Source organism: Pseudomonas sp. UBA6699 (assembly GCF_002454615.1).
Taxonomy (GTDB): Bacteria; Pseudomonadota; Gammaproteobacteria; order Pseudomonadales; family Pseudomonadaceae; genus Aquipseudomonas; species Aquipseudomonas juntendi.
In genome coordinates this window covers 1-57671 of the sequence record NZ_DKJF01000080.1, presented here as the reverse complement: position 1 = coordinate 57671, position 57671 = coordinate 1, and the positions used below count along the sequence as shown (strand labels likewise).

The 57671-nt window shown below is 59.8% G+C and carries 50 protein-coding genes and 2 pseudogenes (1 of these 52 running past the window's edge); 17 read left to right on the top strand and 35 right to left on the bottom strand.

Annotated features, from left to right (window positions below; translation table 11 throughout):
* The 3 genes and pseudogenes from B3361_RS15565 to B3361_RS15555 all read right to left on the bottom strand — a co-directional run.
* Positions 1-1155, bottom strand: a pseudogene (locus B3361_RS15565) (type II toxin-antitoxin system HipA family toxin) (it extends 171 nt beyond the left edge of the window).
* Between the two features lie 215 nt (positions 1156-1370).
* Positions 1371-3179, bottom strand: a complete 1809-nt coding sequence (gene oadA / locus B3361_RS15560) for a sodium-extruding oxaloacetate decarboxylase subunit alpha (protein ID WP_047149780.1) — start codon at positions 3177-3179, stop codon at positions 1371-1373.
* Between the two features lie 98 nt (positions 3180-3277).
* Entirely contained in the window at positions 3278-4693 is a 1416-nt protein-coding gene (locus tag B3361_RS15555; protein WP_009684483.1) for an acetyl-CoA carboxylase biotin carboxylase subunit, read from the bottom strand.
* Positions 4694-4897: 204 nt separating this feature from the next.
* Here B3361_RS15555 and B3361_RS15550 point away from each other — a divergent pair, with 204 nt between their 5' ends.
* Positions 4898-5845 (top strand): LysR family transcriptional regulator, encoded by a 948-nt coding sequence (locus tag B3361_RS15550; RefSeq protein WP_161891643.1) that lies wholly within the window; start codon positions 4898-4900, stop codon positions 5843-5845.
* On the opposite strand, the gene B3361_RS15545 is transcribed toward B3361_RS15550, so the two are convergent.
* Positions 5787-6005: a PA3496 family putative envelope integrity protein gene (locus B3361_RS15545; protein WP_080709225.1), complete on the bottom strand. Its 219-nt coding sequence runs from the start codon at positions 6003-6005 to the stop codon at positions 5787-5789. The two genes, B3361_RS15550 and B3361_RS15545, sit on opposite strands and share 59 nt — an antisense overlap.
* A 151-nt stretch (positions 6006-6156) precedes the next feature.
* On the bottom strand, positions 6157-7023 hold the full coding sequence (gene hexR / locus B3361_RS15540; RefSeq protein ID WP_009683527.1) for a transcriptional regulator HexR: 867 nt from the start codon (positions 7021-7023) through the stop codon (positions 6157-6159).
* A 103-nt stretch (positions 7024-7126) separates the two neighbouring features.
* On the opposite strand from hexR, the gene zwf reads away from it, so the two are divergent.
* From zwf to B3361_RS15515, 5 genes are all read left to right on the top strand, one after another.
* The gene (gene zwf, locus B3361_RS15535; RefSeq protein ID WP_054904317.1) at positions 7127-8569 is read left to right on the top strand and encodes a glucose-6-phosphate dehydrogenase; all 1443 of its coding nucleotides are present in this window, start codon (positions 7127-7129) and stop codon (positions 8567-8569) included.
* An 88-nt stretch (positions 8570-8657) separates the two neighbouring features.
* Positions 8658-8966 (top strand): hypothetical protein, encoded by a 309-nt coding sequence (locus B3361_RS15530; RefSeq protein WP_054904316.1) that lies wholly within the window; start codon positions 8658-8660, stop codon positions 8964-8966.
* 133 nt (positions 8967-9099) lie between these two features.
* Positions 9100-11286: a DNA helicase II gene (uvrD, locus tag B3361_RS15525; RefSeq protein WP_054904315.1), complete on the top strand. Its 2187-nt coding sequence runs from the start codon at positions 9100-9102 to the stop codon at positions 11284-11286.
* A 176-nt stretch (positions 11287-11462) separates the two neighbouring features.
* Positions 11463-12311: a Tim44 domain-containing protein gene (locus B3361_RS15520; protein WP_054904314.1), complete on the top strand. Its 849-nt coding sequence runs from the start codon at positions 11463-11465 to the stop codon at positions 12309-12311.
* 114 nt (positions 12312-12425) lie between these two features.
* Complete coding sequence (locus tag B3361_RS15515) at positions 12426-12833, top strand: SMI1/KNR4 family protein (RefSeq protein ID WP_009683533.1); 408 nt, start codon at positions 12426-12428, stop codon at positions 12831-12833.
* 101 nt (positions 12834-12934) lie between these two features.
* Here the strand turns inward: B3361_RS15515 and B3361_RS15510 are convergent, their stop codons facing one another.
* The gene (locus B3361_RS15510) at positions 12935-14695 is read right to left on the bottom strand and encodes a cation:proton antiporter (RefSeq protein ID WP_154211358.1); all 1761 of its coding nucleotides are present in this window, start codon (positions 14693-14695) and stop codon (positions 12935-12937) included.
* On the opposite strand from B3361_RS15510, the gene B3361_RS15505 reads away from it, so the two are divergent.
* Positions 14690-14899: a hypothetical protein gene (locus tag B3361_RS15505; RefSeq protein ID WP_125854445.1), complete on the top strand. Its 210-nt coding sequence runs from the start codon at positions 14690-14692 to the stop codon at positions 14897-14899. The two genes, B3361_RS15510 and B3361_RS15505, sit on opposite strands and share 6 nt — an antisense overlap.
* Positions 14900-15035: 136 nt before the next feature.
* A complete protein-coding gene (locus B3361_RS15500) occupies positions 15036-15521 on the top strand; it encodes an acyl-CoA thioesterase (RefSeq protein ID WP_009683536.1) in 486 nt (161 codons plus the stop codon).
* Here B3361_RS15500 and pdxY read toward each other — a convergent pair.
* Positions 15518-16390, bottom strand: a complete 873-nt coding sequence (gene pdxY / locus B3361_RS15495) for a pyridoxal kinase PdxY (RefSeq protein ID WP_054904312.1) — start codon at positions 16388-16390, stop codon at positions 15518-15520. The genes B3361_RS15500 and pdxY overlap by 4 nt on opposite strands.
* Positions 16391-16511: 121 nt before the next feature.
* Between pdxY and B3361_RS15490 the strand changes: the two genes are divergently transcribed.
* Positions 16512-16904: a DUF3301 domain-containing protein gene (locus B3361_RS15490; RefSeq protein WP_054904311.1), complete on the top strand. Its 393-nt coding sequence runs from the start codon at positions 16512-16514 to the stop codon at positions 16902-16904.
* On the opposite strand, the gene B3361_RS15485 is transcribed toward B3361_RS15490, so the two are convergent.
* The 3 genes from B3361_RS15485 to zigA are packed head-to-tail and all read right to left on the bottom strand — an operon-like array spanning position 16905 to position 19747.
* Positions 16905-17876, bottom strand: a complete 972-nt coding sequence (locus B3361_RS15485) for a CobW family GTP-binding protein (protein WP_054904310.1) — start codon at positions 17874-17876, stop codon at positions 16905-16907.
* 39 nt (positions 17877-17915) lie between these two features.
* Complete coding sequence (locus tag B3361_RS15480; RefSeq protein WP_054904309.1) at positions 17916-18542, bottom strand: DUF1826 domain-containing protein; 627 nt, start codon at positions 18540-18542, stop codon at positions 17916-17918.
* The gene (gene zigA, locus B3361_RS15475) at positions 18539-19747 is read right to left on the bottom strand and encodes a zinc metallochaperone GTPase ZigA (RefSeq protein ID WP_054904308.1); all 1209 of its coding nucleotides are present in this window, start codon (positions 19745-19747) and stop codon (positions 18539-18541) included. The genes B3361_RS15480 and zigA overlap by 4 nt, the downstream gene beginning before the upstream one ends.
* Positions 19748-19862: 115 nt before the next feature.
* Here zigA and B3361_RS15470 point away from each other — a divergent pair, with 115 nt between their 5' ends.
* Both B3361_RS15470 and folE2 read left to right on the top strand, forming a co-directional pair.
* Positions 19863-20243 (top strand): hypothetical protein, encoded by a 381-nt coding sequence (locus tag B3361_RS15470; RefSeq protein WP_009683542.1) that lies wholly within the window; start codon positions 19863-19865, stop codon positions 20241-20243.
* Between the two features lie 23 nt (positions 20244-20266).
* Positions 20267-21172 carry a GTP cyclohydrolase FolE2 gene (gene folE2 / locus B3361_RS15465; protein ID WP_054904307.1) on the top strand — a complete coding sequence of 302 codons (906 nt, stop codon included), beginning with the start codon at positions 20267-20269 and terminating at the stop codon, positions 21170-21172.
* Here the strand turns inward: folE2 and B3361_RS15460 are convergent.
* The gene (locus B3361_RS15460; RefSeq protein WP_009683544.1) at positions 21156-21683 is read right to left on the bottom strand and encodes a DUF3617 domain-containing protein; all 528 of its coding nucleotides are present in this window, start codon (positions 21681-21683) and stop codon (positions 21156-21158) included. The genes folE2 and B3361_RS15460 overlap by 17 nt on opposite strands.
* Before the next feature lie 131 nt (positions 21684-21814).
* On the opposite strand from B3361_RS15460, the gene cls reads away from it, so the two are divergent.
* Positions 21815-23254 carry a cardiolipin synthase gene (gene cls / locus B3361_RS15455; RefSeq protein WP_054904306.1) on the top strand — a complete coding sequence of 480 codons (1440 nt, stop codon included), beginning with the start codon at positions 21815-21817 and terminating at the stop codon, positions 23252-23254.
* Between the two features lie 26 nt (positions 23255-23280).
* Here the strand turns inward: cls and cfaB are convergent, their stop codons facing one another.
* Positions 23281-24465: a C17 cyclopropane fatty acid synthase CfaB gene (gene cfaB / locus B3361_RS15450; protein WP_029886462.1), complete on the bottom strand. Its 1185-nt coding sequence runs from the start codon at positions 24463-24465 to the stop codon at positions 23281-23283.
* A gap of 207 nt (positions 24466-24672) precedes the next feature.
* Between cfaB and lpdA the strand changes: the two genes are divergently transcribed.
* Positions 24673-26073 carry a dihydrolipoyl dehydrogenase gene (gene lpdA / locus B3361_RS15445; RefSeq protein WP_054904305.1) on the top strand — a complete coding sequence of 467 codons (1401 nt, stop codon included), beginning with the start codon at positions 24673-24675 and terminating at the stop codon, positions 26071-26073.
* Positions 26074-26230: 157 nt separating this feature from the next.
* On the opposite strand, the pseudogene B3361_RS15440 reads toward lpdA, so the two are convergent.
* The 23 genes and pseudogenes from B3361_RS15440 to rpmH all read right to left on the bottom strand — a co-directional run.
* A pseudogene (locus B3361_RS15440) lies at positions 26231-28203 on the bottom strand (GMC oxidoreductase); the annotation flags it as partial.
* A gap of 93 nt (positions 28204-28296) precedes the next feature.
* Positions 28297-29136: a DUF3800 domain-containing protein gene (locus tag B3361_RS15435; RefSeq protein WP_054904304.1), complete on the bottom strand. Its 840-nt coding sequence runs from the start codon at positions 29134-29136 to the stop codon at positions 28297-28299.
* A 345-nt stretch (positions 29137-29481) separates the two neighbouring features.
* Complete coding sequence (gene glmS / locus B3361_RS15430) at positions 29482-31317, bottom strand: glutamine--fructose-6-phosphate transaminase (isomerizing) (RefSeq protein ID WP_054904303.1); 1836 nt, start codon at positions 31315-31317, stop codon at positions 29482-29484.
* 3 nt (positions 31318-31320) lie between these two features.
* Positions 31321-32100, bottom strand: a complete 780-nt coding sequence (locus B3361_RS15425; protein ID WP_177331325.1) for a DeoR/GlpR family DNA-binding transcription regulator — start codon at positions 32098-32100, stop codon at positions 31321-31323.
* A gap of 263 nt (positions 32101-32363) precedes the next feature.
* Positions 32364-33731 carry a bifunctional UDP-N-acetylglucosamine diphosphorylase/glucosamine-1-phosphate N-acetyltransferase GlmU gene (gene glmU, locus B3361_RS15420; protein ID WP_054904301.1) on the bottom strand — a complete coding sequence of 456 codons (1368 nt, stop codon included), beginning with the start codon at positions 33729-33731 and terminating at the stop codon, positions 32364-32366.
* Positions 33732-33852: 121 nt separating this feature from the next.
* Positions 33853-34272, bottom strand: coding sequence for a F0F1 ATP synthase subunit epsilon (locus B3361_RS15415; protein WP_029886844.1), 420 nt, complete (start codon positions 34270-34272; stop codon positions 33853-33855).
* 44 nt (positions 34273-34316) lie between these two features.
* Entirely contained in the window at positions 34317-35693 is a 1377-nt protein-coding gene (atpD, locus tag B3361_RS15410; protein WP_009684662.1) for a F0F1 ATP synthase subunit beta, read from the bottom strand.
* Positions 35694-35720: 27 nt separating this feature from the next.
* On the bottom strand, positions 35721-36581 hold the full coding sequence (gene atpG, locus B3361_RS15405) for a F0F1 ATP synthase subunit gamma (RefSeq protein ID WP_009684663.1): 861 nt from the start codon (positions 36579-36581) through the stop codon (positions 35721-35723).
* Positions 36582-36629: 48 nt separating this feature from the next.
* Positions 36630-38174 (bottom strand): F0F1 ATP synthase subunit alpha, encoded by a 1545-nt coding sequence (gene atpA, locus B3361_RS15400; protein ID WP_009684664.1) that lies wholly within the window; start codon positions 38172-38174, stop codon positions 36630-36632.
* A 21-nt stretch (positions 38175-38195) separates the two neighbouring features.
* Complete coding sequence (locus B3361_RS15395) at positions 38196-38732, bottom strand: F0F1 ATP synthase subunit delta (protein ID WP_003253191.1); 537 nt, start codon at positions 38730-38732, stop codon at positions 38196-38198.
* Between the two features lie 12 nt (positions 38733-38744).
* Positions 38745-39215: a F0F1 ATP synthase subunit B gene (locus tag B3361_RS15390; protein ID WP_003253189.1), complete on the bottom strand. Its 471-nt coding sequence runs from the start codon at positions 39213-39215 to the stop codon at positions 38745-38747.
* A gap of 58 nt (positions 39216-39273) precedes the next feature.
* Positions 39274-39531, bottom strand: coding sequence for a F0F1 ATP synthase subunit C (gene atpE / locus B3361_RS15385; protein ID WP_003097235.1), 258 nt, complete (start codon positions 39529-39531; stop codon positions 39274-39276).
* A 144-nt stretch (positions 39532-39675) separates the two neighbouring features.
* Complete coding sequence (gene atpB, locus B3361_RS15380; protein ID WP_003260030.1) at positions 39676-40545, bottom strand: F0F1 ATP synthase subunit A; 870 nt, start codon at positions 40543-40545, stop codon at positions 39676-39678.
* A 16-nt stretch (positions 40546-40561) separates the two neighbouring features.
* Positions 40562-40969 (bottom strand): F0F1 ATP synthase subunit I, encoded by a 408-nt coding sequence (locus tag B3361_RS15375; protein WP_009684665.1) that lies wholly within the window; start codon positions 40967-40969, stop codon positions 40562-40564.
* 149 nt (positions 40970-41118) lie between these two features.
* Complete coding sequence (locus tag B3361_RS15370) at positions 41119-41991, bottom strand: ParB/RepB/Spo0J family partition protein (protein ID WP_054904300.1); 873 nt, start codon at positions 41989-41991, stop codon at positions 41119-41121.
* 9 nt (positions 41992-42000) lie between these two features.
* On the bottom strand, positions 42001-42792 hold the full coding sequence (locus B3361_RS15365) for a ParA family protein (RefSeq protein ID WP_009684667.1): 792 nt from the start codon (positions 42790-42792) through the stop codon (positions 42001-42003).
* Positions 42793-42810: 18 nt separating this feature from the next.
* Positions 42811-43461 carry a 16S rRNA (guanine(527)-N(7))-methyltransferase RsmG gene (gene rsmG, locus B3361_RS15360; protein WP_054904299.1) on the bottom strand — a complete coding sequence of 217 codons (651 nt, stop codon included), beginning with the start codon at positions 43459-43461 and terminating at the stop codon, positions 42811-42813.
* Complete coding sequence (gene mnmG, locus B3361_RS15355; RefSeq protein ID WP_009684669.1) at positions 43458-45350, bottom strand: tRNA uridine-5-carboxymethylaminomethyl(34) synthesis enzyme MnmG; 1893 nt, start codon at positions 45348-45350, stop codon at positions 43458-43460. The genes rsmG and mnmG overlap by 4 nt, the downstream gene beginning before the upstream one ends.
* Before the next feature lie 601 nt (positions 45351-45951).
* Entirely contained in the window at positions 45952-47322 is a 1371-nt protein-coding gene (gene mnmE / locus B3361_RS15350) for a tRNA uridine-5-carboxymethylaminomethyl(34) synthesis GTPase MnmE (RefSeq protein ID WP_154211357.1), read from the bottom strand.
* Positions 47323-47409: 87 nt separating this feature from the next.
* The gene (yidC, locus tag B3361_RS15345; protein ID WP_009684671.1) at positions 47410-49092 is read right to left on the bottom strand and encodes a membrane protein insertase YidC; all 1683 of its coding nucleotides are present in this window, start codon (positions 49090-49092) and stop codon (positions 47410-47412) included.
* A gap of 2 nt (positions 49093-49094) precedes the next feature.
* Positions 49095-49340: a membrane protein insertion efficiency factor YidD gene (yidD, locus tag B3361_RS15340; RefSeq protein ID WP_009684672.1), complete on the bottom strand. Its 246-nt coding sequence runs from the start codon at positions 49338-49340 to the stop codon at positions 49095-49097.
* Positions 49333-49737: a ribonuclease P protein component gene (gene rnpA, locus B3361_RS15335; RefSeq protein WP_029886846.1), complete on the bottom strand. Its 405-nt coding sequence runs from the start codon at positions 49735-49737 to the stop codon at positions 49333-49335. Before rnpA ends, yidD begins: the two co-directional genes overlap by 8 nt.
* Before the next feature lie 13 nt (positions 49738-49750).
* Positions 49751-49885 carry a 50S ribosomal protein L34 gene (rpmH, locus tag B3361_RS15330; protein WP_003253163.1) on the bottom strand — a complete coding sequence of 45 codons (135 nt, stop codon included), beginning with the start codon at positions 49883-49885 and terminating at the stop codon, positions 49751-49753.
* Between the two features lie 595 nt (positions 49886-50480).
* Here rpmH and dnaA point away from each other — a divergent pair.
* The 4 genes from dnaA to gyrB are packed head-to-tail and all read left to right on the top strand — an operon-like array spanning position 50481 to position 56713.
* On the top strand, positions 50481-52025 hold the full coding sequence (gene dnaA, locus B3361_RS15325; RefSeq protein WP_029886847.1) for a chromosomal replication initiator protein DnaA: 1545 nt from the start codon (positions 50481-50483) through the stop codon (positions 52023-52025).
* A gap of 40 nt (positions 52026-52065) precedes the next feature.
* A complete protein-coding gene (gene dnaN / locus B3361_RS15320) occupies positions 52066-53169 on the top strand; it encodes a DNA polymerase III subunit beta (RefSeq protein ID WP_029886848.1) in 1104 nt (367 codons plus the stop codon).
* A 15-nt stretch (positions 53170-53184) separates the two neighbouring features.
* Positions 53185-54288, top strand: a complete 1104-nt coding sequence (recF, locus tag B3361_RS15315; RefSeq protein ID WP_054904297.1) for a DNA replication/repair protein RecF — start codon at positions 53185-53187, stop codon at positions 54286-54288.
* Between the two features lie 4 nt (positions 54289-54292).
* Positions 54293-56713: a DNA topoisomerase (ATP-hydrolyzing) subunit B gene (gene gyrB / locus B3361_RS15310; protein ID WP_154211356.1), complete on the top strand. Its 2421-nt coding sequence runs from the start codon at positions 54293-54295 to the stop codon at positions 56711-56713.
* Positions 56714-57671 lie beyond the last annotated feature (958 nt).

Below are 57671 nucleotides of genomic sequence, written 5' to 3'. Positions count from 1 at the left end.
GGCCAGTGCAGCACAGGCAGCCTGCCAGTCGATATCGCCAGCCCGCTCTATCGAGGCTGGCCACTTCGTCGTTCGCGTTATCCCTTCCTGATCCATCACCATCGGTGCAAGGTCGTAGATCGGTGCGAGGCGCACGGTGTCACGGGTACGGATGATCGCAGTGTTATGCCCGTGGTTATCGGCATTACCCAGGATCTTGTTGATCAGGTCGCGCCGCAGATAATCGGCAACCAGGTCAGGCAGCTGCCTCCCCTGCCCGGCCAGTTTCCACACCGCGGCAAGCGCCTCGATCGCCTCCAGGTGCCCCAATCGGCTGCCAGGCTCGGTCACGCCACACAGGGAGTACATCGACTCCACGGCAAAGCGTTGCACACCCTGCGCGCAAACCTGCCGGTCGAAGCGTTCCAGCCACAGGCTGGGCTTGGAGCCTTCTTCCAGCGCCATGTATTCAGTGGCCACCGTTTCGATGCCAAGCTGCTGCAACGCCTTGTAGTAGAGCTACTCGGCCCGCAGTATCTGCTGATCATCAGCCAGTGCCTGGTTCCTGGCGAACTTGATGAACCAGTGACGCCGGGCACGTTCATCCGCCAGCACCGCGTCCGGATACAACAGGCCGTTTTCTGCCTCGGTCATCAACAGCTTTGGCGCCTCCCCACCGGCGCCTATCGCGCCACCGATGGCCGCACCTCGCTCATAGGCGTATTCGAGAAACCGTTGATCGCGGGTGATCACATCCTGATGGGCAAACCCGATGGGGTCGGCATAATCCAGTAGCTCAGCCGACTCCTTGATGCGCAGGGTGCCGATTGGCGCCGGAGTGGACCGCCCCAGGAGAAACAGGTCATCCCCCATGCCTTCTGGTTTCTCACAGCCGATATGCCGGAGCAGGAAGCGGTTGGCGGCACCAGCGGGTGCGATGTCGTAAAGGAACGCGGGAGCATGCTGCAGACGATGAGAACCAAAATCCACCGGCAGCCTCGCGCTTGCCGCCTGGCAGAACAGGCTGTCGTATGCCTCCAGATGGGTTTTGACGTACTCGGAGGTATAGCCGAACTCGCAGGGGCTGGAGAGGCCCTTTTCAGGCTCGACAAAGGCGATGGCAACAGCATCATGCCACTGCGCCTGATCATGGAGTTGAAGCGTGAGTCTGTACATTGTTCACCTGCAATTTACCGCATGCGGACAACCGACTCGGTTGATGAATCTGCATCATAGTGCAGATTCCCTGATGTTTCAGTGTAAATTCTGCAATTTAATGCAGATATGGACCAAGATTCACGCTATTCCTGCATTAAGATGCATATTCAAGCTCAAAAAAAAGGGGAGCATCCGCTCCCCAGAGGTAAACCGCTTGTAGATGAGGGCCTGTATCAGCCCTCGATCTCGATCAGGATCTCGCCCGGTGTAACGCGATCGCCCTTGGCCACGTGGATGGCCACGACCTTGCCGGCGATGGCCGCCTGCACTTCGGTCTCCATCTTCATGGCTTCGGTGATCAGCACCGCCTGGCCTGCCTTGACCATGTCACCTTCCTTGACCAGCACATCGACGATGTTGCCGGGCATGGTGGTGCTGACGTGGCCTGGGGCGCTGGCCTGCTTGCGCTTGCTGCTGCCGCCGCCGACAAACTCGTTGAGCGGCTCGAACACCACCTCTTCCGGCATGCCATCGATCGACAGGTAGAAGTGGCGTTTGCCTTCGGCCTTCACACCCACACCGGTGATGTCGACGCGGTAGGTTTCACCGTGCACATCGATGACGAACTCGGTCGGTACGCCTTCACCGCCTGGGGCGGCAGCCACACCGGCTTCCGGAATCGGCAGCAGGGCTTCCGGGGTCAGGGTGCCGGCTTCGCGCTCTTCGAGGAATTTGCGCCCGATATCCGGGAACATGGCGAAGGTCAGCACGTCTTCTTCGCACCGGGCCAAGGCACCGATATCGCCACGCAGCTTGGTCATCTCCGGCTTGAGCAGATCGGCCGGGCGCACGTCGATCACCTCTTCGCTGCCGATGGCCTGGCGGCGCAACTGCTCGTTGACTACGCCCGGGGCCTTGCCGTAGCCGCCCTGCAGGTAAAGCTTCACCTCGTTGGTGATGGTCTTGTAACGCTCGCCGGCCAGCACGTTGAAGAACGCCTGGGTACCGACAATCTGCGAGGTCGGGGTGACCAGCGGCGGGAAGCCAAGGTCTTCGCGGACCCGCGGAATCTCGGCCAGCACCTCGTTCATGCGGTTGAGGGCGCCCTGCTCCTTGAGCTGGTTGGCCAGGTTGGAAATCATCCCGCCGGGAACCTGGTTGACCTGCACGCGAGTATCCACCGCGGTGAATTCGCTTTCGAACTGGTGGTATTTCTTGCGCACCGCGTAGAAGTACAGGCCGATTTCCTGCAACAGCTCCAAGTCCAGGCCGGTGTCGAACTCACTGCCCTTGAGCGCAGCGACCATCGATTCGGTACCTGGGTGGCTGGTGCCCCAGGCGAAGCTGGAAATGGCGGTGTCGATGTGATCGGCGCCGTTTTCCACTGCCTTGAGCTGGCACATGGCAGCCAGGCCAGCCGTGTCGTGGGAGTGGATGAACACCGGCAGCGACTGCTCGGCCTTCAGGGCCTTGACCAGTTCACCGGTGGCGAACGGCGTCAGCAAGCCGGCCATGTCCTTGATCGCGATCGAGTCGCAACCCATGGCCTCCATCTGCTTGGCCTGGTTCACGAAGGCTTCGATGGTGTGCACCGGGCTGACGGTGTAGGCAATGGTGCCCTGGGCGTGCTTGCCAGCGGCCTTGACCGCCTCGATGGCCACGCGCAGGTTACGCACATCGTTCATGGCGTCGAAAATACGGAATACATCGATGCCGTTGACTGCCGCCTTGGCCACGAAGGCCCTGACCACGTCGTCGCTGTAGTGGCGGTAGCCCAGCAGGTTCTGGCCGCGCAGGAGCATTTGCAGGCGGGTGTTGGGCAGCGCGGCGCGCAGCTTGCGCAGGCGCTCCCACGGGTCTTCCTTGAGGAAGCGCACGCAGGCGTCGAACGTGGCACCGCCCCACACTTCCAGCGACCAGTAGCCGACCTTGTCGAGCTTTTCGCAGATCGGCAGCATGTCTTCGGTACGCATGCGGGTGGCCAGCAAGGACTGGTGGGCGTCGCGCAGGATCGTGTCGGTTACGTGAATTTTCTTGGACATTGTTATCTCCTCGTAGCGGCAAGCTTGAAGCTACAAGCTGCTAGAAAAAGCTGATCTGCTTCTACTTGCAGCTTGCCGCTTACAGCTTGCTGCTGCATTCATAGGCCTGCGTGGGCGGCGATGGCAGCGGCGATGGCCAGGGCCAGCTCTTCGGGTTTGCGCTTGATCGAGTAGTTGGTCAGTTCAGGGTGGCTTTCGACGAAGCTGGTGTTGAACTGGCCGCTACGGAATTCCGGGTTACGCAAAATTTCCTGGTAGTACGCAGCGGTGGTCTTCACCCCTTGTACACGCATGTCATCCAGGGCCCGCAGGCCGCGGTCCATGGCTTCTTCCCAGGTCAGCGCCCAGACCACCAGTTTCAGGCACATGGAGTCGTAGAACGGTGGAATGGTGTAGCCGGTATAAATCGCCGTGTCGGTGCGCACGCCCGGGCCGCCAGGGGCGTAGTACCGGGTGATCTTGCCGAAGCTGGGCAGGAAGTTGTTCTTCGGGTCTTCGGCGTTGATACGGAACTGCAACGCGTAGCCGCGGTGGTGGATGTCTTCCTGCTTCACCGACAACGGCAAGCCTGAAGCAATACGGATCTGTTCACGGACGATGTCGATGCCGGTGATTTCCTCGGTGATGGTGTGCTCCACCTGCACCCGGGTGTTCATTTCCATGAAGTACACCTCGCCATCGGCGAGCAGGAACTCCACGGTGCCGGCGTTTTCGTAGTCCACTGCCTTGGCAGCGCGCACCGCCAGGTCGCCGATATAGGCGCGCTGCTCAGGGGTGAGCTGTGGGCTTGGGGCGATTTCGATGAGCTTCTGGTTGCGGCGCTGGATCGAGCAGTCGCGCTCGAACAGGTGCACTACATTGCCGAAGCTGTCACCGAGAATCTGCGCCTCGATGTGCTTGGGGTTGACGATGCACTTTTCCAGGAAGACTTCGGCCGAGCCAAATGCCTTGGTTGCTTCGGAAATGACCCGCGGGAAGTTCTGCTCCAGTTCTTCACGGCTGTTGCAACGGCGGATACCACGGCCACCGCCACCCGAAGTGGCCTTGAGCATGACCGGGTAACCGATGCGGTCACCTTCGCTCAGGGCTTCGTGGATATCGGCAACGTTACCTTCGGTGCCCGGGGTTACCGGCACACCGGCGGCGATCATGGTACGGCGTGCTTCGGTCTTGTCGCCCATGCGGCGAATCACGTCGGCGGCCGGGCCAATGAACTTGATCCCGCGTTCGGCGCAAATCTCTGCCAGCTCGGCATTTTCCGACAGGAAGCCATAGCCCGGGTGCAGGGCATCGCAACCGGTTTCCACCGCCAGGTTCACCAGTTTGCGCGGGTTCAGGTACCCGGCCAGCGGCTCGGCACCAATGCTGTGCGCCTCGTCAGCACGCTTGACGTGCAGGGCGTGGCGGTCGGCGTCGGAATAGATCGCAACCGAGCGAATGCCCATCTCGGCGCATGCACGCACGATCCGAACTGCGATTTCACCTCGGTTGGCGATCAGGATTTTTTTTATCACTGGAGTCTTCCCAAAGCCGTAGGAACAGTCGAGCCGGTTCTACCGGTCGGCGCGTGACCAGACGTTGCTGGCCAGTCGCGTATTCACCCTAGCGCCATGGGTTGATAAACAAAAATCAATATTTGTTAGGGGCTGTATTAGCAAAAGCTTATAGTTGGGTAACAAGGTATTGCCGATGAGCCGACAACTATGCGTAAGTCCTTGATGCGTATGACTTTACGACAATTGCAGATCTTCAACGAAGTGTGTGATTTGCGTTCGTACAGCCGCGCTGCGGAAGAAATGGCGCTCACACAACCCGCCGTTAGTCTACAGATCCGGCAGCTCGAAGAGCTGATAGGCCAGCCACTGTTCGAGTACGTTGGCAAGAAACTCTACCTGACCGAAGCAGCCGAGGCCCTGCAGCGTGCCAGCCGAGATATCTTCGGCCGGCTGGAGAGCCTGGACATGCAGCTGTCGGACATGCAGGGCTCATTGCAAGGTCAGTTGAAGCTGGCGGTCGAGTCCAGTGCCAAGTACTTCGTTCCGCACTTGTTCGCGGCCTTCAAGCAACGTCACCCGGAGGTCAACCTGACCTTGACGGTGGTCAACCGTGCCCAGGCCATTCGGCGGCTTTCCGACAACCGCGATGACCTGATCATCATGTCCATGGTGCCCCAGGACATGGGCCTGGAGTTTCTGCCTTTCCTCAACAACCCGATCGTGGCCGTGGCGCCGCCACAGCATCCGCTGTGCAAGCTGGAGCAGCTGCGCCTGCAGGATCTGGAACCGCATACCCTGCTGGTCCGCGAGCAAGGCTCAGGGACGCGCAAGGCGTGCGAGGAGTACTTCAAGGACAAGCGTGTGCATTTCACCCAGACCCTGGAAGTGGCGTCGGCCGATGCCCAACGCGAATGCGTGATCGCAGGTCTCGGGGTGGCGTTGCTGACCCGCCACGCGGTGAACCTGGAACTGGCCACCGGCGTGCTGACCGAACTGCCGGTGGAAGAGCTGCCCCTGTACCGCAGCTGGTGCGTGGTGCAGGCCAAGGCCAAGCGCCAGTCGCCGGTGGCCTTGGCGTTTCTGGCGTTCATCCGCGGCGAACGTGCGCTGATCAGCGGGCTTGTTGAACGTTTTTCGGGGAGGCTGCCGCAGACGCCTGCCACACCGTGAGCGCTTGCAGGTCTGGGTAGTCCGCCAGCTCGCGGAGCAATTGACGCTGGTCGCAATAGCTTTCGATCGCCCGCCGGTATTCCATGCGGCGCTGATCCTTTTCCTGCTGCTTGCGAGCCTTGGCGCTGGGTTGATACGTACCGTCGAAGTCACGAGCCATTGCCTGTCTCCCAGATAGGATGCGGGAGCTTCAGACTGGCCTGGCAGGTTTACGGTTTAGCGGTGAAATGGTGACAAAACAGTGAAATCTGCTTTGCCGGTGCCGGCCCCTTTCGCGGGCAAGCCCGCGAAGGGGCCGGCACAGACTGAATTCAGTCGTCTGTAGCCTTGATCGACTTGGGCGACAAACGCAGGCTGCGCAAACTGCGTTTCACGCTTTTCAGGTGGTTGACCAGGCTCGGCCCACGCGCCATGGCCACACCCATGGCCAGTACGTCGATCACCACCAGGTGGGCAATGCGCGAGGTCAACGGGGTATAGATTTCGGTGTCTTCATGCACGTCGATCGCCAGGTTGACCGTCGACAACTCGGCCAGCGGTGTCTGGCTAGGGCACAGGGTAATCAGGTTGGCCCCGCTCTCGCGTACCAGGTTGGCGGTGATCAACAGGTCCTTGGAGCGGCCGGACTGGGAGATACACACGGCCACATCGCCCGGCTTCAAGGTCACCGCCGACATGGCCTGCATGTGCGGGTCGGAATACGCCGCCGCGCTCAGCAGCAGGCGAAAGAACTTGTGCTGGGCATCTGCCGCTACAGCCCCCGAGGCACCAAAGCCGTAGAACTCCACACGCTGGGCCTGCGCCATGGCGCTCACCGCCTGCTGCAGCGCCAGCGGGTCGAGGTGCTCGCGCACCTCCATCAGGGTGTGCAGGGTGGTGTCGAAGATTTTCAGGCTGTAGTCGGCGACCGAGTCGTCTTCGTGGATGGCGAACTGGCCGAAGCTGGCCCCGGCGGCCAGGCTCTGCGCCAGCTTCAGCTTGAGGTCCTGAAAGCCCGTGCAACCGATGGCCCTGCAGAAACGCACGATGGTGGGTTCGCTGATACCTACGCTGTGCGCCAGGTCGGCCATGGAGCTGTGCATGACGGCAGCCGGGTCGAGCAGCACGTGGTCGGCCACTTTCAGTTCCGATTTGCGCAGCAGGTGGCGCGATTGGGCGATATGTTGCAACAGATTCACGGGCTGGACTCGGTTATGATCGGCTGGCCGGGTTGTAGCTTTCTTGTAGTTATACTACATGGACGCCAACCCGCCCAGTTAAACGAACGTGGAGAGTGGTGGTTTGACTATTCCTTGCGACATTCTGGTATTCGGCGGCACCGGCGATCTGGCCCTGCACAAACTGCTTCCGGCGCTCTACCACCTGTTCCGCGAGGCCCGCCTCAACCCTGCAGTACGCGTCATCGCACTGGCCCGCCGCAACCTGCCACGCAATGACTACCTGAAGCTCGCCGAGCGCCACTGCCGGGCACAGGTTGCCCTTACCGACTTTGACGAAGAAGTGTGGCAGCGTTTTTCCGCACGCCTCGACTACTTCCCCATGGACGCGTCACAGAGCGCCGACTTCGGCCGCCTGGCGCGCTACCTGGGTGAACCCGGCGGGCTCACGCGCATCTTCTACCTGGCCACCGCACCCAAGCTGTTCGTCCCCATTGCCAACCACCTGCACACCGCCGGCCTGGCCGACGGCGAAGCACGCATCGTGCTGGAGAAGCCGATCGGCCACTCGCTGGAGTCGGCCACCGCCATCAACGAAGCGATTGGCGCGGTGTTCGAAGAAACCCAGGTATTCCGTATCGACCACTACCTGGGCAAGGAAACCGTGCAAAACCTGATGGCGCTGCGCTTTGCCAACGCCCTGCTGGAGCCGGTGTGGCGCAACAACCAGGTCGATCACGTGCAGATCAGCGTGTGCGAAACCCTGGGTGTAGAGAACCGGGGCGGCTATTACGACAAGGCTGGCGCGATCCGCGACATGCTGCAAAATCACTTACTGCAGTTGCTGTGCCTGGTGGCGATGGAGCCGCCCGCGCAGTTCGAGGCCGAAGCGGTACGCGATGAAAAAGTGAAAATACTGCGCGCGCTCAAGCCGATCACTGGCCAGGACGTGCAGGACAAGACGGTCCGTGGCCAATACGGCCCGGGCCGCATCGGCGGCCAGGAAGTGCCGGCCTATTACTTCGAAAAAGACGTCGACAATGACAGCGACACCGAAACGTTCATCGCCATCGAGGCACACATCGACAACTGGCGCTGGGCTGGCGTGCCGTTTTACCTGCGCACGGGCAAGCGCATGGCACGGCGCTCGTCGCAAATCGTTATTCAGTTCAAACCGGTGCCCCATGAGCTGTTCAACGGTGGCCAGGTGAACCAGCTGCTGATCCAGTTGCAACCAGAGGAACGCATCAGCCTGCGCATGATGACCAAAAGCCCAGGCAAGGGCATGCGCCTTGAGCCGGTCGACCTCGACCTGAACCTGGCCCAGGTTTTCAGCCAGACCCGCCGCTGGGAGGCTTACGAGCGCCTGTTACTGGATGTGCTGGAGGGCGACTCCACGCTGTTCATGCGCCGTGATGAAGTAGAAGCCGCCTGGGCCTGGATCGACCCCGTGATCAAGGGCTGTGAAGAACACTTCCAGGCCCCACGCCCGTATTCGGCTGGCAGCAACGGGCCAGAGCAGGCTACCAGCCTGCTGGCACGCCATGGCAGGGTCTGGCATAGCTGAAAAGTTTCATGCTGTGGCTGGGCTGGGGCTTGTTGCACGCTCTGGTCGGAAGGCGCATTTCGCCCTTCGTACTAATGGAGCTGCAGACATGATCAACAGCAAGAACTGGAAAGCCCAACATGACAGGATGCCCCCAGGGGCGCGGGTGCGGGTTGCAGGTACCGTCACCGTCGCCAACCCTGGCGTCGACCCCGTGCTGGTCAAGCGCGACGGGCAACCGGGTACCCTGGCCCTGGACCTGGAATTGAAATCGGAAGGCGGCAGCTTCATCCAGGTGTTGTGTGACAAGGAGGTGCATTTCGAGATGCCAACCGGCACTGAAGCCATCGCCAGCGTGGAAATTTTCCACGAAGGCACGCTGCTTGCCGAGATCGACGAAATCCTGATCACTGCTTGATTTCGCTGACAACCGCCACGTCGGCTTGCACGCCCGGCGCGGCGGCCTTGCGCATGCACCGTTCGGCGCTTGGGCAGGTGAGTATTTATACAGTACCATTTACCCCTTCTCAGCCGCGCCCTAGAATGGCCGGATGCACACAGACGACCTCTCCCTCCTGCTGAACTCCCTCAACGATGCCCAACGCCAGGCCGTAGCGGCCGCGCTTGGGCGTCAACTGGTGCTTGCCGGCGCCGGTTCCGGTAAAACCCGCGTGCTGGTGCACCGTATCGCCTGGCTGATCCAGGTAGAGCAGGCCTCGCCGCACTCGATCCTGTCGGTGACGTTCACCAACAAGGCCGCCGCGGAAATGCGCCAGCGGATCGAGCAATTGCTGGGCATCAACCCAGCTGGCATGTGGGTCGGCACCTTCCACGGCCTGGCCCATCGCCTGCTGCGGGCACACTGGCAGGAAGCGCGGCTGGTGCAGAACTTCCAGATCCTCGACAGCGACGACCAACAGCGCCTCATCAAGCGGGTGATGCGCGAGCTGGGCCTGGATGAACAGAAGTGGCCGGCCCGCCAGGCCCAGTGGTTCATCAACGGCCAGAAGGACGAGGGGCTGCGCCCGCAACATATCCAGGCCGGTGGCGATCTGTTCCTGGCCACCATGCGCGAGGTGTATACCGCCTACGAGCAGGCCTGCGAACGCGCCGGGGTGATCGACTTTTCCGAGCTGCTGTTGCGCGCACTGGACCTGTGGCGTGACCACCCCAGCCTGCTGGAGCATTACCAGCGGCGCTTCCAGCACGTGCTGGTCGACGAGTTCCAGGACACCAACGCCGTGCAGTACGCCTGGCTGCGCCTGTTGGCGCGCGGTGGCGCCAGCCTGATGGCGGTGGGCGATGACGACCAGTCGATCTACGGCTGGCGCGGTGCCAAGATCGAGAACATCCACCAGTACACCGCCGACTTCCCCGACGCCGAAATGATCCGCCTGGAGCAGAACTACCGCTCCACCGGCGGCATCCTCAAGGCTGCCAACGCGCTGATTGCCAACAACAGCGGGCGCTTGGGCAAAGAGCTGTGGACCGACCTGGGTGAAGGCGAACCCCTGACCCTGTACGCGGCCTACAACGAGCACGACGAAGCGCGCTACGTGGTGGAAACCATCGAAGGCCTGATCAAGCAGGGTAACGCGCGCAACGACATCGCCATCCTGTACCGCTCCAACGCCCAGTCACGGGTGCTGGAAGAAGCCTTGCTGCGCGAACGCGTGCCGTACCGCATCTATGGCGGCCAACGCTTCTTCGAGCGCGCCGAAATCAAGAACGCCATGGCCTACCTGCGCTTGATCGAAGGGCGTGGCAACGATGCCGCACTGGAGCGGGTAATCAACGTACCCCCACGCGGCATTGGCGAAAAAACCGTCGAAGCCATCCGCGAGCACGCCCGCCACAGCCAGCTTTCCATGTGGGGGGCCATGTGCCAGCTGATCGCCGCCAAGGCGTTGAAAGGCCGCGCCGCCAGTGCTCTGGGGGCCTTCATCGAACTGATCGAAGGGCTGGCTGCCAAGGTTGCGGACATGCCGCTGCATACCATGACCCAGACCACCATCGAGCAGTCCGGGCTGATTAGCTATCACCAGGAAGAAAAGGGTGAAAAGGGCCAGGCACGGGTAGAAAACCTTGAGGAACTGGTCAGCGCAGCGCGCAACTTCGAATCCACCGAAGAAGATGCCGACCTCTCTCCGCTCTCGGCTTTCCTCGGCCATGCTTCGCTGGAAGCCGGCGACAGCCAGGCGGACGAACATGAGGACAGCATCCAGCTGATGACCTTGCACAGCGCCAAGGGCCTGGAGTTCCCCTACGTATTCCTGGTCGGCATGGAAGAAGGGCTGTTCCCGCACAAGATGAGCCTCGAGGAACCTGGCCGCCTGGAAGAGGAACGTCGCCTGGCCTATGTCGGCATCACCCGTGCGATGCGCCAACTGGTCATGACATATGCCGAGACACGCCGCCTGTATGGCAGCGAAACCTACAACAAGGTGTCGCGCTTCGTTCGCGAAATTCCACCGGGGCTGGTTCAGGAAGTACGCCTTTCCAACAGCGTCAGCCGCCCGTTCGGCGCCCCCAAGACAGCCACCAACAGCCACCTGTTCGACAATGCCAACATCCCGCAAACCGCCTTCAACCTCGGCCAGCGGGTGCAGCACGCGGTGTTTGGCGAAGGTGTGATCCTCAACTTCGAGGGCTCCGGCGCCCAGGCACGGGTGCAGGTGAATTTTGCCGAAGGCAGCAAATGGCTGATGCTGGGGTATGCCAAACTCGAGGCGATCTGACGCCTGTGCCAGTACCGTTCCTTGCAGTGGCTGCCTTTTTGGGGGCGCGCTCAAGGGCGGTGGTGCCGGCGTTGTAACATTCAGGCAAAAGCTGGAAACATTATGTCGCTGGTCATGTGCCCGGGAACCTGTGCACCATGACGCGCGTGCAATCCACAACAGGGGATATCCCAATTATGCAACGTTTTCTTAGCATCGCACTGGCGCTTTGCGTCGGCCTGACGCTGAGCCTGGACGCCAACGCCAAGCGTTTCGGCGGCGGCAAGAGCTCGGGCTCCGCGCCTATTCACCAGACCCGCCAGGCCACACCAACCGCGCCAGCCGCCGCGCCGACCGCACCTGGTCGTGCCGCCCCGGCCGCCAGCGGTGCTTCGCGCTGGTTGGGCCCACTCGCTGGCCTGGCCGCCGGCGGCCTGCTGGCGTCCATGTTCATGGGCGACGGTTTCGAGGGCTTCCAGATCATGGACTTCCTGATCGTGGCGCTCATCGCCTTCCTGGTGTTCCGCTTCATTGCCGCGCGTCGTCGCCAGCAACAACCGCAAATGGCCATGCCAGGCCACGCGCCGATGCAGCGTGAAGCCCACGGCCAGCCTGCACAGCCGTCGGTGTTCGGTGGTTCGGCCGCGCCTGCCGCCGCCCCGGTGATCAACGCACCTGCCTGGTTCAACGAACAGAGCTTCCTGGCTGCCGCTCGCAACCACTTCCAGTCGCTGCAGCAGCACTGGGATGCCAACGAGATGGACAAGATCGCCGAGTTCGTCACGCCGCAGATGCTTGAGTTCCTCAAGCGTGAGCGCGCCGAGTTGGGTGATGGCTTCCAGTCCACCTACATCGATAACCTCGAAGTGCAACTGGACGGCGTCGATGACCGCCCAGACCGCACCGACGCCACCCTGACCTTCCGCGGCGTGTCGAAAAACTCGCGCTTCGACCAGGGCGAACTGTTCAGCGAAAGCTGGCACATGGTGCGTGCCCCAGGTGAGAACCAGCCTTGGCTGGTAGCCGGTATCCGTCAAAACAGCTAACCGCTGCGCGCCGTACCAAGAACCCCGGGCTTGCCCCGGGGTTTTTGCTTTTGTCAGAGTGGCCTACTAGGGTATAACGCGCAAAGTTGTCATCTAGGTCAGAGGAAGTGAACCGTGGAAGAAGTGATCGAACAACTCCGTGAAGCCAACGAGCCGGTGCCGGTACCTTTGGAGCTTCCCGATGAGGACCAGCTGGTAGAGATAGAAGAGCAGCTGTTCATCAACATTCCATACGTGTTCAAAGAGTTTTTGCTGACTGTGAGCGATGTGGTGTACGGCTCACTGGAGCCTGTAACTTGTACCGATCCACAGTCGCACACCTACCTGCCCGAGGTGGCAGCCAACGCCTGGGATGCGGGCGTACCGCGTGAGCTGATCCCGTTGTGCCAGGACGGCGCCAACTACTACTGCGTAGAGGAAGATGGCACCGTGGTGCTGTGGGATGCCGAGGAAGAGCTGGTCGGTGAGGACAGCTGGGAATCGGTATGGCACTGGGCACGGGATGTGTGGCTGGAAAGCTGATCTTCCCCACCAATTCCGGTGCAGCGGCGCCTACAGGTACCCACAACGGCCAAGCGTGTGGTGAACCGGTAGGCGCCGCTGTCGCTGCGGCCGGGTGGCACTCAGTGCGAGTTCTCGCGGCTGTTCTCCAGCGTTTCCAGCAAGGCGATCTGCATGCGCGTGTGCACGCGAATGAGCCAGCGCCACAGCAAGGCCACCACCACCGCAGCGACCACGGCAATCACCAACAGCAATTCGTTGGTCGGCAAGATGCTCGCTGACAATGCCGACAGCAGCAGGAAAATCACCAGTAACGACAACAGCGGAATCACTTCGGCAATCACCCGCCGCACCCGCTGGGTATGCCGCCCGGCCATTTCCGGCTTCACGCCCATCTCGGCCAGCAGCATCGACAGCGCCTTGAGCTTGCGGTAGGCCGCGATCAGGAACGGCAGCGACAGCAATAACGCCGCGCCCCAGATCATCGCCTTCTGCTGGCTGATGTCGCTGACCCATTCGCTGAGCCAGTTACCGATGCGCCCGGCAAAATAGCCGCCGCTGAAGAAGATCGCGATCACCAGCGCCAGGTTCACCCCAACCTGCAGGAGGATGCGCCGGATCATTGCCGCGAGCATGGCACCCTCGCCCTGCGGTTGAATGTTGCGCAACCACTCGCCATACAACGACAGCACCCGCGCCAGGCGCCCGGGCACGACATTGCCCAGTTTTTGCGAAAGCGGGTCGGCTGCGCGGATCAGGTAGGGCGTAAGCAGGGTCGTGATAGCCGATACGGCGACCGCCACGGGGTACAGGAAGTCGCTGGTTACCTGCAGGGTCATGCCCAGTGCGGCAATGATGAAGGAGAATTCGCCAATCTGCGAAAGCCCCATGCCCACGCGCAGCGAGGTACGCCCATCGTTACCGGCAATGAACGCGCCCATGCCGCAGGACACCATCTTGCCCAATACCACCGCCAGGGTAATGACCACAATCGGCCAAGCGTATTCGACCAGCACCTGCGGGTCGATCATCAAGCCGATGGCGACGAAGAAAATGGCGCTGAACAGGTCGCGTACGGGTTCGATCAGGCGCTCGATCTTCAGCAACTGGCGTGACTCGGCCATGATCGCGCCAATCAGGAAGGCGCCCAGGACCATGCTGTATTCGAGCTTGACGACCAGCAGGCAGAAGCCGAAGCACAGCCCCAGCACGGTAATCAGCAACATCTCGTTGCTCTCGAACCGGGCCACGTAGGCCAGCAGCCTCGGCACCAACAGGATACCGATGACCAAGGCAACGATCATGAACAACGACAGCTTGCCGACAGTGGAGAATACCTCCCCCGAGCTGACCGTGCCGCTGACGGCGATACCTGAGAGCAGGGCAATGATGCCAATGCCAAGAATGTCCTCGACGATGAGCACGCCAAAGATCAGCTGGGCAAAGCGCTCGTTCTTCATCTTCAGGTCGTTGAGCGCCTTGACGATGATGGTGGTCGAGGAAATGGCCAGGATGGCACCCAGGAACAGCGAGTCCATGGTGTTCCAGCCAAACCAGCGGCCGATCTCGAAGCCGATCCAGATCATCAGCACAATTTCGAGGAACGCCGCGATGAATGCCGTGGCGCCCACCCTGAACAACTTGCGCAGGCTGAACTCAAGCCCCAGGCAGAACATCAGGAAGATAACCCCCAGCTCGGCGAGGGTCTTGATGGTGTCTTCGTCGTGGATAAGGCCGAATGGCGGGGTGTGCGGGCCGATGATGAAGCCGGCGACAATATAACCAAGCACGACCGGCTGTTTGAGGCGGTGAAACAGGATGGTGACCACGCCAGCGACCAGCATGATGACTGCCAGGTCCTGGATGAAGCTGATGGCATGCATGGCGTGATACTCCTTTTCTCGTCTTTTATGAATGCCTGGGCAAACCGCTCCTCTGCCGGGGCAAACCTGAGCGAGCAGCAAGTACATACTGTATTGAATGCAGGAACGCCCATGGTGCATGGGCGTACTCAGGTTAACATCGCGATCGGCTGCAAAAAGCCGGCGCAATATGCAGAAACAGATCGGCTGGAAAAGCGCCGCTGATGGCATGATCAGCGTGACCGCTACGCCCCCGGCAACGTCCCGTAGCAACGAGGCAAATTCACAAGAGGGAAAACCCGTGTCAGCAGATCACCCCCTCCATTCGCCCGATTCAGCGCAACCTAACCGTGAGCACCTTATGGAACCTGGAAACGCCCAGCTGAGCATGACCGTCCTGATGACCCCGGACATGGCCAACTTTTCTGGCAACGTACATGGCGGCACCCTGCTCAAATACCTCGACGAAGTGGCCTATGCATGCGCCAGCCGTTATGCAGGCAGCTATGTGGTGACATTGTCGGTGGACCAGGTGATCTTCCGCGAGCCGGTACACGTGGGCGAGCTGGTGACGTTCCTGGCGTCCGTCAACTATACCGGCAATACCTCGATGGAAGTGGGCATCAAAGTGGTGACCGAGAACATTCGCGAGCGCTCGGTGCGCCACTCCAACAGCTGCTTCTTCACCATGGTAGCGGTGGACGACAATCGCCGCCCTGTGCCGGTACCGCCGCGTCAGCCGCAAAGCAGTGAAGAAAAGCGCCGCTTCCTGCAGGGGCAGCAGCGCCGCCAGATCCGCCAGGAACTTGAAAAGCGCTACCAGGACCTGAAAACCGACGCTATTTAAAACGCCAGCGACTGCGCTTCGAAGCGCACACGCGGGTGGGCGATGCGATCCTGGGCCCGTACCAGCTGCAGTTCGTAGCTGGCACAGGCCTGGGTTTCCAACAGCACTTCATGCACCGCGGCGGCAGTGAACTCGAATGCCTGCACCCAGCTGTCGCCCAGCAATACCCTGGCCAGGAACAGCCCGGAAGTCAGGTCGCCGACCCCCACTGGCTGACGCGGAAACGCCAGCAGCGGGCGCCGCAGGTGCCAGCAGTGCTGGGCCGTCACCAGCAGCATTTCGAACTGGTCCTCGCACCGCCCGGGGTAGGCCAGGTGCTTGACCACGACCACCTGCGGCCCGCGCTGCAGCAAGCTGCGCGCCATGTGCACGCAATCCTCCAGCGACTGCGCGCGGCGCCCACAGAAGCTGTCCAGCTCCAGCTGGTTGGGGCACAGGATGTCGGCCTTGGCCACCGCTTCGTCGAGCAGGAACTGGCTGACCTCTGGCGGTACGATGCAACCCTTCTCGGCGTGCCCCATGACCGGGTCACAGAGGTACAACGCCTTGGGGTTCACCGTTTTGATCCGCTGTACCCCGGCCAGAATCGCCCGCCCTTGTTCGGCACTGCCCAGGTAACCGGAAAGCACCGCATCGCAGTGCCCCAGTTCACCGATGTTGGAAATACCTTCGACCAACGCAGGAATTTGCGCTGGAGCAAGCACATCGCCCGCCCACTGGCCATACTGTGTGTGGTTGGAGAACTGCACGGTATTGAGCGGCCACACGTTGACCCCGATCCGCTGCATGGGGAACACCGCGGCGCTGTTGCCGGCGTGGCCGAACACCACATGGGACTGAATGGCGAGCAGGTGCGGAGTACGTTTCATGCGGGTGTTTTCCAAAGCTGTTTCAAAGAATGGTGCGCGACGCAGTATGAACTCGATTGTCACCTGTACGACAGGCCAGGGACGCAGTTAAGCTGGATCTACCTGTTTGGAGCATAAGCAAATGTTGACCCTGGAGAACCTCTTCGTCCTGATGCTGGTAGCCACGGCAGGCGCCTGGTTGTGGCACAACCATGGGTTGCGCGAGAAAGCCCTGGAACGGGTCAAACAGCATTGCGCCAAAATGGACCTCGAGTTGCTTGACGACGCCGTGGCGCTCAAGCGCATCGGCTTTGTGCGCGATGCCAATGGCCGCAAGCGCCTGGCCCGCATCTATGCCTTCGAGTTCACCGTCACTGGCGAGCAGCGCCACCCCGGTAGCGTGACACAGTTCGGTGCGCACAGCGTGCAGATAGAACTGGCACCCTACCCGTTCGAGATCAAGACCCCGCCGCGCACCGACAACGTTATCGAGATGCAGCAGTGGCGCCAGGAACACAACCGCTGGCGAAACTGATCAGCTGATGCGGCACTCGCGCAAGCCGGCCTGCAGCGCCGGTTGCGACTGTGGCTGATCGAAAATCAGCTCGATGCGGCTGTCCCTGCGCCACTCGCTGGGCTGCGAGGCGGGCAGACTCCCATTCAGCCCATTGAAAGCCTGCCACCCCTCCGGGCTGTGGATAACCCCCTTGGCGCGCCGCCAGGGTAAATTCTGCAAGAACGTGCTTAGCCGCTGTGGATAAAACTGCTGGCTGGGGTGCCAGCGCCAGCCAATACTCCAACCACCCTCACCTTGCTGGGCCAGGCAGACCGGCTGGGTGGGGTCGGCCCAGACCGTACCTGGGGTTATTTCCAGATTGTCGACAATCCTGACGGCGGAAAGCGGGCTGTCAACAATCTGTGAAGGTGCCTGGGGTAGGCCACGAAACGCTACTTCACCCTGCACCGCCCACAGCACCCTCCTGTCGCTAAATTTATTACTTATCAACAACTTAGATGATTCATCCACAGCCTCTGACTTATTCAGAATCACACATTCGCAGGCGTTCAGCGCCTGCTGTTGCGCATCGGAAAGCCGCTGGTTGCGAACCACCGCTTGAGCATCCAAAACCATGACAAGTGGCTGAATTGTCAGCACTCCAGCCCATGGCGCTGCCTGCAGCTGTGCCTGCAATTGCAACGGGTGACCCAAACCTGAAGGCTCGATGAACAAACGGTCAGGGCGTGATTTGCGCAATAGACGCCCTAGCCCGACCTGGAACGGCATACCGTTCACGCAGCACAGGCAACCACCGGCCACTTCACCAATGGCAACACCGTCTTCATCCCGGCTGAGCAACGCCGCATCCAGGCCAACCAGGCCGAATTCATTGATCAGCACCGCCCAGCGCTCATTGGGCGGCCGCTGCGCCAGCAAATGGCGGATCAGGGTGGTTTTACCGGCGCCGAGCGGGCCGGCAATCACGTGGGTAGGTATGTTCTGCAGCATGGCCTGGTTCAAACAGTGGCAAAGCCTAACTATGCGCCGTCAGGCCAACCAGTCAAGGCTCAGCAGCAGACGCCCCTGCTGGCCCGAAGGCGAGCGGTGAACCAGACCTGCGCCTTCGTTGCCTTGCCATTTCTCGCCCTTGAGCAGCGCGACATCACCGGCTTGAAGGGTTTGAATTTTATCCACAGGGGGCTGTGCTGTGTGTAACTCTCGCCGGGGGCTGATTGCCTCAGGCAACCATTCACTGCCCGGCCCCACGTAGGATGTGAGCAAGCGCAATGGCACGTTATCCACATGGAAGCGCGGACACATGGGGCCATCCAGCACGCGCAGGCGTAAACCCACACGGCGCGCACCCACCAGGCAGGTGTAGGCCGCGACCAGCCAGGTCACATCGGCTACAAATGACTCATAGCCATGCAGGTCAGCGGCTTCGCGCAGCAGGTCCGGCAGGACCGGCGCGTGCTGCTCGTGCACCTCGATTACCCGTTGGTCGGTCAAAGGCTGGCCAAGGCTGAGTACCAGTTCGGCAAAGTCCTGCAACTGCGCCGGCAGCCGCCGCCGCCACACGGCCAGGTTGACACCATCCTGCAGGACCTCAGCCAATGTTTGCGGCGTTTCGCCAAACACCTGAAAGATATCCACAGGCCTGAATGCCAGGCTCATGCTGCGGACTCCGCATGCCACGGTCCGAACGGATCGGGCAGCCGCAACCAGCCCATATGCCCAAGCTGCATTTCCTGGTCGGTCAACAGGCACGCGTCAAGGGCTGTGGATAACTTGGCAAAGTCGATGTTCTGCCCGATGAACACCAATTCCTGCCGGCAATCGCCGGTTTCAGCGGTCCAGTGTTTAAGGATTGCACTGGTGTTATCCACATCCTCAGGCCACTGGTCGCGCGGTACGAAGCGCCACCAGCGCCCCGCCAGCCCATGGCGCATCATCCCGCCCGCTTGCGACCAGCTACCGGCTTCCTGGTACTTGCTGGCCAACCAGAAAAAACCTTTGGAACGGAGCAAGCGGCCGTTGGTCCAGTGCGTGTGGATAAAGTCGTAGAACCGTTGGGGATGCAGCGGGCGCCGCGCTTGCCAGGTCATGGCTGCAATCCCGTACTCATCGGTTTCCGGTACGTGCTCGCCGCGTAGCTCCTGCAACCAGCCTGGCGCCTGGGCCGCCTGGTCGAAGTCGAACAGGCCCGTATCGAGAATGCGCTCAAGTGGCACCTGGCCCATGACCATCGGCACGATCTCTGCCCGAGCATTGAGGCTGCGCAAAATGGCCACGAGCTCTTCGCGCTCATGCTGGCTGATCAGGTCGATCTTGCTCAGCAGCAGTACATCGGCAAATTCCACCTGTTCGATCAGCAGGTCGCTGATCGAGCGCTCATCGTCCTCGCCCAATGTTTCGCCACGGCTGGCCAGGCTATCTGCAGCCTGGTAATCGCGCAGGAAGTTCAGGCCATCGACCACCGTGACCATGGTGTCCAGCCGGGCCATGTCGGACAAGCTGCGGCCTTGTTCGTCGCGAAAGGTGAAAGTCTCTGCTACCGGCAGTGGCTCTGAAATGCCCGTGGACTCGATCAGCAGGTAGTCAAAGCGCCCTTCTGCGGCTAACCGCGCTACCTCTTCCAGCAGGTCCTCACGCAGGGTGCAGCAGATGCAGCCGTTGCTCATCTCGACGAGCTTTTCTTCAGCGCGGTTGAGGCTGACGTTGCGCTGCACCTCGCTGGCATCGATGTTGATTTCGCTCATGTCGTTGACGATGACGGCAACCCGCAGGTTGTCACGGTTACGCAATACATGGTTGAGCAACGTGCTTTTGCCGGCACCCAGAAAGCCGGACAGCACAGTAACGGGAAGACGATTGGACATGGCGAAACCCCTTCAGGCGAGCGCATTCGAAACGATGCATTGCACAATGTTATAAAGTAACAATACAATTTCGCCAAGTCGTTCTCGACGGACGAATGCTCACCAGGGACAAAACATGAAACTGTCACGCGCCATGGCATTGGTGTTGTTCGCCATGCCCACCTCACTGGTTGCCATGCCGCAGAGCACTGCACTGGCGTTGTGTACCCGCAGCGCCACGCTGCTCTCCTGCCAGGACGGCAAAGGGAGTTACTACAGCGTACGCACGCACGGCAATGAACTTTACCTGCGCGGTTTCGACTCGGTCACGCGGCGGCTATGGGCTCAAACCAACAGCCGTTACGGTTCGTTGACCTTCTTCACCGGCCTGGCCAGTGATGGCGAAGCCTGGGTGGGTTACAGCCGCCGCGTAGGCTGGACCACGTTGAACCGGGTGTCCAGTTCCAGCGGGCAACGTTTCAATTTGCATTGCAGCATGATCGGCGGCTGCCGCTGACACCTTTTTCTGTGGAAACCCCAATGAACCAGCACACGCTCCCCGATATCGCCTCACAGACTCATGCGTTCGCCTTGCCACTGAACTGGGTGGGCATGTGTGGCATAGCCTTGCCCGTGCAGTTCGAAGGGCGCCCCGCTGCTGCCACCGTCGACGCAGGCGTCAGTCTGATAGACGGCCATTCACGTGGCATCCACATGTCGCGGCTCTACCTTGCATTGGAGGCCCTGGAAAACCAGCCCCTTACGCCGCTGGCAATTCGGCAGCTTTTGGCGGATTTTTTGACCAGCCACGAAAGGCTGTCTTCCGCTGCTTATCTGCGCCTGGGCTTTGATCACCTGCTTAAAAGACCAGCCTTGATCAGCCCATTGGCAGGCTGGAAGAGCTATCCCGTGACCATCGATGCACGCATCGAGAATGAAATGTTCCACGTGGAACTATCCGTTTGCGTGCCCTATTCGTCCACCTGTCCATGTTCGGCGGCGCTTGCCAGGCAACTGATACAACAGCAGTTCCAACAGCAATTCCCCGGGTCGCAGGTCGACACCGCGGCGGTAATGAACTGGCTGGGCACTGCCGAAGGCATCGTCGCTACCCCACATAGCCAACGCAGTAGCGCGAAAATTCAGGTACGGCTGCGCAGCAGCCAGCGTGATCTGCCGATTACCGAGCTGATTGATTGCATCGAAATGCGCTTGGGCACAGCGGTACAGACTGCGGTCAAGCGTGCAGACGAACAGGCCTTCGCTTTAGCCAACGGGCAAAACCTGATGTTCTGTGAAGATGCTGCCCGGCGCCTGCACCAGGCGCTGCGACAATTGGAGTGGAGTGCTGCTTTCAGGCTGCGGGTGGAACATGCAGAAAGCCTGCATGCCCACGACGCTGTTGCCACCAGCCAGTGGCAGTGGGACCTCAACTGCGCGGTTTGACCGTGCCGCAATCACTGCCCAGCCACACCGCACGGGTGTTCATGCTGCCTTGCTGCTGAACACCCGACGCGTTGAAGGTGCCGCTGACCTGGGTGGTGAACTCCCGATCACTGAGGAACGTCGCCTGGCCACTGCCCTGTGCCTTCGGGCAACTGAACTCGAACTTCCACACGTTGCCGGTACGGTCAGTGATTTTCTGCGTGCAACCGGATTTGGGATCCTGCAGCGGGATGTCGTTGGTCGCCACCTGTTCGGCGGTCAGGCAGGAACGCACGCCATTACCAGCCACCGTCACCCCTTGTTTGGCCAGCACGCCTTCCATCATCGCGCGCTGCTCCGGCGGCAGGTTCTTGAGCTGCCCCAGCATGAACCCCATGTCAGGTAACGGCTTGCCATCGACCTGCATGTTGCTGGTGGTCAGCTCCCACAAACCCGGTTGAAGCATCTGGGCATGCACCAGCGGGCTGCTCATACCGAGGACAAGGGCCAACAGTGGCAGACGAATCTTCATGGGTGAACACTCCTGAAAAAAGCCGGCCAAGCGGGCCGGGCTGAGCCTTAGACGCCAAAACCATCCGCAGGTTGCAAGGTGCACCGGGAACGTGTTCTGTTAGCCAACAGTACTCGGTGAGCAGGATGCATATGGATTACCACAGCCCCTATTTCTTTGGTTATGTAATTGGCCTGATTCATCTACTGGGTATCGTAGCCGCACTGCATGCGTTGTTCACGGTGCGCACGGCCCAAGGCGCAATTGCCTGGGCGATGCCGTTGTTCTTCATTCCTTATTTCACCCTTATACCGTACCTGGTGTTCGGCGCCCGTTCGTTCAATGCGTATATCAAGGCGCGGCGCCAAGCCAACCAGGAAATGCACGTTGCAATGGCCAACCTCAACTGGCGACCATGGGTTGAAGAAGCCCTGACCGCCCGCGAGTCGGAAAGCTACGCCGCGCTACGCGCCATGCCAAAACTGGGGCGCATGCCTTGCCTGGCGAACAACCAGGTGAAGCTGCTGATCAATGGCAAGGCCACCTTCGATGCCATTTTCGCGGCCATCGAAAAAGCCCGGGATGTGGTGCTGGTGCAGTTCTTCATCATCCATGACGACAAACTCGGCAAGGCGTTACAGCACCTGCTGCTGCGCAAGGCGGCTGAAGGGGTTCAGGTTTTTGTGTTGTACGACCGTGTCGGTAGCCATGCCTTGCCAGCCAGCTATAGCCAGGCGCTGCGTGATGGCGGCGTACAGGTTCACGCTTTCGCCACCCGGCGTGGTTGGTTCAACCGCTTTCAGGTCAACTTCCGCAACCATCGCAAGATCGTGGTGGTGGATGGCTTGGTCGGTTTCATCGGCGGGCATAACGTAGGTGACGAGTACCTGGGTGAAGACCCGCAGCTTTCACCGTGGCGCGATACTCATGTGCAGATCGGCGGGCCAGTGCTGGCCTGCCTGCAAGAGTCGTTCGCCGAAGACTGGTACTGGGCCTCGCGCCAGCTGCCGCCGCTGATTCTGCCAGATGCCTACCCGGACGACGGCGTGCTCTGCCAGGCCTTGGCCAGTGGGCCGGCGGACCCACAGGAAACCTGCGCACTGTTCTTCCTTGAAGCCATCCACTCCGCCACGCGCAGGGTGTGGATAGCCACCCCCTACTTCATCCCTGACGAAGCGGTGTTCGCGGCATTGCGCCTGGCAGCACTGCGTGGGGTGGATGTGCGCGTATTGATCCCGGCACGCCCCGACCACCGGGTTGTCTATGCCGCCTCCAGCCTGTTTGCCTTCGAAGCGGTACGCGCAGGCGTACGCATGTTCCGCTACCAGCCGGGTTTCCTGCACCAGAAGGTGGTACTGGTAGATGACGAGGTCAGCGCAATCGGCAGTGCCAACCTGGACAACCGTTCATTCCGCCTGAACTTCGAGATCACCCTGCTGACGGTCGACCGTGGCTTTGCCGACCAGGTGGAACGTATGTTGAATGAAGACTTCGAGCAGGCGCGCGAGATAACCGTTGAGGACAGCCGCGACACCCACCGGCTACAGCAATTGGGGATGCGCATTGCACGCCTGATATCCCCAATCCTGTAACCGGTGCCGCCGGCCAGAGGTAGCTGTCAGCGGTACAGATCCTCGCGTGTCCAGGGCAGGTCGTGATGCCCGTCGGCATAGGGCTTCACTGCCAGAATCTGGTGCAGGTTGATCCAGCCCTTCTGGAACGCATAGGCACACCCGGCCAGGTACAAACGCCAGATGCGCAGGGTTTTCTCGGGTACCAGTGCCGCCGCCTTGTGCAACTGGTTCTCCAGATTCTCGCTCCAGTGGTGCAGGGTCTTGGCGTAGTGCAGGCGCAAGCTCTCCACGTCCACCACCTCCAGCCCTGCTTCGCAGATGCTGGCACTGATCATCGACAGGTGGGGCAGCTCACCATGTGGGAACACGTAGCGATCGATGAACTCGCCTGCACCTCGCCCCACCGGCCGACCATCCACATGCTTGGCGGTGATGCCGTGGTTCATCACCAGCCCCCCTTCCCTCACCGCACCGAACAGCTTCTGGCAATACAACGCCAGGTTGGCATGGCCGACATGCTCGAACATGCCCACGCTGACAACCTTGTCGAAGCGGCCGTCTTGCGGCAGGTCGCGGTAATCGAGTATCTGTAAATCGACCTTGTCGCTCAGACCCTCTGCCTTGACCCGCTGCCGGCCGAGCTTCAACTGTTCTTTGCTGAGGGTGATGCCGAATACCTTGGCGCCATACTCACGGGCAGCGAAACGCGCCAGCCCTCCCCAGCCACAGCCCACATCGAGCAGATAGTCGCCCGCATCGAGCCGCAGCTTGCGGCACAGGTGCTCAAACTTATCCTGCTGCGCCTGATCGAGGGTATTGTCCGGCTCGCGAAAATAAGCGCACGAGTACACCATGTCCTGGTCCAGCCACAGCTGGTAGAACTCATTGGAAACGTCGTAGTGATAGGAAATGGCCTGGGCGTCGGTGGTCTTGTCATGCGCCAGGCGCTGGGGCGGCGTGTCGTCTTCGTCGGTAAGCAGTGCCTCACTCAGCTCATCGCAAACGCGTATGGCCTCACCGATATCGCCTTCCAGCTCCAACTTGCCTTCGACGAATGCCGTGCCCAACTGGTCCATGCTCGGGTGGGTCAGCTGGCTGATCAACTGGGGTTCCCTGACCAGTATGGTGACCTGCGGGCTGGGCCCGAGATCGAAGTGGTTGCCGTCCCAGAGTTTCAGCCGCAGCGGTAGATGCAAGCTCTGCAGTGCCGGTGGAAGTTGCGCAAGCATGAACGACCCTCCTATCCGTAATTGGCCACGACGCCCGAAATTTCGAACGTCGTCGAATCAGAGTAGTTCATCCATGGGATGTTTCCTCCCGATCAGACCAGGGTCTAGCCCCTGCCGCGCTGGTATGCGCAGCAAATTGTATACAATTCTAAAGGCTCAGCCTAACCTAATGCCCCTGTCGCGTTTCTACATCCCTGGAGTTGAACCATGAAGACCTATGACGTGGTGATCATCGGCGGCGGCCCTGGCGGCTACAACGCAGCCATTCGCGCTGGCCAACTTGGGCTAAGTGTCGCCTGCGTGGAGGGCCGCTCGACCTTGGGCGGCACTTGCCTGAACGTCGGCTGCATGCCGTCCAAGGCACTGCTGCATGCTTCCGAACTCTACGAAGCCGCCAGCGGTGAGGCGTTCGCCCACCTCGGCATCGAAGTCAAACCTACGCTGAATCTCGCCCAGATGATGAAGCAGAAGGACGAGAGCGTGGCCGGCCTGACCAAAGGCATCGAGTACCTGTTCCGCAAGAACAAGGTCGACTGGGTCAAGGGCTGGGGCCGCCTGGATGGCGTCGGCAAAGTGGTCGTGAAGGCGCAGGACGGCAGCGAAACCACGCTGCAGGCCAAAGACATCGTCATCGCCACCGGTTCCGAGCCGACGCCGCTGCCAGGCGTGACCATCGACAACCAGCGCATCATCGACTCGACCGGCGCGCTGTCGTTGCCGCAGGTGCCCAAGCACCTGGTCGTCATCGGTGCCGGGGTGATCGGCCTCGAATTGGGGTCGGTGTGGCGCCGGCTGGGTAGCCAGGTCACGGTCATCGAATACCTCGATCGCATCTGCCCTGGCACCGACAGCGAAACCGCCAAGACCCTGCAGAAGGCATTGGCCAAGCAAGGTATGGCGTTCAAGCTGGGCAGCAAAGTGACCCAGGCGACCGCCAGCGCCGACGGCGTGGCCTTGACCTTGGAGCCCGCAGCGGGTGGCGCGGCAGAAACACTGCAAGCCGATTATGTATTGGTGGCGATCGGTCGCCGCCCCTATACCAAAGGCCTGAACCTGGAAAGCGCAGGCCTGGAAACCGACAAGCGCGGCATGCTCGGCAACGAACACCACCGCACTTCAGTGCCCGGGCTGTGGGTAATCGGCGACGTCACTTCCGGGCCGATGCTGGCGCACAAGGCAGAAGACGAAGCAGTGGCCTGCATCGAGCGCATCGCCGGCAAACCGCATGAGGTCAACTACAACCTCATCCCTGGCGTGATCTATACCCGGCCGGAGCTGGCCAGCGTGGGCAAGACCGAAGAGCAGCTCCAGGCCGAAGGGCGTGACTACAAAGTGGGCAAATTCCCCTTCACGGCCAACAGCCGCGCCAAGATCAACCACGAGACCGAAGGCTTCGCCAAGGTGCTTGCCGATGCCAAAACCGACGAAGTGCTGGGTGTGCACCTGGTGGGCCCGAGCGTCAGCGAAATGATCGGTGAATTCTGCGTGGCCATGGAGTTCTCGGCTTCGGCCGAAGATATCGCCCTCACCTGCCACCCCCACCCCACCCGCTCCGAAGCGTTGCGCCAGGCAGCGATGAATGTGGATGGCATGGCCATGCAGGTTTAACGCGAGGTTTTATTGTTCTTCGAGGGGAAAACGCCCCTGACCAGGTGCCCCTACACAGCGACTACGCCGAAGGCTGGCAGGCTATCCACCAAGGTTGAGCGCACGATCCCACGATGCTGCCGCATTACCGGCACATCGTGGGGTTGGCATCACGGGCCTACAACGCGCCGAAGCGTACCTCCACCGACAGGCTTCCCTGGTTATCGCCAAGGCCTGCGCCGTAGCGCCCGGTCAGATCGTCATTGATGCACAACTGCAGCTCACCCTGCTGGCCTCTTGGTAACTGCGCCTGGTTACCCACTAGGAATGGCACACCATTGCTGCCGATACGGCCGATCAACGCCCCTTCGTTCTGCCCGGGCAGCGTGTAACCCGGCTTGGCGATCAACCCTGAATGGCCCTGCGCCACAACCATGCCGGTGGCCGGGTTGGCTGTCCACTGCCCGCCCGTGCAGACCGCCAATTGCCAACTGTGCCCATTGACCTGCATACCCGTGCCTTGCCAGGCCTGGTTTGCCTGGACCTGGACAGTACGCTTGAGCAGGTCGCTGGCGACCACGTCAGCAGCCTGGAAGGTCAGTGCGGTGATGGTCAGGGTCGGGTTCGCCGTGCCCGTGGTGGGGAAGACACCATCACCCACCAGGAACAGGTTGGGGTGGTCCCAGCTGCGCTGGTCTTTGTCCACTACCGAATTGCTGCGGTCCGAGCCCATGCGGTAGGTGCCCATCAGGTGGCCAGCGCCGAAGAACGCGTAGTTCTGGCCGTCGTACTGGAACACCGTTTGGGAGCCGGGCTTGAGTTCAGGTCGGTCAGCTCGGTGGCGCCCATCAGCTCAGTGATGATATGCGTGGCGGCCAGGCGCGCCTGCTTGAAGCCCTCCTTGGTGTAGTCGGACAGTTCGTAGCTGATCTGTGGTCGCGGCAGACCCAACCCGTCGGTGAGCTCCGGCGAGCTCTGCACCCGACACTGCGCATTATTGGGGTCTTTCTCCACTTGCTCGATCAGAAAGCCCAGCCGAAACTGCCGGGTCATCAAGCTGTTGAGCTGCTGCACCAACGCCTGGCCAGACAAGGCCAACTTGCCAGGGTTGGCGCCACCGTTGTTGGTGCCGTCGATAAAATCGCAAACCGAGGTGTAAGGGTCGCCGACCGACCAGTTCCAGCCCTCGTTGCCAATCTCGATAAGCCAGGCCGCACGCTGGCTGCGGAACGGCCCATCGCGCATGTCCTCGATCCCCGAAGTGGACAACGGCCCGCGGAACGGAAACAGCGGCTTGCCTTCAGGCATCAGCCCCCAAGCCAGGTAAACGGGGTGATCGGCCAACGCCTGGCCGACCTGACCGCTGCTGTTGGCGACCCCCTTCGGACTGTTCGGGCTGACCGAGTTGAGCAGCAGCTTGGGCGTCTCGAGGGCGTGAGCAGCGATCACGTAACGTTTGCCTTGGGCCGAGCCGTTCTGGCGCGTGCCGTCGTTTTGATACTGGATGAAATCGATACCCGTGACGCCCTGGGCATCGACCTGCACCCGGCTCGCCACGGTTTGGTAGAGAATGCGCACATTGCCGGTGTCCAGGGCCTTGGCCATGGTCACAGTCGCGTCGTACTTGGCCTGAATCGGGCAAATGGGTGTGCAGCTGGTATTGCCAGCACACACTCGCCGGCCGTTGTCGTTCTGCGAGTTGCGCCCGGCCGGTGTCTGCCTGACGTTGAGAGTGACACCTGGGTATGGCTTGCCGTCGGTGGCCTTTTCCGGACTTTGGTACACCGTACCCGTGACATGCTGGCCCAGGCCCTGATCGACCAGTGACGGCGGGATACCGTGCATGCTGTATGCGTAACCATTGGGGAAGGTCACGCCAAGGTAGCTCTGCGAGGCAACGTCGGCGGACACGCCCATTTCCTCTTCAGCACGGCGGTAGGCCGTTTGCAGGCCATCGTAGCTGATCGGCCAGTCGACGCCGACGTTGTAGGCAGTGCGCATCCGAAAATCGTTGGGCAGCAGGCGCAGAGCTGTGCCCATCCAGTGCCACATGGTGCCGCCGCCGACCCTTTCGTAGGTGCTGGCGAACAGTTGCGGCCCCTTCTGTACCAGGTAGCTCTTCTGCACCTTGTTCGGGTCTTCGCTACCAGCACCTGCGGTAAGCGGTGACATGCGCGTCAGCACGGATCTCACCAGGGAACAGCAAAACCCCTTGGTTTGCTCATTAGCCTTTGCATGTTGGGTTTACTCGCCAACTAGCTCGCCTTCGGCATCTGGAATGGCCTCGTCGGCCTGTTCGGCTGGGACCTCGGTGGTCTTCTGGTGCTCCAGTCCGCTGCTGTCTAGTAGAACCTCCGCGAGGCGTGCCGAGAAAAACTTGTCGAACGGCTCGAGCTCCTGGTACTCCTCCGGCGCTACCATCAGGGCAATCAGGCGCCCGATAAGGCCGCAGATCCAGTCTGCTGCCTGGATCGTCTGGAACAGGTGGCTTTCTGCCTGGATGGGCGGCTCAATCAGCGTCCGGCACTTCTCGGAGGCGTCCTCAAACATGGCCAGCGTGCAGACTTCGACGTTTTTTTCCCGCCACTCGTTGCCGGCGCGCTGCTCATCGAGCATAAGCATGAAAGTGGAGTCGGCCTGGGCACAAAAACGGTCAATTTTGCGCACCGACTGCAGGAGCTGCCGCTTGAACGTCTCGGTTGAGTTGTGTGCATCAGGATCGATGACCTTGTGCACGCCTGTGTAGAAGACGTAGCCGCCGACCTTCTTGATGTGGTTCAAGATCCGGAACGTAGCCCGGCGTAGCTCCGGGTATTTGACAACGTTGCGCAGGGCGTAGAGCTGGGACCCCTTCTTTTCCCACTGGTACGCCGGCAGGCCTCGAGGGTTGTCGTTGTCGAGGTCGTACTTCAGAAGCTGGCATTTCAGCTTGAAGAAAAAAATAGCAAACTCGCGGATTTCGGTAGCCGGGAGTATCAAGCCAGCGAACCCAAAGGCGGGGTGTGTTTTGTACTGCGGGTGGTTGCGCGAGACGTATTGGCCGACGTGTCCGAATTCGTCCAGGTAAGCGACGTAATGCGTCATATCTGCCGGATCCCTTGCCCCAGAAACACGAAAACCCGCTGCTTTCGCTAGGCGGGTCTCGGAAGGTAGGCACGAGAGTAGCCCCTCATGCGTTGAGGGGAAATATATGGACAGATGACAGGCATGTCAATCAAATTTGATTAACCGCCGTGATCTGGCGTGACCTTTCCTGACGCAGAGTGAGCTCTCTCCACGCGGCGTGCCTCTAGGTAGACTGATGAAGGCCTGACCTCCAGCTCGGCCCCATCAGACAGCGGCGCCCAATGGTCTCCGAGCTCGTTGCTCGTTGCACATAAGAGGCAAGCGATTCGTCGGACTGGAAGCCCAAGCTCCCGCGCCCATCCGTTACTCAACCGTAACCGACTTGGCCAAGTTACGCGGCTGGTCCACATCGGTGCCTTTCAGCACAGCCACGTAGTAAGACAGCAACTGCAGCGGAATGGTGTACAGGATCGGCGCCAGGGCATCGGCGATGTGCGGCACCTGGATCACGTGGGTGCCCTCGCCATTGGTCATGCCCGCATGTTCGTCCGCGAACACCACCAATTCACCACCTCGGGCCCGTACTTCCTGCAGGTTGGACTTCAGTTTCTCCAGCAGTTCGTTGTTCGGCGCAACGGTCACCACCGGCATATCGTTGTCCACCAGTGCCAATGGGCCATGCTTCAGTTCGCCAGCTGGGTAGGCTTCTGCGTGAATGTAGGAGATTTCCTTGAGTTTGAGTGCGCCCTCCATCGCCACCGGGTACTGGGCGCCACGGCCGAGGAACAGGGTGTGGTGCTTGTCGGCGAACAGCTCGGCGATTTTCTCGACGGTGGCGTCCATGGCCAAGGCTTCGCCAAGGCGCGTCGGCAGGCGGCGCAGCTCTTCGACCAGGTCGGCCTCGACACCGGCCGGCAAGGTGCCGCGGACTTGGCCGAGCGCCAGCGTCAGCAGCATCAGCGACACCAGCTGGGTGGTGAAGGCCTTGGTCGAGGCCACGCCGATTTCCGGGCCAGCGAGGGTCAGCAGGGTCAGGTCCGACTCACGGACCAGCGAGCTGATACCCACGTTGCAGATTGCCAGGCTGCCGAGGAAGCCCAGCTCCTTGGCGTTGCGCAGAGCAGCGAGGGTGTCAGCGGTTTCACCAGATTGCGAAATGGACACAAAGAGGGTGTCTGGCTGCACAACCACCTTGCGGTAGCGGAATTCACTGGCCACTTCCACCTGGCAGGGGATGCCAGCCAGGCCTTCGAGCCAGTAACGGGCGACCATGCCTGCGTGGTAGCTGGTACCGCAGGCAACGATCTGCACATTGCGCACTTTGGCAAACAACTCTGCAGCCTGAGGGCCGAAGGCCTGGACCAGAACGTGATCTTTACCCAAGCGCCCTTCCAGCGTGCGCTGAACCACGGTTGGCTGCTCGTGGATTTCCTTGAGCATGAAGTGGCGGTAGTTACCCTTGTCGGCGGCCTCGGCGCCTTCATGGTACTGCACGGTTTCGCGCTGGACTTCGTGCCCGGCCTGGTCCCAGATGGTGACCTGATCGCGACGGATCTCGGCGATATCGCCTTCTTCCAGGTACATGAAGCGGTCGGTCACCTGGCGCAGGGCCAGTTGGTCGGATGCCAGGAAGTTCTCGCCCAGGCCCAGGCCGATGACCAGCGGGCTGCCGCTGCGTGCGGCGAGCAGGCGATCAGGCTGGTGGATGCTGACCAGCGCCAGGCCGTAGGCACCGTGCAGGCGTTTCACGGCCGCCTTCAGCGCATCTGCCAGGTTCGGCACGCTTTTCAGGGTATGGTGAATCAGGTGCACGATGACTTCGGTATCGGTCTGCGAGGCGAAGACATAGCCCAGGCCCTTCAGTTCTTCGCGCAGCTCTTCGTGGTTCTCGATGATGCCGTTGTGCACTACCGCTACTTCATTATCAGAGAAGTGCGGGTGGGCATTGCCTTCGGTGGGTGCACCATGCGTCGCCCAGCGGGTGTGGGCGATACCCAGCCGACCACTCAGCGGCTGGGCAGCAACGGCCGCTTCCAGCTCGCTGACCTTGCCGATACGGCGGCGACGCTGCAGCTGGCCTTCCTGGGTGAGCACGGCCAGGCCGGCGCTGTCGTAGCCACGGTACTCAAGCCGCTTGAGGCCTTCGATCAGGATGGCGGTGATATTACGTTCGGCGACGGCACCAACGATTCCACACATGAATTATTGCTCCTGGCTGATCGCGGCACAGATCAGGTTGATGCCGCGGGCTTGAATGTGTTCGCGTGCCGCTGCGGGCAGGCGTTCATCTGTAATAAGGGTATGCACGCTGCCCCAGGGCAGCTCGAGGTTGGGGATCTTGCGCCCCACCTTGTCCGACTCGACCATCACGATCACTTCGCGGGCGACCTCAGCCATTACCCGGCTCAGGCCAAGCAACTCGTTGAAGGTGGTGGTGCCCCGCGCGAGGTCGATGCCATCGGCACCGATGAACAACTGGTCGAAATCGTAAGACCGCAGGACCTGCTCGGCGACCTGCCCTTGGAACGATTCGGAGTGCGGGTCCCAGGTTCCGCCGGTCATAAGCAGTACCGGTTCGTGCTCGACCTCGCTGATGGCGCGAGCCACATTCAACGAATTGGTCATCACCACCAGGCCGGGCTGGCGGCCCAGTTCCGGAATCATAGCGGCGGTCGTGCTACCGCTATCGATGATGATCCGAGCATGCTCGCGTATACGACCCACCGCTGCACGGGCGATAGCTTTTTTGTAGGCAGAGACCGGGTGCGCGGGTTCGCTGAGCATTTCCTGCGGTACCGGTACTGCACCGCCGTAACGGCGCAGCAGCAGGCCGTTCGCCTCCAGCGCGGCAAGGTCCTTACGAATGGTCACTTCCGAGGTTTCGAAACGCTTAGCCAAGGCATCCACACTCACTTCGCCCAGCTCGCTGAGCAGGGCCAGGATGTTGTGGCGGCGTTGAGGGGTGTTTCGTTTCGACATGATCGGTTAAATTTCGTTTCGAAAGATAATGATTGCAATCAAAACCTAAGATGAGCGATTCGTCAAGCTGTGCATAACTTTACTGGCGGCAATTTTTCTTTGGCTTGTCCGCAACGCCGGCACCGCGATGTATAGCACCGGCTTTGCCGGTGTTCGCGGGCTTGCCCGCTCCCACACTGGCCGCGCCCACACATCGGGTTGCATAGCGCACAAAAAAGCCGACTTACTCACATAGGTCGGCTTCGAGGAAAGCAGCTGTGGATAAATCAGCTCTTCTTGATCTTCTCCGGCCGCTTCCAACCTGGGATGTTGCGCTGGCGTGCCCGGGCCACTGCCAGATCACCTGCTTCAACAGCCTGCGTAATGGTAGAACCAGCGGCGGTAGTGGCGCCGGCCTGGATTTCCACAGGCGCTACCAGCGAGTTGTTCGAACCGATGAATACATCCTCACCCATCACTGTCTTGAACTTGTTGGCACCGTCGTAGTTGCAGGTGATGGTACCTGCGCCAATGTTGGTACGTGCGCCGATTTCGGCATCCCCCAGGTAAGTCAGGTGGCCAGCCTTGGCACCCTCTCCAAGGTGAGCGTTTTTCAGTTCTACAAAGTTACCCACATGGGCTTTGGCATCCAGTACGCTGCCAGGGCGCAGCCGAGCAAACGGGCCGGCATCGCTGCCCTCGCCCATCACCGCACCGTCCAGGTGACTGTTGGCCTTGACCACAGCCCCTTTGCGCAGGGTCGTGTTCTTGATTACACAGTTGGGACCGATCTGCACATCGTCCTCGATGACCACTTTGCCCTCGAGTACAACGTTGATGTCGATCAGCACGTCACGACCGACGGTAACGTCACCGCGCACATCAAAGCGCGCCGGGTCACGCAGGGTTACACCCTGGGCCATCAGGCGACGCCCTTCACGCAACTGGTAGTGGCGCTCCAGCTCGGAAAGCTGGCGACGGTCGTTGGCCCCCTGCACTTCCATTGGATCGTGGGGCTGCTCGGTAGCCACCACCAAACCATCGGCCACCGCCATGGCGATGACGTCGGTCAGGTAATACTCACCCTGGGCGTTGTTGTTCGACAGACGACCCATCCAGCCAGCCAGGCGCGCCGCTGGCAGCGCCAGAATGCCCGTGTTGCCTTCGTTGATCGCTTTCTGCGCTTCGCTGGCATCCTTGTGCTCAACGATGGCGGTGACATTGCCTTGCTGATCGCGAACGATGCGACCATAGCCGGTCGGGTCGTCGAGGGTGACCGTGAGCAGGCCCAGTTGCTGGTCATTGGCCTTGGCCAGCAGCCGCTGCAGGGTCTCCACTTCGATCAGCGGCACGTCGCCGTACAGTACCAGCACAGTGTCGGCAGTCAGCGCTGGCAGTGCCTGTGCAACGGCGTGGCCGGTACCCAGCTGTTTATCCTGCATGACGAAATTCAGGTCATCGGCGGCCAGGCGCTCGCGGACCAGTTCGGCACCATGGCCAATGACCACATGAATACCTTGCGGCTGCAGCTGGCGCGCGCTGTGGATAACATGGCCGAGCATGGAGTTGCCGGCGACCGGATGCAGCACTTTGGGGAGCGCCGAACGCATGCGCGTACCTTGGCCTGCGGCGAGAATAACGATATCGAGGGACATTACTGGCTACCAATCCTGGGCGGTCAGCTGCGTGACCAGAATAGAAATTCGGAAAAAGAAAAAGGGTAGCCGAGGCTACCCTTTAACTCAATCGCACTGGCAGTAAGCGGCCTGGGCCGGATTACTTGCCTCTGCGCATTTGCTGGACAGTACGCAGCTGAGCAGCCGCCTCGGCCAGACGTGCGGCTGCAGCGCCGTAGTCGAAGTCCGAGCCTTTAGTGTTCAGCGCGTTCTCGGCAGCCTTGAGGGCTTCCTGAGCCTGAGCTTCGTCCAGGTCGGCAGCACGTTGCACGGTGTCGGCAAGAACCTTCACCATGTTCGGCTGCACTTCGAGGAAGCCACCGGAGATGTAGAACACCTCTTGAGTGCCACCCTGCTTGGTCAGCGTGATCGGACCTGGCTTGAGATTGGTGATCAGCGGCGCGTGGCCTGGAGCGATACCCAGATCGCCCAGGTTGCCGTGCGCTACTACCATCTCGACCAGGCCGGAGAAGATTTCTCCTTCCGCGCTGACGATGTCGCAATGGACTGTCATAGCCATCTGCTTGCCTCAACCTGATTAGCGCCCCTTGCGGGGCGCCGGGATTACAGTTTCTTGGCTTTCTCGATCGCTTCGTCGATGCTGCCGACCATGTAGAACGCTTGTTCTGGCAGGTGGTCGTAGTCACCTTTGAGGATGCCGCTGAAGCCAGCGATGGTGTCTTTCAGGGAAACGTACTTGCCTGGCGAACCGGTGAAGACTTCGGCCACGAAGAACGGCTGCGACAGGAAGCGCTGGATCTTACGAGCGCGGGCTACCAGTTGCTTGTCGCTTTCGGACAGTTCGTCCATACCCAGGATCGCGATGATGTCCTTCAGCTCTTTGTAGCGCTGCAGAACATACTGAACGCCACGAGCGGTCTCGTAGTGCTCGTTGCCGATCACGTTCGGGTCCAGCTGACGCGAAGTCGAGTCCAGTGGGTCGACCGCTGGGTAGATACCCAGGGAGGCGATGTCACGGGACAGAACGACGGTGGCGTCCAAGTGGGCGAAGGTGGTCGCTGGCGACGGGTCGGTCAAGTCGTCCGCAGGTACGTATACGGCCTGAACGGAGGTGATCGAACCTTCCTTGGTGGAGGTGATGCGCTCTTGCAGAACGCCCATCTCTTCAGCCAGGGTCGGCTGGTAACCTACTGCAGAAGGCATACGGCCCAGCAGTGCGGATACTTCGGTACCGGCCAGGGTGTAACGATAGATGTTGTCGACGAACAGCAGAACGTCGTTACCTTCGTCACGGAACTTCTCAGCCATGGTCAGGCCGGTCAGCGCTACGCGCAGACGGTTTCCTGGTGGCTCGTTCATCTGACCGTAGACCAGCGCTACCTTGTCGAGAACGTTGGAGTCCTTCATCTCGTGGTAGAAGTCGTTACCCTCACGAGTACGCTCACCCACACCAGCGAACACGGAGTAACCGCTGTGTTCCATGGCGATGTTACGGATCAGTTCCATCATGTTAACGGTCTTGCCGACGCCGGCACCACCGAACAGACCAACCTTACCACCCTTGGCGAACGGGCAAACCAGGTCGATAACCTTGATGCCGGTTTCCAGCAGGTCGTTGCCGCCTGCCTGGTCAGCGAACGAAGGCGCTGGCTGGTGGATACCGCGACGCTCTTCTTCGCCGATCGGGCCGGCTTCGTCGATCGGGTTGCCCAGTACGTCCATGATGCGGCCCAGGGTGGCCTTACCAACAGGAACGGAGATGGCAGCGCCGGTGTCGACGACATCCAGACCGCGCTTCAGGCCTTCGGTCGAGCCCATCGCAATGGTACGAACCACGCCGTCGCCCAGCTGCTGCTGAACTTCCAGGGTGGTTTCCGCGCCTTGTACTTTCAGCGCGTTGTAAACACTCGGCACGACGTCACGTGGGAATTCCACGTCGATGACGGCGCCGATGATTTGAACGATACGTCCGCTACTCATAGCTGGATCCTCTGATTTTTTGAACCGTTAAACCGCGGCAGCGCCGCCGACGATTTCCGAGATCTCCTGGGTGATCGCAGCCTGACGCGCCTTGTTGTAGATCAATTGCAGCTCTTTGATCAAATCACCGGCGTTGTCTGTGGCGTTTTTCATGGCGATCATCCGGGCTGCTTGTTCAGCAGCGTTGTTCTCGACCACCGCCTGGTAGACCTGCGACTCCACGTAACGCACCATCAAGCCGTCCAGCAGCTCTTTTGCGTCGGGTTCGTACAGGTAGTCCCAGTGGTGCTTGAGTTCCTGATCCGGGGTTGCCACCAACGGTACCAATTGCTCGACCGTCGGTTTTTGGGTCATGGTGTTGATGAACTTGTTCGAAACCACCGAGAGGCGATCGATACGGCCGTCCATGTAGGCGTCCAGCATCACTTTGACGGAGCCGATCAGATCATTGATCGACGGCTCTTCGCCCAGGTGGCTGATCGCGGCTACAACGTTGCCGCCAAAGATGCGGAAGAAAGTCGCACCCTTGCTGCCGATCACGCACAGGTCGATTTCCACGCCCTGTTCGCGGTTTTCGCTCATGTCCTTGACCAGGGCCTTGAACAGGTTGGTGTTCAAGCCACCGCACAAGCCACGGTCACTGCTCACCACGATATAACCGGCGCGCTTTACAGGGCGCTCGATCATGAACGGGTGGCGGTATTCCGGGTTGGCGTTGGCCAGATGACCGATCACCTGGCGGATACGCTCCGCGTAAGGACGGCTAGCAGCCATGCGCATTTGTGCCTTGCGCATCTTGCTGACCGCCACTTTCTCCATGGCGCTGGTAATTTTTTGCGTGCTTTTGATGCTCGCAATCTTACTGCGAATCTCTTTTGCGCCTGCCATGTATCACCTATCAGGTTAGCAAGCGGGGGCCGGAGCCCCCGCTGCGGCTTACCAGGTCTGGGTGGCCTTGAACTTCTCGATACCGGCTTTCAGGCCTGCGTCGATTTCGTCGTTGAAGTCACCCTTCACGTTGATCTTCGCCATCAGTTCGGCGTGATCACGGTTGAAGAAGGCGATCAGTGCTTGCTCGAAGCTACCGACCTTGGAGACTTCCACGTCAGTCAGGAAACCACGCTCAGCGGCGTACAGCGACAGAGCCATGTCCGCGATGGACATCGGCGCGTACTGTTTCTGCTTCATCAGCTCGGTTACGCGCTGACCATGCTCCAGCTGCTTGCGGGTCGCTTCGTCCAGATCGGAAGCGAACTGGGCGAATGCAGCCAGTTCACGGTACTGAGCCAGAGCGGTACGAATACCACCGGACAGCTTCTTGATGATCTTGGTCTGAGCGGCACCACCTACGCGGGATACCGAAACACCGGCGTTCACTGCAGGGCGGATGCCCGAGTTGAACATGGCCGATTCCAGGAAGATCTGACCGTCGGTGATGGAAATCACGTTGGTCGGAACGAACGCGGAAACGTCGCCAGCCTGGGTTTCGATGATCGGCAGGGCGGTCAGGGAACCGGTCTTGCCAGTGACTGCACCGTTGGTGAACTTCTCGACGTATTCTTCCGAAACGCGCGATGCACGCTCCAGCAGACGGGAGTGGAGATAGAACACGTCGCCTGGGTACGCTTCACGTCCTGGTGGACGGCGCAGCAGCAGGGAGATCTGACGGTAGGCAACGGCCTGCTTGGACAGGTCATCGTAAACGATCAGTGCGTCTTCACCGCGGTCACGGAAGAACTCGCCCATGGTGCAGCCGGCGTATGGCGCCAGGAACTGCAGTGCGGCGGATTCCGAAGCACTGGCAACAACCACGATGGTGTTGGCCAGGGCGCCGGTTTCTTCCAGCTTGCGAACGATGTTGGCAACGGTGGAGCGCTTCTGGCCGACAGCAACATAAACACAGAAAATACCGGAGTCTTTCTGGTTGATGATGGCGTCGATGGCCATGGCGGTCTTACCGATCTGACGGTCGCCAATGATCAGCTCGCGCTGGCCGCGGCCGACAGGGATCATGGCGTCGACGGACTTGTAGCCAGTCTGTACAGGCTGGTCTACCGACTTACGCCAGATCACGCCTGGAGCCACTTTCTCGACCGCGTCGGTCTGGGTGTTGCCCAGCGGACCTTTGCCATCGATCGGGTTGCCCAGTGCGTCAACGACGCGACCCAGCAGTTCCTTACCAACAGGAACCTCCAGGATGCGGCCGGTGCACTTGGCGCTCATGCCTTCGGCGAGGGTGTCATAGGCACCCAGGATCACTGCACCTACGGAGTCTTGCTCCAGGTTCAGGGCCATACCGTAGACGCTGCCAGGGAACTCGATCATTTCGCCGTACATGACGTCGGCCAGACCGTGGATCCGCACGATACCGTCGGATACCGAAACAACGGTACCTTCGTTACGGGCTTGGGAGCTCACATCGAGGTTGTCGATGCGGCCCTTGATGATTTCACTAATTTCGGAAGGATTGAGTTGCTGCATTGCTCTGCTGCCCCTTCAAACTCAAGATTTCAATGCTTCGGCCAGTTTCGCGATTTTGCCGCGAACAGAGCCATCGATTACCAGGTCACCTGCGCGGATGACGACGCCGCCAATCAGGCTGGCATCCTCCGACGCGTGCAGGCGCACTTCCTGGCCTAACCGTGCACTGAGAACCTTGGCGAGTTTGTCTTGCTGTTCTTGGTTCAACGCGAAGGCACTGGTGACTTCCACGTCCACGGATTTCTCTTGCTCGGCCTTGTACAGGTCGAACAGGGCGGCAATCTCCGGCAGAAGCAGGAGACGGTCGTTTTCCGCGGCAACATGAATGAAATTCTGTGCCTGTGCATTGAACTTGTCACCGCACACGTCAATGAACGTGGCGGCCTTTTCTGCGCTCGTCAGTCGCGGGGCCTTGAGCAGGCGCTGCATGGTGTCGTCTTGCGACACCGCAGCAGCCAGGCCGAGCATGGCTGACCAATTGGCCAGTTGCTGATGGGCCTGGGCGTGCTCAAAGGCAGCCTTAGCGTAAGGTCGGGCCAACGTGGTCAGTTCTGCCATGATCGCCCTCGCTTAAATTTCAGCGGCCAGTTTGTTAACCAGCTCCGCATGCGCGTTTTGATCGATTGTGGCGCCAAGGATCTTTTCAGCACCGCCAACGGCCAGGGCACCCACTTGGGCACGCAGGGCGTCTTTAGCACTGTTCAGTTCCTGTTCGATCTCGGCCAGAGCCTGAGCCTTCACACGGTCAGCTTCGACGCGGGCCTGTTCACGGGCTTCCTCGACAAGCTGAGCAGCGCGTTTCTTGCTTTGCTCAATGATTTCGGCTGCCTGTGCCTTAGCTTCACGCAGTTGCTGACCCGCTTTTTCTTGGGCCAGCTCCAGGTCGCGAGCTGCGCGGTTGGCAGCGTCCAAGCCGTCGGCAATCTTCTTTTGGCGCTCTTGCAGAGCAGTGATGACCGGAGGCCATACGTACTTCATGCAGAAGAGTACAAAAATCAAGAAGGCAACGGATTGGCCAATCAGGGTTGCATTAATATTCACGCCAACACCTCGCTCGGTCTTTGGTTCATCACAGCTATCAACTCGTGGTTACGAGTGATTAGCCGGCGATTTGACCAACGAACGGATTCGCGAAGGTGAAGAACAGAGCGATACCAACACCGATCATGGTTACGGCGTCGAGCAGACCGGCAACGATGAACATTTTAACCTGCAGCATTGGAACCATTTCTGGCTGGCGAGCAGCGCCTTCCAGGAATTTGCCGCCCAGCAGGCCGAAACCAATGGCGGTACCCAGAGCACCCAGGCCGATCAGCAGAGCAACAGCGATAGCGGTCAGACCAACTACAGTTTCCATCTTTCCTCCCGACTTTTACGTCGTATTGGTTAGGTTTTTAAGTTGAAGCGGTAAAACAAATCGTTTGGTACAGCATGCCCTTGCGGACTTTTTAAGCCCTCCCCCCAAACGAGCGGGGAAGGCTATCAGACACGCCAGGCGGTCTTAATGGTTATCTTCGTGCGCCATCGACAGGTAGACGATGGTGAGCATCATGAAGATGAAAGCTTGCAGGGTGATGATCAGGATGTGGAACACCGCCCACGCCCATTGCAGCACGACACCCAGGCCGCTCAGCCACAGCAGGCCGGAACCGAACATGACCGCGATCAGAATGAACACCAGTTCGCCGGCATACATGTTGCCGAACAGACGCAGTGCCAGCGAGATCGGCTTGGCGATCAGGGTGACGAATTCGAGCAGGAAGTTGACCGGAATCAGCAGGATCTGCACGAAGATGTTCTTGCTGCCGAACGGGTGCAGGGTCAGCTCACCGATGAAGCCGCCCAGGCCCTTGACCTTGATGCTGTAGAAGATGATCAGCGCGAATACGCAGAACGCCATGGCCAGGGTCGCGTTCGGGTCGGTGGTCGACACGGCGCGGAACGGAATGTGCGGATCGCCGGAGATCAGGATGGCCAGCTGAGGAATCCAGTCGACCGGTACCAGGTCGACGGCGTTCATCAGGAATACCCAGACGAAGATGGTCAGCGCCAGCGGTGCGATGACCGGGCTACGGCCGTGGAAGGAGTCCTTCACGCTGCCGTTGACGAAGTCGACCATCACTTCCACGAAGTTCTGCAGGCCGCCAGGCTGGCCGGAGGTGGCCTTCTTGGCCGCCATGCGGAAGATGAACAGGAAGATCAGACCCAGCGCGACGGACCAACCCAGGGTGTCCAGGTGGAACGCCCAGAAGCCCATTGCCTTGGCTTCTGCAGCCGAATGGGCAAAGCCCCAGCTGCCGTCTGGTAGTTGACCGTAGGTCAGGTTCTGCAAGTGGTGCTGGATATAGCCCGAAGCGGTTTCTGCTGCCATGGTTGCCTCAAACGCCCTAAGGTCTCGAAAGTCTTTTATTCATCAGCAGGGGCGCGAACCAGCTGACCAAAAGGGTCAACACGAAGACGCCGAATACTGCTAGCGGCGCCAGTGGCTTCACTCCTGCGAAGGTCAGTGCAAAAAGCACTGCCGTCAAAATCATCTTGCCTGCCTCGCCAGCGTAGAACGACTTGACGATGGCTTGTGCCGCCCGAGCTCCGCTAAAGCGAAAAGCCTTCCAGGCGAAATACACGTTGGGCAGCCAGGCAATCAAACCTCCGCAAAGGCCTGAATATCCACTGACCGCCCCTTTCCACTGCCACAACACCAGGGTCGCCAGCAGGAATACGACAAATTGAGCCAGCAGTACCGGAAAAACCGCCCAGCGATGGAAAGGCAGGCGGTTTGGCGTGCGGATTTCCATCACAACTGCTCCTCGGAAGTCGACCAACAAGTCAGTGATGACTTGGCATAATTTGTGCCGACAAAATGCGCGCAGAGTATAGGGGTGGTTTAACCCCTATTCAACTCTTCGGTAGTGATTTCCGACTGCCCGCTACAACAGCAATTGTTTCAGCGGATGTGTGCAAGCACACCTTGCAACTCGTCAAGCGAGTTGTAGCGAATAACCAATTGGCCTTTGCCCTTGTTGCCGTGGCGAATCTGCACAGCCGAGCCCAGGCGCTCTGCGAGCCGCTGTTCAAGGCGCGTGATATCCGGATCAGGTTTGCCCGTTTCGACCGGTTCAGGTTTGTCGCTGAGCCACTGGCGAACCAGTGCTTCAGTTTGGCGCACGGTGAGACCACGTGCGACAACATGACGCGCCCCCTCTTCCTGGCGATTCTCATCCAACCCGAGCAATGCGCGGGCATGACCCATTTCCAGGTCGCCGTGGGCGAGCATGGTCTTGATCGCCTCTGGCAAGGTAATCAGGCGCAGCAGGTTGGCCACGGTGACCCGCGACTTGCCGACCGCATCGGCCACCTGTTGCTGAGTCAGTTCGAACTCCTGCTGCAGCCGCTGCAGGGCCAGCGCCTCTTCCAGCGGGTTGAGGTCTTCACGCTGGATGTTCTCGATCAGTGCCATGGCGATGGCGGCCTCGTCGGCCACTTCGCGGACCATGGCCGGGATGGTGTCCAGGCCGGCCTGCTGGGTGGCACGCCAACGGCGCTCACCGGCAATGATCTCGTAACGGTTATCGCCGATCGGGCGCACCACGATCGGTTGCATCACCCCATGGTTGCGAATCGAGTGGGCAAGTTCTTCCAGCGCCTGTGGGTCCATGTCCCGGCGTGGCTGATATTTGCCACGCTGGATCAGTTCGACCGGCAGGTGCTGAAGCTCCTTCTGGTCGATCTTCACAGCCTGCTCTTCGAGCGCGCTCACGGTAGGACCACTGAGCAGTGCATCCAACCCACGTCCGAGACCCCGTTTCTTGACGGCCATACGGATTCCTTAAGTTGTCTGTGCAGTGCGCGACTGACGGCGTTGCCGGCGAACCAGTTCCCCAGCCAGCGCCAGATAAGCCAGGGCGCCACGGGATTGCTTGTCGTAGGCCAGGGCCGGCATGCCGAAGCTGGGGGCCTCGGCCAGGCGAATGTTGCGCGGAATGACCGTGTCGTAAAGCTGGGGCCCGAAGTGCTCCTTGAGCTGGGCCGACACATCGTTGTTCAGGCTCAGGCGAGGATCGTACATGGTCCGCAGCAAGCCCTCGATCTTCAGCTCCGGGTTCAGCCTGGCAGCGATGCGCTTGATGTTATCCACAAGGTCACTGAGACCCTCCAGTGCGTAGTACTCGCACTGCATGGGGATGATCACGCCATCGGCTGCGACCAGGGCGTTGAGCGTCAGCATCGACAGCGACGGCGGGCAATCGATCAGGATGTAGTCGTAGTTGTCACGGATGGGCGCCAGCGCGTTGCGCAGGCGGCTTTCCTTGACCTGCATTTCCAGCAGCACCACTTCGGCGGCGGTCAGGTCGCGGTTGGCCGGCAGCAACTGAAAACCACCGTGCTCGGAGTAATGCATGGCCTGGGCCAGGTCGCACTCCCCGATCAGCAGGTCGTAGACCGAGTGCTCGAGTTCGTGTTTGTCCACACCGCTGCCCATGGTTGCGTTGCCCTGCGGATCGAGGTCGATCAGCAGCACACGACGCTTGGTTGCGGCCAGCGAGGCGGCGAGATTGATACAGGTGGTGGTCTTGCCTACACCACCTTTCTGGTTCGCGATTGCGAATACCTTAGCCATTGATGCGCGTGTTCCCAGTCATGCCTTGCGGCGCAGTATCAGCAGATGGCGCTGGCCCTGGCAACCTGGAACGGTCAGGGCCTGTTCGCTTTCCACTGTGAAGTCTGCGGGCAATGCTACCAGTTCATCGGCAGGATGCAGCCCCTTCATTGCAAGCCATTGCGTCCCGGTGTCGCCCAGGTGGCGGGTCCAGTTGGTGAAGTTCTCCATGCTGCTGAAAGCACGGGAGATGATCCCATCGAACGGTTGTGCAGGTTGGAACGCCTCGACCCGGCTGTGGATAACCATGAGGTTGTCCAGCTTGAGTTCCATTTTCACCTGGGTCAGGAAGCGGGTTTTCTTGCCATTGGCATCGAGCACGGTCACCCGCTTGTGCGGATGCAGGATAGCCAAAGGAATACCAGGCATGCCACCACCACTGCCGACATCCAGCCAGTTGTCCCGCGCGCTGTGGATAAACGCCATGACGCTCAGACTGTCGAGCAGATGCCGCGAAACCATCTCGTCCGGGTCGCGCACGGCGGTCAGGTTGTAGGCTTTGTTCCATTTGATCAACAAGGCCAGGTAGCCGAGCAGTTTTTCATGCTGCTCGGCACTCAGTTCTACACCAAGCTGCCGCGCACCTGTGGACAACTCTTCAGCATGTTGCGGGGTAACCAGGGCACTCAAGCGCTTTGCTCCAATTCGCGGCCAGCGCCGCGTTTTTTCAAGTGAATCAGCAACAGGGAAATCGCCGCCGGGGTCACGCCTGGAATGCGCGATGCCTGGCCCAGGGTTTCCGGGCGGGTCTGGCCCAGCTTGCCCTGGATCTCCTTCGACAGGCCGGAAATGGTCGTGTAATCGATATCCACAGGCAACCGGGTGTCCTCGCTGGCACGCAGGCGAGCGATCTCATCCTGCTGGCGGTCGATGTAACCGGCGTACTTGGTGCGAATCTCGACCTGTTCGGCGACCTGTGGATCGATTGCCTCACCGCCGGTGGCCTCGATCAGGCCGGCGTAGTCGATTTCCGGGCGGGCCAGAAGGTTGAGCAAGCTGTACTCGTGGCTGAGCGGCGTGCCGAACTTATCCACAATGGCTTGGCCTTGTTCGGTATTGGGTCGTACCCAAGTCGACTTCAGGCGCTGCTCCTCGCGTTCGATACCGTCGCGCTTGGCGCAGAAGGCCGCCCAGCGCTGGTCATCGATCAGGCCCAGTTCACGGCCCTTTTCAGTCAGACGCAGGTCGGCGTTGTCTTCGCGCAGAATCAGCCGGTACTCGGCACGCGACGTAAACATACGGTACGGCTCCTGGGTGCCCAAGGTAATCAGGTCGTCGACCAGTACGCCGATGTAGGCCTCGTCACGGCGAGGGCACCAGCTGTCACGGCCTTGTGCCCGCAACGCGGCGTTGGTCCCGGCCAGCAGGCCCTGGGCGCCGGCTTCTTCGTAACCGGTGGTGCCATTGATCTGGCCGGCGAAGAACAAGCCGCCGATGACTTTGGTCTCGAGGCTGTACTTGAGGTCACGCGGGTCGAAGTAGTCGTACTCGATGGCATAGCCAGGGCGCACGATGTGGGCGTTTTCCATGCCACGGATCGAACGGACCAGTTCCAGCTGCACGTCGAACGGCAGCGACGTGGAAATACCGTTCGGGTACAGCTCATGGGTGGTCAAGCCCTCGGGCTCGATGAACACCTGGTGGCTTTCCTTGTCGGCGAACCGGTGGATCTTGTCTTCGATCGATGGGCAGTAGCGCGGGCCCACACCTTCGATCACGCCCGAATACATCGGCGAGCGGTCGAGGTTCGAGGCAATGATCTCGTGGGTACGCGCGTTGGTATGGGTAATCCAGCAACTGACCTGGCGCGGGTGCATTTCGGCATTGCCCATGAACGACATCACCGGTATGGGCGTATCGCCTGGTTGCTCGGTCATGACCGAAAAATCCACCGAACGACCGTCGATACGTGGTGGCGTACCCGTTTTCAATCGGCCCACGCGCAGTGGTAGCTCGCGCATACGGTGTGCCAGCGCGATCGAAGGCGGATCACCGGCACGACCACCTGAATGGTTTTGCAAGCCGATGTGGATCAGACCGCCAAGGAAGGTACCGGTGGTCAGTACCACCGATTCGGCAAAGAAACGCAGACCCATCTGGGTCACCACGCCTTTGACCTGATCCTGCTCGACGATCAGGTCATCGCAGGACTGCTGGAATATCCACAGGTTTGGCTGGTTCTCCAGGATTTCACGAACCACCGCCTTGTAGATGGCGCGGTCGGCCTGGGCACGGGTTGCCCGTACAGCTGGACCTTTGCGGTTGTTCAGAACGCGGAACTGGATGCCGCTCTTGTCGGTAGCCAATGCCATGGCGCCGCCAAGGGCATCGATCTCTTTGACCAGATGGCTTTTGCCGATACCGCCGATAGCGGGGTTGCAGCTCATGTGACCGAGGGTTTCCACGTTATGGGTCAACAGCAGGGTTTTCACACCCATGCGTGCTGACGCAAGCGCAGCCTCGGTACCGGCATGGCCGCCGCCGATGACGATCACTTCAAAACGGGAAGGGAAATCCACCACGCACCTCGTGCCTGTTTTTGCGAATAGAGAAGGTAAGCCGACAAGTATAGGGACTTACCCCCCCTTAAAGAAACCGTCTGAGCAAATTTTGACCAGTCTGTGGATGAGTGGCACACAACAGAAATCAAAGAAGAGAAATTTATAAAAGCTTTGTTTTTATGTTTATTCTTATGCACAGCCCTATCTGTGGATAAACCTTTGCAGGCGTTGAATTACGTCATGTACAGAGAAATTAAAGCCTGTGGTTGAAGTGGCCTGAGGGGTATGGATAACGTAATTTAGCCTGTGGATTAAATGCCTGTTTACCCACAGGGGGTTTTGTCCTCAGAAAAAAAGAATGCTTATCAACGGAGCTGAAGGCGGGTTTTCCACAGGGCTCCTGAGCGCATTTCCAAGCTTGTGTATGAAAAATTGTGAGCCTGTACTGGCCTTCTCGCAGGTAAACCCGTTCCCACAGGAGGGCGGAACAAGCATGGCAAGCAGGAAGCTTGTGGGTGCTGGCAGGCCGGCGATGGCGCCCGCACGGCAGATGCGTGAATTCCAGGCAAAAAAAAAGCCGCTCCCGAAGAAGCGGCCCTTGGCAGTGCCCGGCTGTGGATTATTTGCCGATACAGAAGCTGGAGAAGATCCGCCCCAGCAAATCATCCGAACTGAATGCCCCGGTGATCTCGCCCAACGCATGCTGGGCCTGACGCAGGTCTTCCGCCAACAGCTCTCCCGCGCCCGCCAGGGTCAGTTGTGCGCGGCCATGCTCCAAGTGCTCACTGGCCTGGCGCAACGCATCCAGGTGGCGCCTGCGGGCGCTGAAACCGCTCTCGGCAGTCTGTTCATAACCCATGCAGGCCTTCAGGTGGTCGCGTAGCAGCTGCAGGCCTGCGTCATTGCCCTTGGCGCTGAGGGTGATCGTGACGTGGCCATCATCACATTGTTCCAGCCCTACCCGCTCGCCACTCAGGTCTGCCTTGTTACGGATCAGCGTAACCTTCGCCGGGTTTGGCCGCTGGTCGAGAAACTCTGGCCACAGGGCAAACGGGTCGCTGGCTTCCGGCGCTGTGGAGTCGACCACCAGCAATACCCGGTCAGCCTCGCCAATGGCCTTCAGCGCCCGTTCCACACCAATCTTTTCCACATGGTCATCGGTGGCCCGCAACCCGGCGGTGTCCACCACATGCAGCGGCATGCCATCAATGTGGATATGTTCGCGCAAAATATCCCGTGTGGTGCCGGCAATGTCGGTGACGATCGCCGCTTCGCGCCCGGCCAGCTGGTTCAGCAGGCTGGATTTACCGGCATTGGGCCTGCCGGCGATAACCACCGTCATGCCGTCGCGCAGCAATGCACCCTGCCCGGCCTCGCGCTGCACGGTGGATAACTCTCGGCGTACGGTATCGAGCATCGACAGCACGTGCCCGTCGGCGAGGAAGTCGATCTCTTCTTCAGGGAAGTCGATCGCTGCCTCGACGTAGATGCGCAATGCGATCAACGCCTCGGTCAAACCATGCACACGCTTGGAGAACTCGCCCTGCAGCGAGCGCAGGGCGTTGCGGGCCGCCTGGCTGGAGCTGGCCTCGATCAGGTCGGCAATAGCTTCGGCCTGCGCCAGGTCGAGCTTGTCGTTGAGGAATGCGCGCTCGCTGAACTCACCTGGGCGGGCCAGCCGACAGCCAACTTGTACACAGCGCTGCAGCAGCATATCCAGCACCACCGGGCCACCGTGGCCCTGCAGCTCAAGCACGTCCTCGCCGGTGAACGAATTGGGCCCGGGGAAGAACAACGCGATCCCTTCGTCCAGTACCAGCCCTTCCTCATCGCGGAAGGGGCCGTAATGGGCGTGGCGCGGGGTAAGCGTACGGCCGGTGATCAATTGCCCAGCCTTGGCGGCCAGGGGCCCGGACAACCTGACAATCCCCACCCCGCCGCGGCCCTGGGCGGTGGCGATGGCTGCGATGGTTTCACGCACAATGTTCATGCTCGAAAGCCTCTACGACAACAACGACAGATAGCAAAAACGCCCCACTAGGGGGCGTTTTTATTCACAGGCTAGCGTAGCAGCCCGTCAGGCAGCAGCTTTTTTCGTGGCTGCTTCGATGCGACGTGTGATGTACCACTGCTGCGAGATCGACAAGCAGTTGTTCACAACCCAGTACAGCACCAGACCCGCTGGGAACCACAGGAAGAAGAAGGTGAAGATGATCGGCATCATTTTCATCACCTTGGCCTGCATCGGATCCGGCGGCGTTGGGTTAAGGCGTTGCTGGATGAACATGGTGGCGCCCATGATGATCGGCAGGATGAAGAACGGATCCTTGATCGACAGGTCGGTAATCCACAGCATCCATGGCGCCTGGCGCATTTCAACGCTTTCCAGCAGCACCCAGTACAGGGCCAGGAACACCGGCATCTGCACCAGGATCGGCAGGCAGCCGCCCAACGGGTTGATCTTCTCTTTCTTGTACAGCTCCATCATCGCCTGGGACATCTTCTGGCGATCATCACCGAAGCGCTCTTTCAACGCGGCGAGTTTCGGTGCAACGGCACGCATGCGCGCCATGGAACGGTAGCTGGCAGCCGACAACGGGAAGAACAGGCCTTTGATCAGCATGGTCAGCACGATGATCGACCAGCCCCAGTTGCCCAGCAGGCTGTGGATATGTTGCAGCAGCCAGAAGATCGGCTGGGCGATGAACCACAGGAAGCCGTAGTCGACGGTCAGTTCCAGGCCTGGGGACAATTCCTTGAGCTTGGACTGGATCTTCGGACCGGCATACAGCATGGCGCTGGTTTCAACCTTGCCACCGGCAGGTACGTTCAGTGCCGGGCCGGTGTAGCCGATGATGTAGTTGCCTTGGCTGTCCTTGCGCGTCTGAACAACGTTGTTGTCCGACTTGGCCGGGATCCACGCGGTCACGAAGTAGTGCTGCAGCCAGGCTACCCAGCCACCAGACACATTTTCTTTCAAATTGCCCTTGTCCATGTCCTTCATCGAGACCTTTTTGTAAGGCTCGGAAGCTGTCCACAGGGCTGCACCCAGGTAGGTGGCGGTGCCGGTCGCAGTGCTCGAAGACGGATCGCCGCTGGCGTCACGCTTGAGCTGGGCAAACATGTTGCCGCTCCACGGCTGGCTGCTCTGGTTGTCGATCAGGTAGCTGACATTCAGGTCGTACTCACCGCGCTTGAAGCTGAAGCGCTTGATGTAGTTGACGCCGTTGTCGCTGAACTTGAGGTCGACCACCAGTTGCTGCTGGCCGTCAGCCAGTTGGTAGCTTTTCTGCTCGGCGGCATACAGTGGGCGGCCGCTGGCGCGGGCATCCGGGCCGTTGGCGCCGGTCAGGCCACTTTGTGCCAGGTAGACACGCTCACCACCATTGTCGAACAACTGGAACGGGATGTCCGGGTGGTCCTGGCGGCGGGGGTATTTCGGCAGGTTCAGCTGGACGATGTCACCACCAACCGGGTCGATAGCCAGCTCAAGGACGTCGGTCTTGACGCGGATCAGGTCCTTGCTGAGTGCGACCGGTGCCAGTTCGGCAGGGCTGGAGTCGGCGTTGGCGCTCGGTACATCGGCGCTGGCACCGTTGTTACCGGCCGGCACGCCATCGGGCAAGCCCGGCGCAACAGTGCTGGCAGCAGTATTCTGAGTCGGCAAGGCAGCTTGGCCGTAGTCATCGTTCCACTTCAGGACCATGACGTAGGACACGACTGCCAGCGCGGCGATCAGGATCGTGCGTTTAATATCCATGATTACTCGGCTATCGAAGAAGTTCGGGAGGAAGGAGCGGGTGGAACGGGGTCGAAACCGCCTGCATTCCACGGATGACAACGCCCCAGGCGACGAACAGCCAGCCACCCACCACGCCACAAGCCATGATTTTCGATGGCTTCGTAGGCGTAACAGGAGCAGCTGGGGAAGAAACGACAGTGGCTGGCCATCAGAGGACTAATGGCGTAACGGTAAAACTGGATCGGAACGAGCGCCAGTTTACGCATCTTGGCTGTCTACCCCTGCGCAATTGGCGGTGACTACTGGTGCTGGGCGGGAGCGCGCCAGGCGTTTCCAGAGTTTGCCAAAGTGTTGGTGCAATTCCGGGTTTTCTACTTCACCCAATCCCTTGCGCGCGACGATCACGATGTCCAGGCCGGCGAGTAACTGCTGGTTCAGACGAAAGGAATCGCGCATCAAGCGCTTGAGGCGATTGCGTTGAACGGCGAGTTTGACGCTTTTCTTGCCGATCACCAGGCCCAGCCGTGGGTGATCGAGGCCGTTCTCGCGAGCAAGGATAAGCAGGTTTTTCCCTGGAACCTTGCCGGTTGGGGAGTCGAAGACCGCTTTGAAATGCCGGGGTGTAAGCAGTCGCTTTTCCCGACTGAAGTCCTGACTCACCACCTGTGCCGAAAAATCAAATGGCCAGACGCTTACGGCCTTTGGCACGACGACGCGACAGAACAGCGCGGCCGTTCTTGGTAGCCATACGGGCACGGAAACCGTGAGTGCGCGCGCGCTTGATGGTGCTTGGTTGGAAAGTACGTTTCATGGCGTGTTACCTGGTTTGTCGACGACGGGCCGGGATGGCCCCCTTTTTACGAGACCGGCGATTCTAGAGAAAGCAAGCCCGTAGGTCAATTTCCAACCAGTCTTTCCCTATAGAGCATGTGATGGACGGCAACTGCTCGGCCATGACCCCCAGGGTGCTTGATCGAAGGTACGCCTTGGGGACAACATGAAAAAAAGAAGAGAGATATAAAAAGCTTTTCTGATAAACCTATAAAGCTTAGGTGGATAACTTTCTGTGGATAACCTACTCAAGGCCACGGTTAATGGGATGTACAGCGTTTCATAAGTATGTTGTGAAGCCGTGCTGCACTTGTTTCGTAGGTGGTCGCAACCTGTGGATTAAATAGCCTGTTATGCACATGTGAATTATCCACAGGCTACAACTCAGGGTTGTGCATAGCCCTCATGGCGGGTTATCCACAGAGCTTATCAACACCGCCTTCATGCCAATCTGGTCGATAAATGGCTGATTTGTCATGGTTACTCATGTGTCCACATGTGGATAACTGGACGCTCGACCGGTACAATGGCGGTTTGTTTTTGCCTCATCCGGCTTTCAAACTCAGGGGATATCCGTGTCAGTGGAACTTTGGCAGCAGTGCGTGGAGCTTCTGCGCGATGAACTGCCTGCCCAGCAATTCAACACCTGGATCCGTCCGCTACAGGTCGAAGCCGAAGGCGACGAGTTGCGCGTCTATGCGCCTAACCGTTTCGTTCTCGATTGGGTCAATGAAAAGTACCTGGGCCGCTTGCTCGAATTGTTGGGCGAGAACGGCAGCGGCATAGCACCTGCCCTTTCCTTATTAATAGGCAGCCGCCGCAGCTCGGCCCCGCGCGCCGCGCCCAACGCGCCGGTCAGTGCTGCGGTCGCCGCTTCACAGGCGCAGACCCAGGCTAAAAGCCAGACCCTCAAGGCTGCGCCTGCTGCGGCTACCCTCGAACCTGCAGCAGTAACGGTTACCGAATCTGTTCCGATGGATGAAATGGCCGAGCCGTCTTCGCGCGACAGCTTCGATGCCATGGCTGAGCCGGCCGCTGCGCCAGCCACCAGTGGCAGGGCCGAACAGCGCACCGTACAGGTTGAAGGTGCGCTCAAGCACACCAGCTATCTGAACCGAACCTTCACCTTCGATACCTTTGTCGAGGGTAAGTCGAACCAGCTGGCGCGCGCAGCGGCCTGGCAGGTCGCAGACAACCCCAAGCATGGCTACAACCCGTTGTTCCTTTATGGCGGAGTGGGTCTGGGTAAAACCCACCTTATGCATGCTGTGGGTAACCACCTGCTGAAGAAGAACCCGAACGCCAAGGTTGTGTACCTGCATTCGGAGCGCTTCGTCGCAGACATGGTCAAGGCGCTGCAGCTCAATGCCATCAACGAATTCAAGCGTTTCTACCGTTCGGTAGATGCGCTGCTGATTGACGATATCCAGTTCTTTGCCCGCAAGGAGCGCTCCCAGGAAGAATTCTTCCACACCTTCAACGCGCTGCTTGAGGGTGGCCAGCAGGTCATCCTGACCTCCGACCGCTACCCCAAAGAGATCGAAGGCCTGGAAGAGCGCTTGAAGTCGCGCTTTGGCTGGGGCCTCACGGTTGCCGTAGAGCCGCCAGAGCTGGAGACGCGTGTAGCCATCCTCATGAAGAAGGCTGACCAGGCCAAGGTCGAACTGCCGCATGATGCAGCGTTCTTCATCGCCCAGCGTATCCGTTCCAACGTTCGCGAACTGGAAGGTGCGCTGAAGCGGGTGATCGCTCACTCGCATTTCATGGGGCGCGATATCACCATCGAGCTGATCCGCGAATCGCTGAAGGACCTTCTGGCCCTGCAGGACAAGCTGGTCAGTGTGGATAACATTCAGCGTACCGTCGCCGAATACTACAAGATCAAGATCTCCGATTTGCTGTCCAAGCGACGGTCGCGTTCCGTGGCGCGCCCTCGCCAGGTGGCCATGGCGCTGTCCAAAGAGCTGACCAACCACAGCTTGCCGGAAATCGGCGACATGTTTGGCGGGCGCGACCATACGACCGTGCTGCACGCCTGTCGCAAGATCAACGAATTGAAGGAATCCGACGCGGATATCCGCGAGGACTACAAGAACCTGCTGCGAACGCTGACGACCTGATGGCCGTGTGCGCAGCTAATTGAAGGCAAGGGACTAGACCATGCATTTCACCATTCAACGCGAAGCCCTGTTGAAACCCCTGCAACTGGTCGCCGGTGTCGTCGAGCGCCGTCAGACCTTGCCGGTCCTGTCCAACGTGTTGCTGGTCGTGCAAGGCCAGCAACTGTCGTTGACCGGTACCGACCTGGAAGTCGAACTGGTAGGCCGCGTGCAACTGGAAGAGCCGGCTGAGCCTGGCGAGATCACTGTCCCGGCGCGCAAGCTGATGGACATCTGCAAAAGCCTGCCCAATGACGCCCTGATCGATATCAAAGTCGACGAGCAGAAACTGTTGCTCAAGGCCGGCCGTAGCCGTTTCACCTTGTCCACCCTGCCTGCAAACGACTTCCCCACAGTGGAAGAAGGCCCAGGTTCGCTGACCTGCAACCTGGAACAGAGCAAGCTGCGCCGCTTGATCGAGCGCACCAGCTTCGCCATGGCTCAGCAGGATGTGCGCTACTACCTCAACGGCATGCTGCTTGAGGTTTCCCGCAACACCCTGCGTGCAGTGTCTACCGACGGTCACCGCCTGGCCCTGTGCTCCATGACGGCGCCCATCGAGCAAGACGACCGTCACCAGGTCATCGTGCCCCGCAAAGGTATCCTGGAGTTGGCGCGCTTGCTGACCGACCCAGAAGGCATGGTCAGCATCGTGCTCGGCCAGCACCACATTCGTGCGACCACTGGCGAGTTCACCTTTACCTCCAAGCTGGTAGACGGCAAATTCCCCGACTATGAGCGCGTATTGCCCAAAGGCGGCGACAAGGTGGTGGTTGGCGATCGTCAGGCGTTGCGTGAGGCATTCAGCCGTACCGCGATTCTTTCCAACGAGAAGTACCGCGGTATTCGCCTGCAGCTGGCTGCTGGCCAATTGAAGATTCAGGCCAATAACCCCGAGCAGGAAGAGGCGGAAGAAGAAATCAGTGTGGACTACGATGGTAGCTCGCTGGAAATCGGCTTCAACGTCAGCTATCTGCTGGATGTGCTGGGCGTGATGACCACTGAGCAAGTTCGTCTGATCCTGTCTGACTCCAACAGCAGTGCGCTGCTGCAGGAAGCCGGGAATGATGATTCTTCCTACGTTGTCATGCCGATGCGCCTGTAACCTGTAGCAGGCGACATGTCCCTTCGACGTATCATGGTCACCGCGGTGCGCAACCTGCACCCGGTGACGCTCTCACCCTCCCCCCGCATCAATATCCTTTACGGCGCCAACGGCAGTGGCAAGACCAGTGTGCTGGAAGCCGTGCACTTGCTTGGATTAGCGCGCTCATTCCGCAGCACCCGTTTGAACCCGGTCATACAGTACGAACAGGCTGCCTGTACCGTGTTTGGTGAGGTGCAATTGACGGAGGGCGGCACCTGTAACCTCGGTGTGTCCCGCGAGCGCCAAGGGGACTTTACCATTCGCATCGATGGGCAGAACGCTCGTAGCGCTGCGCAGTTGGCAGAGCTGCTGCCGTTGCAGCTCATCAATCCGGACAGCTTTCGGCTACTGGAGGGCGCACCAAAAATTCGTCGCCAGTTCCTGGATTGGGGAGTGTTCCACGTGGAACCTCGCTTCCTACCCGCTTGGCAACGGCTGCAGAAGGCGCTGCGGCAGCGGAACTCATGGTTGCGGCATGGTACACTTGACCCAGCTTCGCAAGCCGCCTGGGACCGGGAACTGTGCCTGGCCAGTGCGGAAATAGATGAATACCGTCGCAATTATATCAAGGCCTTGAAGCCCGTCTTCGAGCGAACCCTGAGCGAACTGGTCGAACTGGACGGGTTGACCCTGAGCTACTATCGAGGCTGGGACAAGGACCGGGAACTGCAAGAAGTACTCGCCTCCTCTCTCCTTCGCGATCAGCAAATGGGCCATACCCAAGCCGGTCCGCAGCGCGCTGATCTGCGTCTTCGCCTAGCTGCCAATAATGCAGCCGACATTTTGTCGCGTGGTCAGCAAAAGCTGGTGGTGTGCGCACTGCGCATTGCCCAAGGCCACCTCGTCAGCCAGGCTCGCCGCGGTCACTGTATTTATCTCGTGGATGACTTGCCGTCCGAACTCGACGACCAGCACCGCCGCGCTCTGTGCCGCTTGCTTGAAGAATTACGCTGCCAGGTGTTCATCACCTGTGTAGATCACGAATTACTGAGGGAAGGCTGGCAGACGGAAACGCCAGTTGCTTTGTTCCACGTGGAACAAGGCCGTATCACCCAGACCCACGACCATCGGGAGTGAAGGCATGAGCGAAAATCAAACGTACGACTCCTCCAGCATCAAGGTGCTGAAAGGTTTGGATGCCGTACGCAAGCGTCCCGGCATGTACATTGGCGACACCGATGATGGTAGCGGCCTGCACCACATGGTCTTCGAAGTGGTCGACAACTCGATCGACGAAGCCCTCGCCGGTCACTGCGATGACATCACTGTCATTATTCACCCGGACGAATCCATCAGTGTCCGCGACAACGGTCGCGGCATTCCGGTCGATGTGCATAAAGAAGAAGGTGTTTCCGCCGCTGAGGTCATCATGACCGTCCTGCACGCCGGCGGTAAGTTTGACGATAACTCCTACAAAGTCTCCGGCGGTTTGCACGGTGTTGGGGTTTCGGTCGTAAACGCCCTCTCCGAGAAGCTGGTATTGACCGTTCGCCGCAGCGGCAAGATCTGGGAACAGACCTACGTTCACGGTGTTCCACAAGCGCCGATGGCGGTTGTGGGTGACAGCGAAACCACGGGCACCCATATCCATTTCAAGCCTTCGGCTGAAACCTTCAAGAACATCCATTTCAGCTGGGATATCCTGGCCAAGCGGATTCGCGAACTGTCGTTCCTCAACTCGGGCGTCGGCATTCTGCTGAAAGATGAGCGCAGTGGTAAGGAAGAGTTCTTCAAATACGAAGGTGGCCTGCGAGCGTTCGTTGAGTACCTGAACACCAACAAGACGCCGGTCAACAACCAGGTGTTCCACTTCAATGTGCAGCGCGAGGATGGCGTAGGTGTTGAAGTTGCCCTGCAATGGAACGACAGCTTCAACGAAAACCTGCTGTGCTTTACCAACAACATTCCGCAGCGTGATGGTGGTACCCACCTGGTGGGCTTCCGTTCCTCGCTGACCCGTAGCCTTAACAACTACATCGAGCAGGAAGGTCTGGCGAAGAAGAACAAGGTAGCCACCACTGGCGACGATGCCCGTGAAGGCCTGACCGCGATCATTTCGGTGAAGGTCCCGGACCCTAAATTCAGCTCACAGACTAAAGACAAGTTGGTTTCCTCGGAGGTGAAAACCGCCGTTGAGCAGGAAATGAACAAGTACTTTGCCGACTTCCTGCTGGAGAACCCCAACGAGGCCAAGGCCGTCGTTGGCAAGATGATCGACGCTGCGCGTGCTCGGGAAGCGGCCCGCAAAGCCCGTGAAATGACCCGTCGCAAGGGCGCGTTGGACATTGCCGGCTTGCCGGGCAAATTGGCGGACTGCCAGGAAAAGGACCCTGCCCTTTCTGAGCTGTACCTGGTGGAGGGTGACTCCGCAGGTGGCTCCGCCAAACAGGGCCGTAACCGCCGTACCCAGGCGATCCTGCCGCTGAAGGGGAAGATCCTCAACGTCGAGAAGGCGCGCTTCGACAAGATGATCTCGTCCCAGGAAGTAGGCACGCTGATCACGGCGCTGGGGTGTGGCATTGGCCGCGAAGAGTACAACATCGATAAATTGCGTTATCACAACATCATCATCATGACCGATGCTGACGTTGACGGTTCGCACATCCGTACCTTATTGCTGACCTTCTTCTTCCGCCAATTGCCGGAGCTTGTCGAGCGCGGCTACATCTACATTGCCCAGCCGCCGCTGTACAAGGTCAAGCGAGGTAAGCAGGAGCAGTACATCAAAGACGACGAGGCCATGGAAGAGTACATGACCCAGTCGGCCCTGGAAGATGCCAGCCTGCACTTGGACGAGTCGGCGCCAGCGGTTGCCGGTGTACAACTGGAAAACCTGGTCAACGAATTCCGCGGCGTGATGAAAACGCTCAAGCGTCTGTCGCGCTTGTACCCAGAAGACATCACCGAGCATTTCATCTACCTGCCGGAAGTGACCGTCGAGCAATTGGGCGATCATGCTGCGATGCAAGCCTGGCTGGTGAAGTTCCAGGCGCGCCTGAGCAACAGCCAGAAGTCCGGCCTTGGTTATCAGGCTAGCCTGCGCGAAGACAAAGAGCGCAATGTGTGGCTGCCGGAAGTGGAAGTGACCTCCCACGGCCTGGCCAGCTACGTCACGTTCAACCGCGACTTCTTTGGCAGCAACGACTACCGTACGGTCGTGAAGCTGGGGGCCAACCTTTCTACCCTGCTGGGCGAAGGTGCTTATGTGCAGCGCGGCGAGCGCCGCAAGGCGGTCAGCGAGTTCAAGGAAGCACTGGACTGGCTGATGAACGAAAGCACCAAGCGGCATACTATCCAGCGATACAAAGGGCTGGGTGAGATGAACCCTGAGCAACTGTGGGAAACCACCATGGACCCAACCGTGCGCCGGATGCTCAAGGTCACCATCGAAGATGCCATCGCTGCCGACCAGATCTTCAACACCCTGATGGGTGATGCGGTCGAACCACGCCGTGACTTCATCGAGAGCAATGCCCTGTCGGTTTCTAACCTGGACTTCTGACCGGCCGGTGTAGGTTCACAGAAAAGCTGCACGCTTTCACAAATAGATGACCGGCCGGGCTTCAACCATGGCCCCTGTCGGTCACCATCAAGCCCGCCTTCGCGGGCTTTTTTTTGCCTGGAATTCCTGCCGGGGCGCCCTACTCCGCTCATTGGAAAATGATGCAGATGGGGGGATTTGAGGAAGTGATTTGATGGGGCGCTGGAAGTGCTGAGAGGGTCGGCGGGCGGATCTGAGCAGCAGAGAGATTGAGAGGACTTTAAAACTAATATTTGAACACCTTAATAGTTAATTAAGCGTACGTGTTAAGTATTAATTTGAACAATTTAGTATGGAAATGGAATTTGGTGGAAGTTGCCATTTTGGATTTTTTGTAGATTTCGAAGGGATGTTGGAATAAGATCTATGACCAACTTTTCCGCTTTGCACTGAAGATTTTCAGCCAAATCAGCTGTTTGAAGCGAGAGCTTCAGACCTGATCCAAATTGCTCCAGCGATCACGAAGTGGCCGTTTAGAAATAAAGAGAGCAAGCCGATTGCTTTAGATTCTGATCAGTCATGAGAGTCATGACCAATGAGAGAAAAGGAGACCTGAAAATGTAGAAAAACGCGATCAATCCCGAGAGGACTGACCGCGCTTAGCGAAGCAGACTTGCGTCCTCAGAACCCGCAATGTCTGCTTTTTCGAAGCGACTGTCAATCCTCTCCCATTTTTTCGACCTTAGCGAGGTTACTCGACGGCACAGTGTTGCCTGTCGAAAGGCCTCACTTCGCCCGCCCTGCGCCTTGATTTTTTGGCGCAGCGTCGGCGCTCGCTTCGAGATTTTCGGAGGTGTTTCATGACAGTACGAAAGGTGGTCACGCGGCGGTCCAACCATTACCGCGGCTACTTCCCATCGCTCAAAAATAAAAAGCCTGTGCCCTGGGAGTCCCAGCTTGTTGGCGCTGATGGAAAATT

Excerpts from the sequence above, each read along its gene's own strand:
- B3361_RS15490 (WP_054904311.1), top strand. The coding sequence starts at position 16,512 with ATGTTGACCCTGGAGAACCTCTTCGTCCTGATGCTGGTAGCCACGGCA.
- atpG (WP_009684663.1), bottom strand. The coding sequence starts at position 36,581 with ATGGCAGGCGCAAAAGAGATTCGCAGTAAGATTGCGAGCATCAAAAGC.
- yidC (WP_009684671.1), bottom strand. The coding sequence starts at position 49,092 with ATGGATATTAAACGCACGATCCTGATCGCCGCGCTGGCAGTCGTGTCC.
- cls (WP_054904306.1), top strand. The coding sequence starts at position 21,815 with ATGGATTACCACAGCCCCTATTTCTTTGGTTATGTAATTGGCCTGATT.
- B3361_RS15460 (WP_009683544.1), bottom strand. The coding sequence starts at position 21,683 with ATGAAGATTCGTCTGCCACTGTTGGCCCTTGTCCTCGGTATGAGCAGC.
- cfaB (WP_029886462.1), bottom strand. The coding sequence starts at position 24,465 with ATGCTTGCGCAACTTCCACCGGCACTGCAGAGCTTGCATCTACCGCTG.
- rpmH (WP_003253163.1), bottom strand. The coding sequence starts at position 49,885 with ATGAAACGTACTTTCCAACCAAGCACCATCAAGCGCGCGCGCACTCAC.
- B3361_RS15550 (WP_161891643.1), top strand. The coding sequence starts at position 4,898 with ATGCGTATGACTTTACGACAATTGCAGATCTTCAACGAAGTGTGTGAT.
- mnmE (WP_154211357.1), bottom strand. The coding sequence starts at position 47,322 with ATGAACATTGTGCGTGAAACCATCGCAGCCATCGCCACCGCCCAGGGC.
- atpE (WP_003097235.1), bottom strand. The coding sequence starts at position 39,531 with ATGGAAACTGTAGTTGGTCTGACCGCTATCGCTGTTGCTCTGCTGATC.
- B3361_RS15395 (WP_003253191.1), bottom strand. The coding sequence starts at position 38,732 with ATGGCAGAACTGACCACGTTGGCCCGACCTTACGCTAAGGCTGCCTTT.
- lpdA (WP_054904305.1), top strand. The coding sequence starts at position 24,673 with ATGAAGACCTATGACGTGGTGATCATCGGCGGCGGCCCTGGCGGCTAC.
- yidD (WP_009684672.1), bottom strand. The coding sequence starts at position 49,340 with ATGCGTAAACTGGCGCTCGTTCCGATCCAGTTTTACCGTTACGCCATT.
- B3361_RS15510 (WP_154211358.1), bottom strand. The coding sequence starts at position 14,695 with ATGCATGCCATCAGCTTCATCCAGGACCTGGCAGTCATCATGCTGGTC.
- atpB (WP_003260030.1), bottom strand. The coding sequence starts at position 40,545 with ATGGCAGCAGAAACCGCTTCGGGCTATATCCAGCACCACTTGCAGAAC.
- dnaN (WP_029886848.1), top strand. The coding sequence starts at position 52,066 with ATGCATTTCACCATTCAACGCGAAGCCCTGTTGAAACCCCTGCAACTG.
- zigA (WP_054904308.1), bottom strand. The coding sequence starts at position 19,747 with ATGTCCAATCGTCTTCCCGTTACTGTGCTGTCCGGCTTTCTGGGTGCC.
- folE2 (WP_054904307.1), top strand. The coding sequence starts at position 20,267 with ATGAACCAGCACACGCTCCCCGATATCGCCTCACAGACTCATGCGTTC.
- atpA (WP_009684664.1), bottom strand. The coding sequence starts at position 38,174 with ATGCAGCAACTCAATCCTTCCGAAATTAGTGAAATCATCAAGGGCCGC.
- B3361_RS15480 (WP_054904309.1), bottom strand. The coding sequence starts at position 18,542 with ATGAGCCTGGCATTCAGGCCTGTGGATATCTTTCAGGTGTTTGGCGAA.
- B3361_RS15365 (WP_009684667.1), bottom strand. The coding sequence starts at position 42,792 with ATGGCTAAGGTATTCGCAATCGCGAACCAGAAAGGTGGTGTAGGCAAG.
- B3361_RS15500 (WP_009683536.1), top strand. The coding sequence starts at position 15,036 with ATGGAACCTGGAAACGCCCAGCTGAGCATGACCGTCCTGATGACCCCG.
- uvrD (WP_054904315.1), top strand. The coding sequence starts at position 9,100 with ATGCACACAGACGACCTCTCCCTCCTGCTGAACTCCCTCAACGATGCC.
- B3361_RS15415 (WP_029886844.1), bottom strand. The coding sequence starts at position 34,272 with ATGGCTATGACAGTCCATTGCGACATCGTCAGCGCGGAAGGAGAAATC.
- glmU (WP_054904301.1), bottom strand. The coding sequence starts at position 33,731 with ATGTCCCTCGATATCGTTATTCTCGCCGCAGGCCAAGGTACGCGCATG.
- gyrB (WP_154211356.1), top strand. The coding sequence starts at position 54,293 with ATGAGCGAAAATCAAACGTACGACTCCTCCAGCATCAAGGTGCTGAAA.
- B3361_RS15530 (WP_054904316.1), top strand. The coding sequence starts at position 8,658 with ATGATCAACAGCAAGAACTGGAAAGCCCAACATGACAGGATGCCCCCA.
- oadA (WP_047149780.1), bottom strand. The coding sequence starts at position 3,179 with ATGTCCAAGAAAATTCACGTAACCGACACGATCCTGCGCGACGCCCAC.
- B3361_RS15505 (WP_125854445.1), top strand. The coding sequence starts at position 14,690 with ATGCATGGCGTGATACTCCTTTTCTCGTCTTTTATGAATGCCTGGGCA.
- B3361_RS15520 (WP_054904314.1), top strand. The coding sequence starts at position 11,463 with ATGCAACGTTTTCTTAGCATCGCACTGGCGCTTTGCGTCGGCCTGACG.
- atpD (WP_009684662.1), bottom strand. The coding sequence starts at position 35,693 with ATGAGTAGCGGACGTATCGTTCAAATCATCGGCGCCGTCATCGACGTG.
- recF (WP_054904297.1), top strand. The coding sequence starts at position 53,185 with ATGTCCCTTCGACGTATCATGGTCACCGCGGTGCGCAACCTGCACCCG.
- B3361_RS15435 (WP_054904304.1), bottom strand. The coding sequence starts at position 29,136 with ATGACGCATTACGTCGCTTACCTGGACGAATTCGGACACGTCGGCCAA.
- B3361_RS15485 (WP_054904310.1), bottom strand. The coding sequence starts at position 17,876 with ATGCTGCAGAACATACCTACCCACGTGATTGCCGGCCCGCTCGGCGCC.
- B3361_RS15375 (WP_009684665.1), bottom strand. The coding sequence starts at position 40,969 with ATGGAAATCCGCACGCCAAACCGCCTGCCTTTCCATCGCTGGGCGGTT.
- pdxY (WP_054904312.1), bottom strand. The coding sequence starts at position 16,390 with ATGAAACGTACTCCGCACCTGCTCGCCATTCAGTCCCATGTGGTGTTC.
- B3361_RS15545 (WP_080709225.1), bottom strand. The coding sequence starts at position 6,005 with ATGGCTCGTGACTTCGACGGTACGTATCAACCCAGCGCCAAGGCTCGC.
- B3361_RS15470 (WP_009683542.1), top strand. The coding sequence starts at position 19,863 with ATGAAACTGTCACGCGCCATGGCATTGGTGTTGTTCGCCATGCCCACC.
- B3361_RS15370 (WP_054904300.1), bottom strand. The coding sequence starts at position 41,991 with ATGGCCGTCAAGAAACGGGGTCTCGGACGTGGGTTGGATGCACTGCTC.
- glmS (WP_054904303.1), bottom strand. The coding sequence starts at position 31,317 with ATGTGTGGAATCGTTGGTGCCGTCGCCGAACGTAATATCACCGCCATC.